This window comes from Paenibacillus andongensis (assembly GCF_025369935.1).
Classification (GTDB): Bacteria; Bacillota; Bacilli; order Paenibacillales; family NBRC-103111; genus Paenibacillus_E; species Paenibacillus_E andongensis.
The window spans coordinates 3,225,143-3,282,813 of the sequence record NZ_CP104467.1 but is presented as its reverse complement, the minus strand read 5'-3'; the positions used below and the strand labels follow the sequence as shown (position 1 = coordinate 3,282,813).

The window sequence follows — 57,671 nt, the reverse complement described above, 5'->3', positions numbered from 1 at the left end:
GAGGTTAAACCGAACTTGGAAATGGAAGGGAACAAATAAAACGCCCCATTCGGCTTTTCCAACTCGAAGCCCATCGCGACCAAACGATCATAGACGTAATCCCTACGAACTTCATAGGCATTGCGCATTGGCAGAGCATCATCCACACCAACTGTCAAAGCCTCTAATGCCGCGTACTGGCTTACTGAGCTTGCGCAGGTCACATTATACTGATGTACCTTGACAATATGCTCGGTAATGTATGCAGGCGCTAAAGTGAATCCAACCCGCCAGCCTGTCATAGCGTGGGATTTGGATAGGCCATTAATAACAATGGTTTTCTCGCGAAGCTTACCTATCGTTGCAATAGAATGATGTTGGACTCCGTACACAAGCTCACTGTAAATTTCATCGGATAAAATAAACAATTCCCGATCTTCTAATAATTGAGCCAAATCGGTCAATTCCTGCTCCGTGAGCACTTGGCCTGTTGGATTAGATGGATAGCACAAGATAACGCAGCGCGTGTTAGCTGTTAGATAAGGCTCAAGTAACTCCGCCGTTAATTTCAAGCCATTCGGTCTAGTATCAACATAAACAGGGACTCCCCCTGCTAGTCTGATTAATGGCTCGTATCCCGGGTAAATTGGCGCGGGAATAATAACTTCTGCACCAGGTGTAAGGATGGTACGTAACGTAATGTCTACCGCTTGACTCGCTCCAGCTGTCACGATAATTTCATCAGCTGCGCGATATTGTTGGCCGTACTTAATGAGAACGAAGCTGGATACCGCTTCTCGCAGTTCCAATAGTCCGGGATTTTGCGTATAAACCGTTTTATTTTTATCCAAAGCCCTCTGTCCCGCCTCAATTATATGCCGCGGCGTCGGGAAATCAGGCTGTCCGATCGTTAAAGTCAATGCACCTGGAATGGTGCTGACGAGATTAGATATTTTACGTATGCCTGAAATTTGAATATCTTTCACTTGTGGATTAATCAGATACTCCATGTGATTCACTCCTCTCCCACTCTGAAGAACCCTAGGATGTTCGAATTGTTTGCAAAAGGTTTTCCATATCAGCGGGTATCGGTGCTTCAAATTGCAGCCATTCCTCTGTACGCGGATGTTTAAAGCCTAGAATGGCAGCATGCAGCGCTTGCCCATCCATAAGCATCCCTTTGCTCTTGCCATACATCGGATCACCAACAAGCGGGTGACCAATGAATTTCATATGCACGCGAATTTGGTGGGTTCTTCCTGTTTCAAGTTTCAGCTCCACCAAGGTAAAATCGCCAAAACGTTCGATAACTACGAAATGAGTTACAGCTTGCTTGCTGTTTTTCTCCGTTACCGTATACATCTTGCGATCATTGGAATCGCGTCCGATCGGAGCGTCGATAGTACCTTGATCGTGTTGTAGATTCCCATGTACTAGGGCGATATATTTGCGATTAACCGTATGAGCCTTTAACTGCTCAGCTAAGCTAGCGTGTGCTTTATCGTTCTTTGCCGACATGATAAGACCGGATGTGTCCTTATCAATCCGATGTACGATGCCAGGACGCAGCTCTCCGTTGATGCCAGATAGATCCTTGCAATGGTACATCAATGCGTTTACTAATGTACCTGAGTAATGGCCAGGTGCTGGATGAACGACAAGTCCCCGCTGTTTATTGATCACGATGACATCGGCGTCTTCATATACAACATTCAGGGGAATGTTTTCCGCGGCTAGCTCAACACCCTGGGGCTCAGGAATTCGCAAAGAAATAATATCTTGTTCAGACAGCTTATAGTTTGGTTTTATTGTTTTCCCATTCACTCTAACATGTCCGTCTTTGACCCATTGCTGAACGAGTGTTCTTGACACATCTTCTTCTAATGCTTCTGTAATGAATTTATCAATACGTTCACTGGCATACTGCTCTTCAACCGTCCATTCGACGACATCATTTGTCGCGGCCTCAGATGAGGTCTGGTTTGTGTTCATTCGTTGCTCCTTTTTTCTCTTTTCTCCAAGTAAGTAACGATTCTAGGAAAATCAGGATGACCCCGATCACGATGGCCGAATCAGCTAGATTGAAAATCGGATAAATATAATAAATGGCTTTGCCGAACAAGCTAAAATCAAAGGTAAACTGCAGGAAATCCACAACTTCACCGAATAAAGCTCGATCAATAAAATTACCGATTGCTCCTCCTAGCAGAAGACAAAGTGCAAAAGATAATAAAACTTTTCTCTCACGTATCGTCCGACGCATGTACCAGAGAATACCAATCACTACAATAAGTGTAATCACAATGAAAAACCATCTTTGATTTTGCAAAATGCCAAATGCCGCACCCCGATTACGATGCGAAGTTATGATGAAGAAATCACCTAGCACTGGACGTTCCTCGCCAAGCGGAATCCGTTTCACAATAAACCATTTGGATACTTGATCCAAAATAAAAACGATGAGCGCATAGAAATAATATTTCATTATCTTTTCCTCCTAAGAGTTTTCGTAAGCATTACCTTCTCGCAAGCTTAAACATGTTCCTTATTTTCAAGGAATTACCTCACTAAAAAAAGCTGTCACTCGGCATTATAACGGTATGCATCAGCTGTTAGAAAGGAGTTGTACTTTCGACTATGAGCCATTTATCCGAGGAGCAATTAAGAGAATTATATCTGCAATTATTGGAGGAAAAGGTTTATCTCGAAAAACATTTTGCCATGAATGATAATTATGGCCTGTCCAATTCTTTTAAAGATAGTACTGGAGAGCTCTCCATGTATGATAATCATCCAGGAGACGTTGCCACAGAAATTTACGAACGAGAGAAAGATATTTCACTCAACGAACATGCTGAATTTCATTTAAATCAAGTTAATGAAGCCTTAGCTCGCATGGAGAGTGGAGAATACGGCATATGTGTATTCAGCAAACAACCGATTCCCTTTGAGCGCCTTCAAGCTATCCCTACTACCCTTTACAGCTTAGAACACGTTCCTGATCCTGACCGATCATTCCGAAGACCTGTTGAAGAACAAGTGCTCTACCCACCTTTTGGCCGAACCAGCTTTGACGAACGTGACGACGAGACTGAATTCGATGGTGAAGATGCTTGGCAAATTGTTGAAAGTTGGGGTACCTCAAATTCGCCCGCCTTCGCGGAAGATCCCAATGTTGATCACTATAATGAAATGTATGTGGAAGCCGATGAGCACGTTGGATATGTTGAGTCTTTTGAGAGCTTTGTTGCGACTGACCTGTATGGTGAACATGTTACCATTGTTCGAGGCAAGGCCTACCGTGATTATATGCATAAAGGTGAGGGCGAGCCTCTTCTCGAACCAGAAAACCATTATAACCCAGATGATGAGCAGCTCTAGAAAAAACAGGACAAACGAGCTTCGCATTAAGCGAAAGCTCGTTTGCTTCCATTACTCGTGATAATGAGTCGAAACAACGTCATTACATCTGGCACAAAGTGTCGGATGTTCTTTACTTTGCCCTACCTCTGAAGTCACTATCCAGCAGCGCTCGCACTTCTCGCCTTCAGCTACCGTGATAGCAATGGCAGCGTCCTTGGATTGATACACCCCAACAGGAGCTTCTGTTCCAGGTTTGTGTACATTCACAGCAGAGACGATGAATAACTGATCCAATTGCTCCAATTGCATTAGCAAATCGTAAGCAGCTTCATCATTCGGATATAGATGCACAGCAGCTCCTAACGAGTTACCGATGACCTTCTCTTTACGTGCCTCCTCGAGAGCTTTCAGAACTTCATCTCTAACATCCAGGAAGCTATTCCATTTATTTTCCAATTCTTCCTTATACAAACTTGAATCGACTTCTGGCAGTTCTGCTAACTGCACACTGCTGAGCTCAACTCCGGGGATGTACTTCCACACTTCATCAGCTGTGTGCGGAAGAATCGGTGAAATTAGCTTCGTGATCGCAGTTAAGGCAGCATATAATACGGTTTGCGAAGCTTTCCGAGCTGGATCATGAGGCGCGTTTGCATACAAACGATCCTTGATAATATCCAAATAGAAAGAGCTCATTTCAACTGCGCAGAAATGATGAATCGTTTGGTAAACGACATGGAATTCATACGCTTCGTATGCCTTCACTACCTTCTCAATCATGCGATTCAAGCGGATCAACGCATAACGATCAAGCTCAGACAAACTCTCCGCAGCTACACGATCGGTTTCTGGGTTGAAATGACTCATGTTCCCCAGCAAGAAGCGCATCGTGTTGCGAATTTTACGGTATACTTCCGTCGTTTGATTCAAAATATTATCCGAGATCCGGTGATCCGATTGATAATCGACTGAGGATACCCACAGACGCAGAATATCGGCGCCTAGCTTACCACACACAACATTCGGATCAATCGTGTTGCCGATCGACTTGGACATTTTCCGTCCTTCTCCATCCAGCGTAAAGCCATGGCTGAGAACGCCTTTATATGGCGATTTCTCTCTTGTGGCAACACCTGTAATGAGAGAAGAGTTGAACCAACCACGGTATTGGTCAGAACCTTCTAAGTACAGATCCGCAGGCCATTGCAGCTCAGGACGGGATTCTAGAACAGCCACATGGCTGGAACCAGAATCAAACCATACGTCCATGATGTCCGTTTCCTTACGGAACTCAACATGACCACATTTGGAACAGCTAGTTCCCTGAGGGAGGAGATCCTTTTCATCTTTGATAAACCAAGCATTCGAGCCTTCTTGCTCAAATAATTGAGCCACATGTTGGGTGGTTTGCTCATTGACAAGCGGTTCGTTACAGCTGCGGCAGTAGAAGATCGGAATAGGAACACCCCATGCACGCTGCCTCGAAATACACCAGTCTCCACGATCTGCGATCATGTTATGCAGGCGAACTTCACCCCACTCTGGCGTCCATTTCACTTGCTTAATTTCATCCAACATCTCTTGTCTGAACTTATCGATGGACGCGAACCATTGCTCTGTCGCTCGATAAATAACTGGCTTCTTCGTGCGCCAATCATGGGCGTATTGATGCTGAATTTCACCAGCTTTAAGCAATAGACCTAATTCTTGCAGCTTCTCGATAATCAGCTTGCCGCCTTTTTCATAGAACAAGCCTTCGAAGCCCGGTGCTTCCGCTGTGAAATGCCCTTGATCATCCACAGGACATAGCACTCCGATGTTATAACGTTGTCCAATCGCGAAGTCGTCTTCCCCATGTCCAGGAGCTGTGTGTACACAACCAGTACCTGCCTCAAGTGTCACATGTTCGCCGACCATTACAAGCGATTCACGGTCATAGAACGGATGCTGACACGTAACGAACTCAAGCTCACTGCCCTTTATCGTCGATAACACTTCGTAATCAGTCCAGCCAATTTCCTTAGCTGCAGCTGCAAGCAAGCCCTGTGCAAGTACATACTTCTTCCCACCAGCCCCAACAACAGCGTAGTCGAACTCAGGATGAAGTGAGATACCCAGGTTTGCAGGGAGTGTCCATGCCGTTGTCGTCCAAATCACAATAGCGGCATCCTGCGGCAGTTTGCCTTTGCCGTCTTTAACAGGGAACGCCACATAGATGGAAGAAGAAGTTTTTTCTTTGTATTCAATCTCAGCTTCTGCAAGTGCACTTTCGGATGAAGGGGACCAATAGACAGGCTTCAAACCTTTGTAGACAAAGCCTTTTTGAACCATTTTACCGAACACTCGAATTTGCTGAGCTTCATAATTTGGCTGCAGAGTGATATACGGATTCTTCCAGTCACCGCGAATACCAAGTCGCTGGAATTGGCTTTTCTGTTTCTCAACAGACTGCAGGGCATACTCTTTGCAATATTCACGGAACTCAGGGACAGTCATTTTTTTACGATCGACTTTCCCGCTGTTTGTAATCACCTGCTCAATCGGCAATCCGTGTGTATCCCAGCCTGGAACATAAGGCGCATCGAAACCTTGTAATGTTTTGAATCGCACGATAATATCTTTCAATACCTTGTTTAAGGCATGTCCGATATGAATATCGCCGTTCGCGTACGGAGGTCCATCATGCAAAATGAATTTTGTTCTGCCTTTGCGACTCTCCTGCACTTTGGCATATATGTCTTCAGCTTCCCAGTGTTCTTGGATTTTCGGTTCCGCCTGCGGCAAATTGCCTCTCATCGGAAACTCCGTTTGCAGTAAATTTAATGTTTTGCCATAATCCATGCTAACCTCTCCATTCCTGCCTCAATCTTTATGTTGTCAGAAAAACAAAAAAAGCCTCTCATCCCCCAAAAGGGACGAGAAACTCTAGCTCGCGGTACCACCCTCGTTAAAAAGCTTAATGAACTTACACTCTGAGGTGTAGCGAACATAAGCTTAATCACTCGATCATGTGTAACGGCATGACCCGTTTCTCTCTACTCGCTTCAAGAGACGCTCCTGGGGGATATTCGGTACGCTGCAGAGATTAGGCTCACACCAAAACCCTAATTCGCTGACACTGCTCACTCGACCTACTCGTTCCAGTCATAGCTTTACTGAGATACATTTAACAGGAGTATAACCAATTCGTTAGGCATAGTCAATATGACAGCCACTTAATCGTCGATCCCTACTCTTCTTTATTTTCAAACTGCATACTTTGCCAGCCTTCTGTGCCCAACAGCTCTAATTGCGCTTCAAGCAGCGTCCGGAAGCGTGTGCGATAGATGGAGGCTTGTTTCTTCAGCTCTTCAATCTCCAAAGCAACCTTGCGTGAACGCGTCAAGGATTCGTTAATAATCCGATCAGCATTCTTCTCAGCTTCCTTCAAGATCAGCTGCGCTTCCTTCTTCGCATTGCTTCTCACTTCATCCGCAGCTTCTTGAGCAACAATAATCGTTTTGCTAAGTGATTCCTCAATGTTGGTGAAATGGTCCAAACGTTCCTGCAGCGTTAATGTCTGATTATGCAAGTCTTTATTCTCGCGAATCAATGCCTCGTAATCCTTAATGACTTGATCCAGGAATTCATTCACTTGATCTTCATCATAACCGCGGAACGAGCGGGAAAATTCCTTATTATGTATGTCTAGCGGTGTTAATGGCATCAGTGCCCCTCCTTAGCGTTTTGCGCAGCAAAACTGACTTCGTAAGCAAAGCTGAGCTTTCTTCCAAGAAAGCTAGTTTGAACCCACATCTATACTGAATCAGTTCGACAGAAAATAAGCAATTCCTGCAAAGTTCGTGGATAAATTATCCACGCTCACGCAAATTTGCCGATCTTCACACGAATTCGCCCTTTTTTCGTTACGCCTTCCACTTCAAGCACCTTGAATCTACCAAATCCTTGCAAAGACACCATATCCCCCTCTTTAAGGGGCTTACTAGGATCTTCCTCCAGCTTCCAATTGACGCGGCAGCGGCCAGCTTGAATGGGAACCAATATTTTAGCCCGGCTTAGCCTGAATACATCACTCACAATCCCGTCCATACGCATCGACGCAACAGACAGGTTCAGCTCGTCCAATTGTACCTTAGCTAGTTCCAGCTTATCTAACGACAACAGTTCTGTCTGTACATGAACCCTATGTACCTGAGACAAATTCAGATGCAAGTAATCCGCAGCATCCTGGGTAACCAAACAATGGCAGCCACCCTCTATAACATGAATATCGCCAACCTTGTCTCGCTTCATGCCGAGTCCAAGAATGGCGCCCATATAATCTCCGTGTTCTAATGTTAGAAATTTGCCGTCACCGGAAGAAACGGATAAGACCGCCATCGCCATATCTTCCCCATCCAAAGATCGGTAATCTGGGGCAATCAGAGCCCTTCTTCGTTCGGCGGCCGAATATCCGCCATCTAGACGGCAGTGGACATCTGGGTGTCTATTCACAAGTGATGTCAGTATAAAAGCCTGTCTGGGATCTAAGAAATCCGTTAGCTTCACAGCATGCTGCTCGGCTGCCCGTTCCACCCAATCCCAGGCTTTATCGACAAAATGGTGTTCATCCGAATGAAAATGACCATAGAGTTCTTTTGGCAATGTTAGAACAACCCCACAATAAAATCGAGCACAGCTGCAATCCCCATAACCACAAATCGCAATGCAATTAAGGCTACAATTGGTGAAAGATCAATGAACCCAATGCTGGGAATAATCTTTCGGAAAGGACTTAAATACGGTTCAACCAATTTCGCAAGGAGACCTCCAATGAAGCTGTCACGTGCATTTGGAAACCAGGAGAGGATCAAATAGCCGATAATCATGAAATAATAAATTTCCATTAAAATACTAAGATAATAGTGAACGTAAATCACGTATGCATCCACCTCTGTGTTAGGATATGCGCCTATTCTTCACCCATCATCTCGGAGATGTGACCATGAATATCAACTGAGTCTGGTGTACAGAGGAAGATATTTGGTCCTAGTTTGGATATAGACCCACTCAAAGCATATACCGTCCCGCTTAAGAAATCTACGATACGTATGGCTTGATCACCACGAACTCGCTGCAAATTGACAATCACAGCTCTTCTGGAGCGAAGATGATCTGCAATATCCTGCGTCTCTTCATAGGTTCGAGGTTCACTCAGCACGACACGTGCATTTTTCTGTGAATGAATGCTGACGACATTCGCCTTATTTTTATTACGTAATTCATAAGGATTGGTTTCAGGTTCTTCTGTTGTCTCCACAATGCGCTCCCGCTCCACAATCTCTTCCTCTTCTTGCAGCCCAAGAAAATTCATAAATCGGTTATAAACACCCACTATAGTTCCCTCCTTATCATGTTCTTAAATCAGGTTAACTAAAGTTCTTTCCCTACCAAAACAGTACCCAAACGAACCCATGTTGCACCTTCTTCAATCGCTACTTCAAAGTCTCCAGACATCCCCATCGATAACTCGGTAATCTCGTATGGGAAAATTCTTTGGTCATTCAGACGGTCTCGCAATTCTCTTAATCCACGGAAGACAGGTCTTGTTGCATCGGCCTCCATCTCATAGGGAGCCATGGTCATCAAACCTGTGATATGTATATGTTTTAGACCGCTAACTTCTGTAGCAAATTGGAAGAAATGCTCAGGTGCAATACCATACTTTGACTCTTCGCCGGAAACGTTCACTTGCAATAAACAATTTACTACAATTCCCATAGCTGCAGCCTGCTTGTCCAGTTCTTTGGCTAGAGATATCCGATCCAAAGAGTGGATGTAGGCGAATTTGCCGATGACGTCCTTTACTTTATTCGTTTGCAAATGTCCAATGAAATGCCATGTTCCCCGTTCGTGTAGCGCTTCCCACTTCGGCTTTACATCCTGCCAGCGATTCTCACCGATGTGCAGCAGACCTGCATCCAATACACTTTTGGTTGTCTCTAAGGAAACGTATTTCGTTACAGCAATCGTCTTAACTTCGTTCTCGCTCCGTCCAGACCGCTTACATGCTGCGGCAACACGGGCTTCTACCTCTTCTTTACGGGCCAGTAAACTCACTTATGCATACACCTCAATTCAACGCATCGCTTGCATCTATCTTCTTAAAGAAGACCTATCCAAGCAATCATTCTACCTGTAGAACCGCCTTCTTTTCGATGTGAAAAGAATTGATCATTGCTACAACTCGTACATAACTGTGATACTTCGATATGGGACGACAAAATTCCTGCTTGCCGTAACAATTTTCGGTTCAATTCTTGCAAATTCAGCATATACTTGCCATTTCCTTTGTCGACCATAACTGTTTGACGCTCATCTGATGATGCTTTGATATCTGTAAGAACATCATTTACACGATTAGCTACAGTCGCATCAACCTCATAACAGCACGCCCTAATGGATGGACCAATTGCCACTCGAATGTCTGTGGCCTGACTACCAAAAGTATGTGTCATTAAGGATATCGTAGCCATGGAAATGTTTAACACCGTGCCTTTCCAACCGGCATGGGCAAGCCCAGCAACACGCTTAACAGGATCGTAGAAAAATAACGGCACACAATCTGCAAATTGCGCACAAAGAACAATCCCCTTCTCATTTGTGATGAAGCCATCCTTCGCTTGAATGGCTGTTTCCCTGGATGTTCTACCCATTCCTCTTTCCTGTAGGCTTACTACAGTGACTTCATTACCGTGCACCTGCTCTGCATACGTAAATGCTTCAAATGGCTGGCCTACGGCTTCAGCGAGCAGCTCACGATTCCTCACTACATGCTCTGACACATCGTTAACATGCAGCCCGCAATTGAGCGTCGAATACGGTGCTTGACTCACTCCGCCATGGCGTGATGTAAAACCAACTGTTAATTCGCTGTACTGCTCCATCCAGCTTTCTATCGTAAATAGGACTGGCCTATCCTCTTTTCCTTGTTTCACAAATGGTTCCACGGTTGCTCTCTCCCCACACTTGGATCTTTACTTCCTTTTACTTTAGCACAAAATAAAAAGACACACGATGTTTGCTTGGCATGCCCATGAAGCAGCAGCCTTCGCTCGTGTGCCTTTCGTCAATTTCGGAATTGCTGATTGAACTCATAAACACCTTCGTTATCATCCGTTTGACGATAAGGCCGGACGTCTTCTAATTTCACAAGAACGACATCTGCACCAATTTTCACAATATGTTTCCAAGGTATGATGACATCTGTCCCTGAACCAAACAACCCGAAAAACCGGCTTTGATTGGGTACAACAATCGATTCGATACGACCCTGACGCAGATCAAGCTCCAAATCACTGATTTGCCCGAGCTTTTTACCATCGACAATATTGATTACATCTTTCGTCTGGAAATCAGATATTTTCATGAGGCCATTCACCACGAATCTCATTAGGATTTTTAACTGATTTTGTACTAGTATATGTGCCGTGTGGGCAAAATGTCCTGAAAACCAAAAAAAGACCTTCACGGCTTGTCACAGCCGATCCAGTCTTTATGTTAATTACGATTTCACATGTTTCTGCATCTGACTGATGGCAGACTTCTCAAGCCTGGAAACCTGAGCTTGGGATATGCCGATCTCATCGGCAACTTCCATTTGCGTTTTCCCTTCAAAAAAGCGCATGGAGAGAATCATCTTCTCCCTAGCATTAAGTTTACGCATCGCTTCACGAAGAGCAATTCCTTCTATCCACGACATGTCCTTATTGCGCTCATCACTAATCTGGTCCATGACATAGATGGGATCTCCGCCATCATGATAAATCGGTTCGAATAACGATACGGGGTCTTGAATGGCATCAAGCGCGAATACCACATCCTCCTTAGGCACATTAAGGGCCTCGGAGATTTCATAGATCGTTGGTTCGCGTGAATTCTGATTCGTCAAGCTGTCTCTGACTTGCAAAGCTTTGTAAGCAATATCTCTTAAGGAACGAGAAACGCGAATCGGGTTATTGTCTCGTAAGTAGCGGCGAATCTCACCTATAATCATCGGTACAGCATAGGTTGAGAACTTGACGTTTTGACTTAAATCAAAGTTATCAATGGCTTTCATCAAACCAATACAGCCAACTTGGAAGAGATCGTCCACATACTCTCCGCGATTGTTGAACCGCTGGATCACACTTAGAACCAACCTTAGGTTCCCATTGACCAATTTCTCTCTCGCAGATCGCTCCTGTTTCGTCTGCAAATCAGCGAACAGTTCACGCATTTCAGCATTGGTCAGAACAGGCAGTTTGGCGGTATCAACACCACATATCTCAACTTTATTTCGGGTCACCGTGATTACCTCCCAAGGAGAAACATTACTGTTAATTATCCCCGTGAGCGGTTGATTTATTCCTGTCCTATCCCCTATGGAGCTACTTGACAAAAGGGTTTCGACTCGCTCCCTCCCGTGACTCCTGAACAATTTCGACATGACCCGTCAAAAAATATTTTTCAGACCATCTTATTAAATTCTTTACGAAGCCTTTTAATAATACGCTTTTCTAATCTGGAGATATACGATTGTGAAATGCCCAGTAAGTCAGCGACGTCCTTTTGCGTTTTTTCCTCCCCGTCTTGCAGGCCAAAACGAAGCTCCATAATGATGCGTTCTCGTTCTGTTAACTTATCCAGTGCTTTATGCAGCAGCTTTCGATCTACTTGTTCTTCAATATTTCTGTAAATGGTATCATTTTCGGTCCCTAATACATCAGATAACAGAAGTTCATTTCCATCCCAATCGATGTTTAGCGGTTCGTCGAACGATACTTCCGTACGTATTTTACTGTTTCGTCTTAAGTACATGAGAATTTCATTCTCAATACAGCGAGAAGCATATGTAGCAAGCTTGATCTTTTTCTCCGGGTCAAAGGTATTCACAGCTTTAATTAAGCCGATGGCACCGATAGAAACCAAATCCTCGATATTAATGCCAGTATTTTCGAACTTTCTAGCTATATAGACAACCAATCTCAGGTTGCGTTCAATCAGCATAGCTCGCACTGCAGCATCCCCGGACGGTAACTTTTCCAATAAGTACTCTTCTTCTTCTCTCGTAAGTGGAGGCGGTAACGCTTCACTACCACCAATGTAGTAGATTTCTTCGCCTTTGAGACCTAATAGCATTAAAATACGATAATACGCTAGTTGAAAGAGCATTTTCCATTTCAAGAACATGTTAGTTTCCTCCTAAGAGTTTTGCGTATGCAAAACTGACTTCGTAAGCATTCGCTGAGTTTTCCGTAGGAAAACTTTCATCGTAAGCATAGGCTGAGTTTTGCGTATGCAAAACTTTCATCGCAAACATATGTTGAGTTTTGCTGCTTAGCAAAACATATTTCCTAAATCAACGAAGTTTTTCATCGTATCTTTTTGCTCAACTTAACCCTAGTTTTTGTAAGCGCTATCCTGCTGAAATCAAGGCAGGATGGATAATCGCTTGATACGTACCGTCACTGCAAAGTTTGCCTCCGTCGAGTCCGATAAGCACCTTAGACGCTTCAATTTGCAAATGATTATGGGTGATCACCACCTTATCCGGTTTAATGGCCAGCATGAATTGGGTATTCCGATTAACGCCACGGTAAGGCACGAGACGCAAGCGATCCTGCCAAACAAACTCCTCTACACCCAAGCCACTTATGATCTGATCAACATCCGCCGATCGAATCCTTTGGAGCCATTCTACAGGCAATACATCCCCCCACTCAGACACTTCCATGACCATTACAGGGGTACGTGTCAACGGGTCGTACAATTGATTGCCCGTATCAATTAAACCTTTGCAAGAGGCTGTATAATCACCCACATGAATCGTTACTTCCGCCAAATAAGATGTCAACACCTCACGCTGTTTCGAACTCTGAAACACCGTTCGAAACCACCACAGCAATGGTAAGAGCAACATGAGCACAAACAGGATGCCTCCAACCTGCATCTGAAACATAGCCACACCCGTTTGCGTAAACACAATCCCCTCCATCACATCGGATGAGGATGCCAGTACATAATGAATGCCGAACATACCACCGGCTACAGCAAAATTCACTAAAAGAAACGTTCCGATGTTTCTCAATAAATTTTGTAAGGAGCCAAACCCAAAAGCAGTCATAATCATACCGATACAGAACATACATTTCACAGAAAATGTAAAAAGAAACAACGGTACTGGCAAGAACATAATGACCACATAGGAAGCTCCTAAAACCGACGAACCTACGATTCTCCACCACTTGAACGATATTTTCCGCGTTTTAGCCGTTACGATAAGCATGGCCGCATCCATCAGAAAGTTCAGCAGGAAAATGAGATCCGCATAGACGACCACAATTTCCTCACCTCCAAGACGGATGCTTTTATAGTAATTTTTCTGACGAAACTTTAAGGTTCTAAATCAGTATAGGGGAATCTAAATTCAAAGTCTGTCTAAACTTGCTAGTAGGATGATACTTTTTTTGTCAGTTGATGCGGCCTTTTCCAAGCTAGAAAAGCCCTAAGAACAACAAAAAACCGAAGCCTCTACATGATGTAGGGCTTCGGTCTCTTTACAATTATTGTGTAATTATTTGTCGGTATTCCGTCCGCGATTCCGAAGAAACGTCGGAATATCTAATTGGTCGTTAGATGTTTGTGAACCAAAAGGTTTCAAGTTGTTCAACCGATTGTCTGGAGCAGGAGTTTCTGGTTGACCCGTACCTGGACGTTTGATAGGTTGATGAACAGGTGCTGCCTTATGCTCAAAACCCGTTGCAATAACAGTAACTAGAATTTCATCCTTGAGTTTATCATCGATAACGGCTCCGAAAATCATGTTCACTTCGATATCCGATGCAGATGCAACGATATCAGCTGCTTCATTGACTTCGTACAAGCTGAGATTCACGCCGCCCGTAATGTTCATTAGAACCCCGCGAGCTCCTTCAATGGATGTTTCCAACAACGGACTGGAGATCGCTTTTTTGGCAGCCTCAGCTGCACGGTTCTCACCTGTTGCCACACCGATACCCATGAGGGCCGAGCCGCGTTCTGTCATAATCGTTTTGACATCTGCAAAATCCAGATTGATTAGTCCAGGTACAGCGATTAAATCTGAGATCCCTTGTACACCTTGACGAAGTACGTTATCCGCTTCACGGAAGGCTTCAAGCATAGGAGTCTTCTTATCTACGATTTCTAAAAGACGGTCATTCGGAATAATAATAAGGGTGTCTACCTTCTCTTTCAATGCTGCAATACCTTGCTCTGCTTGCAAAGAGCGTTTGCGTCCTTCGAACGTGAACGGACGAGTAACAACACCTACTGTTAAAGCGCCTACCTCTTTAGCAATTTCCGCAATAACCGGAGCAGCTCCAGTACCCGTACCGCCACCCATACCTGCAGTAACGAATACCATGTCTGCGCCGCGAAGCGTATTCAGAATGGTCTCCCTTGACTCTTCTGCCGCTTTCTTACCTACTTCAGGGTTCGCACCTGCACCAAGACCGCGTGTCAGTTTATCCCCGATTTGTAATTTATGAACAGACTTAGCTAAGTGTAAAGCTTGAGCATCTGTATTAACGGTGATAAACTCAACGCCTTTAACACCGTTCTCGATCATTCGGTTTACTGCATTGCTTCCGCCGCCACCAACACCGATGACTTTTATTTGAGCCAATTGGTCTAAATCCATATCAAATTCAAACATGTGAGTCATATCCCCCTAACTTTGCGTTCACTATATAAATTCACTGAAAAAACTTTTTACACGTTCTAGAAAACCTGGTTTATTACTGTCGGAGGATTTTTTTGCTGCTGTCTTCGTAACTACTTTTTTCGAGAAACCCGAATTCCGATTTTTCATGTATTTGGATACGAATTGAATGATACCAACTCCACTTGTGTAAGAAGGATCGCGTACTCCGATAAAGTCAGGAACAGCGATGCGTACAGATGTAGCGAGTTCAGCTTGTGCGACCGCAAGTATGCCTGGCATACAAACAGTACCGCCTGTAAGCACATAACCACCAGCTAAATCACCATATCCCAAACGATGAACTTCCGCGCGGATCATTTGGAAAATTTCTTCAACACGGGGTTCAATGATATTCGCGAGGTCTACTTGCGAAAACTCTTTTTCCACATTGCTTCCCATTCTCGTAACCTTAAACACTTGATCGGGCGCTGAATCTTCAACAGAAGCACAACCGTATTTCAGCTTTATTTTCTCTGCGATTTCAAGCTGAGTCCGGAGTCCAATTGCAATATCATTACTGATGTACTCGCCACCGATTTGAATGGTCGACGTAGCCACAAGATTGCCTTGTTCAAATACAGCAATCGTCGCTGCACCTGCTCCAACATCAACCAGAACCGTTCCAACAGCTTTCTCATCCTTGGATAAGGCTAACTGTCCAGATGCTAGTGACATCAAGATGAGGCCTGCAACCTTCAGTTCGGATTTTTCCACAACACGGATTAAATTATGTATCCCTGTCTTCGCTCCAGTGATAATTGTCGCTTCCACTTCTAGGCGAACACCAATCATGCCACGAGGATCATTAATGCCTTCTTGTCCATCTACTAGATACTGCTTAGGTACAACTCCAATAATTTCACGTTCGGGAGGTAATGCGATGACTCTAGCCGCCTGAATAACACGATCGATATCCTCTTCTCCGATTTCTCGGTCTTCATTAGAAACAGCGACAACACCATGACTAGATTGAAGAGCAATATGATTACCTGAAATTCCAACGTAAACCTCGGAAATTTGTACGCCGACCATTCGTTCTGCATGATCGACAGCGCTGCGAATTGAATTCACAGTTTGATCAATATCAACGATTGCGCCTTTACGAATACCCTCTGACTCGGCAGATCCCACACCTATTATATTAATGGTTCCGTTTACGACTTCCCCAATAATAGCTCGAACCTTGGATGTACCGATGTCTAAACTAACAATGATGTCATTGTTGCTCAAGCCCCTGGCACCTCCTGTAACTTGGGTAATAAAGTGAATTCCTCACAAATACTTCTATACGTATTCCACACAACCGCCATATTCCCTCTTTTTTCTACATTTTTTTTGCCAGTAAAAAAATCGTTTACATATCTAGTCTTATTGATAAGAAAATGATATAGATCCTGTCTAGTAACTACTTAAAACAATCTAACGAACTGATAGATACCTAATTAACCATAAATCTAATTTTAACATTTTTTTAACTGATTGAGTAGCCCATTAAACGTTTTTTTGTCAAGAAGGACGCGCTGTTTCCTTTGGTGGTGATTTGGGCGTCGCTTTTGGAGTCGGCTTCGCGCTTGTCTTACCCCCATCTTTGTTCGAATCGGGTGTAGGACTCGGGGAATTGCCTCCAGCCTTCTGACCGGATGAATTATTCACTTCATTTTTGGACTCTTCATTCGGTTCGAAAGGAGCGTGATACTCTACTTCTAGCATTTTGATAACACCGCTAGTAATATGATCTTCTTGTAAGCTTGCTATATAGGCAGGCAAATTGTCAATTTTCTCAGGTAAATAGGCAATCGTTGTATACACTTCGAATTGAGATCTAGTATACAGTTTGATCTTGTCAGGGTATGGTTCCGACGGGTCTGGTTTAATTTCGGATATGTCTGATAGCGCACTCTCCGGGATTTCACCAAGCACTTTACATAGTGCGGCCTTGTTCGGATCGCCGTCAGTCCACCCTGTCAAAATGGGCATGTCCAGTGGAATGCTTCCTGCAGAAAGCTGCACGACAGCGCCATCCGCAAGCACAGCCTGCTTCTTACCATCGGCTCCAATTTGGAACGCTACTTTAGGGAATTCTTCTACAGTAATATGGATAATGCCTGGAAAACGCTTCTTCACGACTGCCGATTTGATCATGGGCATCTTGGCAACACGCTGCTCTATAGCCTGTGAGCTAACGGCAAAGAAACGATCACCTACGGCAATTTGACTAGCTTGTCCAATAGTTTCTGATGCCATAAGTTCATTTCCTTCTACTTCAATCGCACTAATTCGGCTAAGAGAAGATTGAAAAAACAAAATGATAAGAACGGTGATGAAAAAGACGAATAAGAAAATGAGCAGCTTCCGATTCGTACGCGCACGCGGCTTAGGGACAGGCAGAGTGGGTACTTTGCGGTCTTCTGACAAGATGGGCACCACCTATTATTTGTGTATGACAGGCAAATGAAAACCGTGTATCCCCACCTGCAAGCAGGAAGGGATCCGCGGAAGTCATTCAAACATTCTACTCGCTTGGAACGGGTGATTGGCGATGCACGGAGGCTCCCAACATGGAGAGCATAAGTTCAATTCTATCATAGCCTCTATCAATATGATGAATTTGCTCAACGATCGTTGTGCCATGCGCAGCCAGACCGGCAATAACAAGTGCTGCACCGGCTCGCAAATCAGTCGCTTCAACCGTTGCTCCATATAACCTCGGAACTCCTCGGATAAAGGCTGAGCTCATATCTACTCGGATATCCGCTCCCATACGGGAAAGTTCATCGACGTGTTTAAATCTACCTTCGAATATTGTTTCTTTCATTACGCTCAGTCCATCTGCTAGAGATAACAGCACCATGACTTGCGATTGAAGATCCGTTGGAAAGGACGGATGCGGTGAAGTAACAATACGTTCGACCGCCTTCGGTCTTGTTGGACAGCTTACATGTATTATATCACCGTCGGTGATGATTTGAACACCTGCGCGCTTAAGGACATGAATAACCGAGGTTAAATGAGCAGGATTTACCCTCTCGAGTGTAATGCTTCCTTTGGTCGCAGCTGCAGCTACAAGGAATGTTCCTGCTACAATACGATCGGGTATGATGCGATATGCACAGGGAGATAATGACTCCACTCCGCGAATCGTAATGGTGTCCGTACCTGCGCCAATGATATCGGCGCCCATCGCGTTCAGGAAGTTTTGCAAATCCTGAATCTCAGGTTCACGGGCAGCATTGTAAATCGTTGTGATGCCTTCTGCTTTGACAGCAGCCATCATAATATTTTCCGTAGCCCCCACACTTGGGAAGTCGAGAACAATCTCGCTGCCTTGCAGTGAATCTGCGGTGCAAACAATCTTGTTGGCGAATTCTTCAATGCTGGCTCCGAGAGCCTGCAAACCTTTAAGGTGCAAATCGATTTTACGTTCGCCGATCGCGCAGCCACCTGGTTGATATACCGTAACACTGCCGAATCTAGCGAGTAGCGGACCCATTAGAAAGATGGAAGAACGCATCTGCCCCATCAATTCTTCTGGGATATGTGAGGAATTAGCTGTGGATGTTGTGATAGATACCGTATCCCCTTGTTGCTCAGCACGACAGCCCAGCGCGCGAAGAATGCGCAGCATGGTGTCGATGTCGAGCAAATTAGGAACATTATGCAGAGTATGTGTGCCGCTAGCCAGGATGCAGGCTGCTAAGATTGGTAATGCGGCGTTTTTCGCGCCGTGTATCTGGATGGCTCCCGTAAGAGGTCTTCCACCTTCGATAACGAGCTTCTCCAAAGTTCCACCTCCGATTTACCTCTCACCAATCACCAAAACTTCCGGTACGAGCGCTATGCCGTACTGTTTCTGTACGATTAGCTGTACCTCGCCTATGAGTGTGAGAACGTCCTCAGCTGTAGCATCTCCGGTATTAACAATGAAATTGGCGTGAAGCGTTGAGACTTCCGCTCCACCGACACGTTTGCCTTTTAGGCCGGCATCTTCGATAAGCTTAGCTGCGAATCCCCCTTCAGGGTTGCGGAATACACTTCCAGCGCAAGCTAATTGGCCGGGTTGCGTACGCCGACGCCGATCGCGGTAAGCCGCCATAGCACCAGCAATTTCTTTGCGCTCTCCAACCTGTAATTCAAAGACAGCTTCCGTTACAATGCCGGGCAATGTTTGCAGAATGGAATGTCGATAGGCATACTGCAAATCCTCCGCCTGCATAGTGACCAATTCCCCTGTGTCCAGGATGACTTCAGCCTGCTTGAGTATGCGTGACACATCGGACCCATGAGCCCCTGCATTCATGTAGACGGCGCCTCCCACAGAACCGGGAATGCCAGAAGCAAACTCCAGTCCGGTTAAACCCTCTTTGGCCGCTAGTACGGACAATTTAATGAACGAATAGGAACCACCTGCGTAGACCATCGCACCATCAAAACGAAGCGTTTCTAACGCATTGCCAAGTTTAATAACGACCCCTCTAATGCCTTTATCACTTACAAGCAGATTAGATCCTCTACCAATGATCGTCCATGGAACACCGCGTTCATGTAGAAATCGGATGACTGCAGCTACCTGCTCTTTCGTTTGGGGGATAACGAGGCAATCAGCCGGACCGCCGATTTTCCATGTCGTATAAGGGGCTAGTCGTTCATTCGTCCGAATCTCGCCAATATTTGCTGCCTGTAGGTCGGATATTAACTGTTGCATGGGAAAACCTCCTTCACAGAACGTAGGGCGAAATTATCTTGAATAGCAGCATCAAGCTTCATAATTTCATAATACGGACCGAGTCGAAGATGGCCGGTCTTCGTTGTTGGCGCCATATTAAGCCTTAGGTGTCTGTCACGGTTATAGTGTAGTTTATGTAAAATCGGATAGAGTGTGACAATCGCCTATTCGGTTTAGCAAAATCAAGTCGATAAGCTAAAGGTTTCAATCAGTTTTACGATCGATGCAACCGCATCGCTTTCTTTGCGTGATTGCATCGCTGCCTTGTGAGTCTCTCGATTCGCATGAAGAGCTTCTACATGCTCTACAAGTGTATCGGCGGTTAAAGCCTCTTCTTGTAGAACGTCCGCGTAGCCAGCCTTCTGAAATGACTCCGCATTTAGAAGTTGGTCTCCTCGACTTGCCTGCAGCGATAAAGGAATAAGCAGCATCGGCTTTTCCATGACTAAAAATTCATAAATAGATGTGGCTCCAGCACGGGAAATAACAAGGTCTGTCATTGCCAAAACATCAGGGAGCTCCTCATTCAAATATTCAAATTGTTTATATCCCCGGGTATTAGCAAACTCTGATGCAATATTGCCTTTCCCGCACAGATGTACGATCTGAAACTGAGCTAGTAATCGCTCCAGGTTACCTCTGACGGCTTGGTTAATCACTTGTGAGCCTAGGCTGCCGCCCATCACCAAAATGACCGGTTTCTGTGAATGAAAATCACAAAGCTGGTAGGCGCGTGACGCTTTACCACTGAGAATATGTTCGCGAATCGGTAAGCCTGTCAGCTCAGCCTTGTCTCTTTGAACATGCTGTAAGGACTCTGGGAAGGTCACACAAACCTTGGTTGCGAAAGGTATTGAAATTTTGTTTGCAAGCCCCGGCGTTATATCTGACTCATGAATAATGACCGGAATCTTGTTCATCCGACTGCCAAGAACGACCGGGACGGAAACGAACCCGCCCTTCGAAAAGACGATGGCGGGCTTCAAACGACGGAGCAATCTATAAGATTCATAGACGCCTTTCATCACTTTGAAAGGGTCTTTGAAATTTTTCAGATCAAAGTAACGACGTAATTTCCCAGATGAAATGGCGTAAAAAGGTACACCTTCGCGTTCAATGATGTCTTTCTCGATGCCCGTAGCTGAACCTATGTATTTAATTTCCCAACCTAACTGCGCAAGCTTATGCATCAGCGCTATATTAGGTGTAACATGTCCTGCGGAGCCTCCTCCGGTAAAGACAATTGTTTTCATTCCCTTGTCACCTCGAATAGCGGGATATATTGAGCAGGATGCCGACCGATGTCAGCATAAGCGTCAATGAAGACCCTCCTGCACTTATGAATGGCAAAGTAATGCCGGTAACCGGGAACATCCCGATAACAACACCAATATTAATAATGACTTGAACGGCAATCATGCCGATAATGCCTACAGCGATCAAACTGGCAAACGTATCCGGCGCTGTAATAGCTGCCCGCATTCCGCGCCACACAAGAATTGTAAAGAGCAGCAGCACAAGCGTACCACCGATAAATCCAAGTTCCTCAGCAATAATGGAGAAAATGAAGTCCGTTTGCGGCTCTGGTAAATAGCTGTACTTCTGGCGGCTCATGCCTAGACCAAGCCCAACTAGACCTCCTGGTCCAATCGCATAGAGTGATTGAATCGATTGATAACCTGCACCTAAGGGATCCTGCCACGGATCCAAGAATGCTGTAATTCGCTTCAAACGATACGGGGCGGCAATGACGAGTCCGATAAAACCCGCAACCCCTATCATACCCAGATACGAGAGATGAAGCAATCTCGCCCCCGATGTGTAGATGATGAGCAGAGAAGCTCCGACGAGAACGGCACCAGTTCCAAGGTCAGGCTGCAGCATAATGAGACCGAAGGCTAAGCCCATGATGCCCAGCGGTGGCAATAATCCTTTTCTGAATAAGGTTATTTTCGCTTGGTGTTCGGATAACATGTTGGATAGAAAGAGTATCATCCCAATTTTCATAAATTCGGACGGCTGAATACCGAAGGCACCAATTCCTAACCAGCTTCTAGCCCCACCACGAACAACCCCGATACCGGGAATCAGCACGATAATCAACATGGCAAAGCAAACAAAAAGCGCTATTCGAGCAAACCTCTTCCAAACTAAATAATCAACATTCATCGTAAAAAACATGGCGATAACACCCAAAACAGCAAATATAAATTGACGTTTCAAGTAATAAAGGGAGTCGCCAAATTCGCGAAACGCAAGAACACTGCTAGCGCTGTAAACCATAATAACGCCAATTGTCAAAAGCAACAAGGTTGGAATAATAATCCAAATGTCAGGAGCGGACCGTGCTTTACCCATAACAGACACCTCTTCGTGTGTTGTGGGCGTCATCCATGCTGCCTATCAGCAAGCAGGCGACAATATCGCCTAACGAGATAGGAAATGTGGATAAGCCCTATTTAAAGGTTATGCACGGACTCCTTAAACATGCGTCCCCTGTCTTCATAGGAGGGGAACATATCCCAGCTTGCACAAGCAGGTGAAAGTAGAACAATGTCTCCGGGCTCACTCATTTGCCAGGCTAGCTTAACGGCTTGCGACACCGCGTCCGCTGCATCCTTAGCAGTATCGACGGTTTCAATGCGGCTAATCCCTGCCAGTTCGGCAATATGCGTAATTTTCTCTTTCGTTTGACCTAAGGTAACGACACCTTTAATCCGCTCACGGAAAGTAGGAAGAAGTTCCATATAATCGGACCCACGGTCCAAACCACCCGCGATTAGAACAACCCGCTGGTTGAACGCCTCAATCGACTTAATCGAAGCCGCTGCATTCGTCGCTTTGGAATTGTTATAGAAGGTCACACCCTTCAGCTCTCTTACGAGCTCCAGACGGTGTTCTACGCCTTGAAAGCTTCTGAGCACATCTGCTATGCCATCCAGCTGAACACCCGCTGTAATGGCTGCTGCCGCCGCTGCTAATGCGTTTTCGACGTTAAAGCTGCCTGGGATCCCCATTTCACTTGCCGGCATAATCGGCTGCACTTGACCATATCCATTTGCGTAAACAATGACTTCCGTTTCTACATCAAAGTAAACGCCAAAAGCGAGTTTTTCTTTCATAGAAAAAGGGAACAGTTTAGCCTTCAGACTAGGAATTAAAGACTGACACACCTCATCATCCCAATTCAGGATTGCCGTATCTTCTTCGGTTTGATTCGTAAATAATTTAGCTTTGGAAGCAATATAGTCATCCATGGAACCATGATAATCCAGATGAGTTTCATACACATTTAACAAAAGGGCAATCGTGGGTCGGAACGAAGTCGTACCTTTCAATTGAAAGCTGCTGAGCTCAACCACCATCCAGTTATCAGCTGTAACTTCAGGCGCAGCCTCGGTTAATGCGCGTCCAATATTACCCGCTACTACAGGAGATAAACCGGCTGCGTCCAGCATTAAACCAATCAATGTTGTCGTTGTGGTCTTGCCGTTAGAGCCTGTAATGCCAATAATTGGAGCTTCACAGAATTGATAAGCAACCTCAACCTCAGTTACGACCTCAATCCCAAGCTCTTCTGCCTTGCGAATCGGCTCTACCGTATACGGAATTCCCGGGTTCTTCACAACGAGAGAAACACCCTCATGCACCAAGGACTCCGGATGAAAGCCGCATACAACAGAAATACCCAGAGCCTCTAATTCATCGGCTTCAGGGCATGCGCTTCGCTCTTTTTTGTCATTGACCGTGACCAAGGCTCCTTTTTGATGAAAAAGCTTAGCCGCAGCGACACCGCTGCGAGCCAAGCCCAGAATAATCACTTCAAGTCCACGATAATCCCGCGGATGTTTCATGCTCTACAACACCTCATTCATATATAATCCGAGTACAGCAAGCACGAGACCTACGACCCAGAATGTGATAACGACACGCCATTCCGACCAACCAACCAATTCGAAGTGATGGTGGATCGGGCTCATTTTGAAAACACGCTTGCCTCTTGTCTTGAAAGAAACAACTTGGATCACAACAGAAAGAATTTCAACCAAGAACACACCGCCAACAATCGCAAGCAGCAGCTCAGCTTTGGTCAAAATGGCAACAGCCACAAGGCCGCCGCCAATCCCGAGCGATCCCGTGTCACCCATAAATACTTTGGCTGGATGCGCATTAAAAACGAGAAAACCGAGTACGGCCCCCACCATGGCTGCCGAGAAAATAGCCGCTTCCGGCTGTGTATTATTCATCGCAATAACCGTGTAAGCACCAAATGCAATGGCACTTGTCCCTGCAAGCAGTCCGTCGAGACCATCGGTAAAATTCACCGCATTCGATGCGCCCAACATCAGAATAGCCATTAACGGGAAGTACAACCAGCCTGGATTGAAGTGGAATGCCACAAATGGAATATATAAGTCCGTGCTGTGTCCTTGCATGACAAGCAGGTAACAGACAATGGCGGAGATCAAGAGCTGACCGAACAGCTTTTGCTTCGCTGTAAGTCCGAGTGAGCGCTTGAAAATAATTTTGATGTAATCGTCTAGAAAGCCAACTAATCCATAGCCTAAAGAAGCTATTAACAGGATTAGAAGATCCGTATTTTTATCGGCAAAACGAAGCGTAGCAAGGGCCAGTGCGAGTAAAATAATAACTCCGCCCATGGTCGGTGTCCCTTGTTTTTTCAGATGTCCTTGCGGGCCATCCTCACGAATTTGTTGTCCGAATTTCATACGCCGTAAAATAGGTATAAAAAGCGGTCCCATAATAAGCGCAAGTACGAAAGCTACGCCCATCGTTAATAAAATTGCGTTTTCCACGTTGGTTCCCCCTGCTCGTTTTCGTCTTTCGAAAACGATCTACTGTTTCATCCTATCATTCATTTACAAACGCCGTCTAGGCGAGTAAGGCATTAACAACATGTTCGAGGCGCATGCCTCGCGAGCCTTTTACGAGCACTAGGTCGTCGGCTCGAACCTCCGCGGCAAGCTCTCCCGCGAGCTGCTCTTTGTCATCGAAGGCGCGCACGCACGCCTTCGGAAACCGCTGAGCCGCTTCATCCGCGATGCAGCGGCCGAGACGGCCGAACGTGAAGACGTAGTCTACACGTTCCGGAGACAGCATCGCACCAATGCTGCGATGGAATTGCTCTTCGTGCTCGCCAAGCTCCAGCATGTCGCCGAGCACGAGGAACTTGCGACCGAAGCCGCGCAGCTGCTCGGTCAAATCGATCGCAGCCCGCATGGATGCCGGGCTGGCGTTATACGCATCGTTAAGCACAGTCAGCCCTGAGGCTGCTGTCAGCTTCTCGATGCGCATGCTTGTCATCTGCAGCGAGCGAAGCCCCGCTGCAATTCCCTCAGGCGAGACGCCGAAGGCTTCGCCGATGGCAATGGCTGCTAACGCATTGATCACATTATGCGTGCCGAGCAAGGGAATGAACAATTCCGGGTAACCCGGTGAATTGATCTGGAAGTACGCCCCGTCCGCATCCATTCGGATGTCGGTCGGGAACAGATCATTGCCCGCGCCGCTGCCAAAGCGGATGCGGCGCAGTCCATCTGGCAGGCCACGCTCTGCGAGAGCCTGTTCAATCAATGGTTCGTCGCCGTTATAGACGAACAGCCCATCGCTGGGCATTCCGCTAACGATCTCGGCCTTGGCCCGAGCGATTTCTTCCCGCGAGCCCAGCTGGAGCATGTGCGATTCGCCGATCATCGTAATGATCGACGCTTCCGGCTCGGCCAGATTGGATAGCAGCTCAATCTCGCCACGTCCACTCATCCCCATCTCGACCACGGCGAATTGCGTGGTCTCTTCAAGCTCGAGCAGCGTAAGCGGTAAACCAATATGATTATTCAGGTTTCCTTTTGTTTTATGCACTTGAAACGTACTACCCAATACGGCCGCAACTAAATCTTTGGTCGTCGTTTTGCCGTTACTCCCAGTAATGCCTATAATACGAACCGGCAGCTGCTTGCGATAAGACTTTGCCAACTGCTGCAAGGCTGTTAGTGTATCCTTGACACGAATGATCGGCATACCTTCTGGGGGGTGAGGGTGGTCATCTTGCCATAAGGCCGCCGCAGCACCTTTGCTGTAAGCCTCTGAAGCATATGCGTGACCATCGAAATGATCCCCGATCAGCGGCACAAACAGACTTCCAGGTCGTATTGTTCGTGTGTCGGTAGATATCCCTTTTATTGAAATGTCCCTTGCAGCTGACTTCGAGGACACCTTCACACTTTCATCGCCTAGCATGTCTGTCATTTGTTTCAACGTGCGCTCTATCATCGTCCTCTCCCCCTTATCGCAGCCTTAGCCACCAATCGATCATCGAAATCATGCTTGACCCCCATGACATCCTGATACGTTTCGTGGCCTTTTCCCGCTATCAATATTACATCCTTAGGGCCTGCCCCTTCAATAGCCTTTTGTATCGCTTTTTTGCGATCCACGATTAATTCATACTGTTCTTTTGGGTAATTGACCTCTTTTAGACCAGGAACGATATCATCAAGAATGGCATCTGGATTTTCCGTACGCGGATTATCGGAAGTCACATACAAATAATCACTATACTTGGCCGTAACCTTGCCCATAAGGGGACGCTTCGTTCGATCACGGTCACCTCCGCAGCCAAACACAGTGATTACCTTACCTTCTGCAAAGTCTCGTACAGTTGACAGAGCATTCTCTAGTCCATCCGGGGTATGAGCATAGTCAACCAAAACTAAGTAATCCTGTCCCTCATTCACAACCTCCATACGCCCATCTACTACCGTAATATTTTCTAAACTATTCCGGATCGCTTCAAGTGGAATTCCTTCCGCCAGTGCCGCAGCGATGGACCCAAGAGCATTGTACACGTTGAATTTACCAACCAACTTCATTCTGAAAAAAGCCTCTCCCGCAAAGGAAATAAGCTGAAATTCCGTGCCTTGGGCTGTAATACGAATATTTGTCGCCCTCACATCACACTCGTTCTCTATACCATATGTAATAACTTGTGCGGCGGTCAGCTTACTGAAAGTATGCGAAGCAGCATCATCCGCATTTAGAATTGCATACTGACGCTCCTTAAGATCGGCTGAGAAACCATTCCCCAATCTTGAGAAGAGCAGGCCTTTTGCAGCTGCGTAAGCATCCATCGTTTTGTGATAATCTAAATGATCTTGTGTTAAATTCGTGAAAATACCCGATCGGAAATGAACGCCCTTCACTCGACCTAATTCCAATGCATGGCTGGACACTTCCATAATACAATAATCCGTCTTTTGCTCACACATCTGGCGGAAGCTTCGCTGTAAATCGACGGCTTCCTGGGTTGTTCGCTCCATTTCCGTATAGGTATCACCTATTTTCATTTGAATCGTTCCCATAAGTCCCGTCGTAAAGCCTTGATCTCGCAATATTTTCTCGATCAAATAGGTCGATGTCGTTTTACCATTCGTACCCGTTATGCCAATTAGTTTCAGTTCTTTGCTCGGATAGCCATAGAAATGGGCTGATAAAGCTGCCATTGCATATCTCGCATCTTTCACAACAAGCTGAGGAATTGGCAAGTCAAGTACTCTTTCCGTTACAAGCGCAGAAGCCCCAAGCGCAATCGCTTTTGGGGCATAGTCGTGACCGTCTGCTGTCAGTCCAGGGATACATAGAAACAAATCCCCTGTTTTTATTTTGCGAGAGTCTGCTTCAATCCCTGTAATCTCTGTTTCAGCATCTCCATGTATGTGGGTAATGAGCAGTGCGGAAGCAAGCTCCTGAAGTTTCATGAGCAACCCTCTCCTTAACGTTATTACTACCTATTATTGACAATTTTATGACAGTGGAAAAGCAAAACATGTCTTACTCGCAAATCTTTTTTCCAGCGAAGCAAACCACATTACTGCGGTGGCGCATTATTCGAGAGAAAAATGCGAATTGTAGAGCCTTGATCTACTCGTGTGCCCGGTTTCGGCGCTTGACTGATCACATATTTGCCGCTGCCAGACTTAGCCAGCCTAAAATTCATGTTCAGATCTTCTAATATATCATCAACTGAGGCTCCAACCAAGTCCGGAACCTCAACAACCGGTATTTCTCCATAGCGATAATCTTTATCAAGCTGATTTTTATCCGGTTCGACTTTCATATATCGCAAAGCATCAGCCATCATATTCTTCACAAGCGGAGCTGCAATCAGACCTCCAAATTGAATTCCTTGAGGATCATCTACAGCTGCATAGATGACAATCTTTGGATTATCGGCCGGCGCGAAGCCAATGAAAGAGACAATATGCTCATCCGGTGAATAACGTCCGTTAATAACCTTCTGCGCTGTTCCCGTCTTCCCACCTACGCGATAGCCGTCGATAAATGCATTTCGTCCGGTTCCTTTGGCTACTACGCTTTCAAGCGCTTCGCGCACTTGCTTCGATGTCTCTTCCGAGATGACATTGCGTACAAGCTCAGGCTTTACAACATCAACAACCTCACCCGTATCTGGATTCGTAAATGACTTTGCCACATACGGTTTAAAAAGTTTTCCTCCGTTAATAGCCGCAGAGACAGCCGTAATTTGTTGTATCGGAGTGACCGATACCCCTTGACCGAATGCCGTCGTTGCAAGCTCAACAGGACCCACTTGTGACGGTTTGAACATAATGCCGTTTTCTTCGCCGCCGAGGTCAATTCCTGTTTTCTTCCCAAAGCCAAACTTTGAAATGTAATCAAATAATTTTTCCTTGCCTAAACGCTGTCCCATAACGACGAATCCGGGGTTGCAGGAGTTTTGGACGACTTGCAGCATCGTTTCACTGCCATGACCGCCGCGTTTCCAACAGCGGAGTCTAGCCCCTCCGACCTCAATAAATCCAGGATCGTAAAATTGTTCATTTTTTAAATCAACCTTTTTTTCTTCAAGTGCTGCAGCTAGCGTAATAATTTTGAAGGTAGAACCCGGCTCATACGTTTTCCAAATCGGCAAGTTCCTGTTATAGGTTTCAGCCGGGAAATCCTTATAATTGCCTGGTTCATACGTAGGCCTGCTCCCCATGGCCAGGATTTCTCCATTGTTCGGATCCATCATGATGGCAATTACATTTTGCGCCTTATATTGAACCATGGTCTGATCCAATTCTCTTTCCAGTACCGATTGCAAATGACTGTCAATGGTCAACTTCATATTAAGGCCGTCTTTTGGCTTTGTATAGGTATCTGTCGTTCCTGGTATGGTCCTTCCGCCGGCATCCGTCATATAGGAAATCCCGCCAGCAATCCCTGTTAATTCTTTGTTGTACTTAGCTTCAATACCTGTCAGACCTTTGTCCAAACCGGCAAAACCTAGGATATGGGCGGCAAGCGTACCGAATGGGTAGTATCTTTTGTTATCTTCAGCGACCCTAATACCCGGTAGTTGAAGGCTGAGCACTTCCTGCGCTTTTTCCACCGTTATTTTGCGACCCGCTGGCTTAATATAAACTTGAGACGCTATTTTTGTAATGAGCTTGTAAATGTCTTCTTCATTACCTTGCAGCACCTCTGCCAGCTTAGCAGCCGTTGCGCGCTTATCCTTGATTTGCACAGGAATAGCCACAATGGTAGGCGTACTCATACTGTAAGTCAGCGAGATGCCGTTACGATCTTGAATTTCGCCTCTTTTTGGAGCGAAACCAATATCTCTCCGCCAGTTATCCTCTGCTTTATTCGCCAAGTCTTGTCCGATCCATAGCTGGACATAAGCTAGACGGAGAATAAGTGCTGCAAAGATGATAGTGCCAATGATAAGCGCAGTAAACAATCTGCGACGAACGGTAACGTTAGAAACACGCATGAACGTTCAGTCTCCCTTCCCAATAAGTCAAGATCATTCCTAACATGACTATTCGGGACAAACAGGGGTTAGAACAAGCTCTCCGTTAAGGTGTCTTTTTGGCCGTAGATCGCTGCGTTTCAGCTTTCGTATTTGACGCTGGTGTTGGCGCTGGTGTCGGCGTTGATGTAGGTGTTGCTGAACTTTCAGCTGATGATTTATCGCTTAATGGCTTGAGCTGCAAAGTCACTTTTCTTCCCTCACCTTCCCCCGAAATGGCCTGATCCGAGACATATCCTTCACCGGAGGTTTGACAGTCCACTTTAAAGAAAGAACAAGCTTCAACTGCATCTCGAAGTGATCTACCGACCAAGTTAGGCAGCGGCATTTCATCAACAGTTTGCATAGCAACATATATTCGTTGTGTAGATAAGATTTCAGTACCTGCTTTCGGAAATTGATCCACAACCTTGGCTCCCTTACCGAAAACCTCAAGTGTCAAACCGCTCTCCTTTGCAGTAGCCCTGGCGCTTTCTGCTGCTCCATCTACAAAATTAGGCACAGTAAGCTTATTCGCTTCCTTCGCGACCATTTTGGTTTGCTTATTCGAAGCAACGCCCATATACTGCAGCGATTCACCTACAATTTCTTTAAATGCAGGAGCTAATACCTGCCCTCCTAAGTGATAGTTACCGCCTAGATCAGGTTGATCGGCGATCAATGTAACTAAAATACGAGGATTTTCAGCAGGAGCATACCCAATAAAGGAAATAACCCATGAATCCGTGGAATAGGTCTTTTCACCGGGAAGGACTAAGTTAGCTGTTCCAGTCTTTCCTGCGACACGGTAGTCCTCCATAAAGGCAAGTTTACCTGTACCAATCTCTTGGTCGGATACAACTTGTTCTAAATACCCGGTCACCTGTTTAGCTGTCTTTTCACTTACGACTTGCCTAACGACTTGCGGCGCAAAAGATTGAATGGTTTTCCCAGTCTTCGGATCGACAATATCCTTCACAATGTGAGGCCACATTAATTTGCCACCGTTGGCCATCGCAGCATAAGCGGCTGTTTGTTGAATGGCTGTAACAACGACCTTTCCTTGACCATATGTTGCCGTTGCAAACTCAGATGGATATTTCATGTCGATTAAACCGGAAACTTCATTCGGCATATCAATATTTGTTTTTTGATCGAATCCAAATTTATTAATGTATTCTTTCAACTTTGGAGAAGTTAATTTCTCGTAACCCAATTTAACGAAGGCCACGTTACTGGAGCGTTTAAGGCCATCTAAGAAAGATATTTTACCCCACCCAACACGGTTATGGTCATGAAGCTCTCTATCTTCAACCTTAATACTACCGGACTGGTACATCTCATTCGGATTAAATAGACCCTCTTCTACTGCAGCAGCTAACGTCACTATTTTAAACGTAGAGCCTGGCTCATAACGAGAAGCTACCGCATTATTTTTGAAATCACTTTGATCTTTAATCGTCCAATACGTATTGGGGTTAAAGGTAGGCGTATTCGCCATGCCCAGAATTTCCATCGTTTGCGGATCAACTGCAATCGCCGTCAAGCTCTTCGGGTGCCATTTGTCATTTACTTTTGCGAGTGCGCTCTCTAGATAGAATTGTATATTTTTGTCAATGGTGAGTCTCACATTGTTCCCGTCTTGCGCTGGCTTGAAATTGATCTTGGAATCCGGAAGTTCAACACCCTTCCCGTCCTTCTCATAACTTAGCATCCCAGGAACACCTTTAAGGGTTTCGTCTAGTTTAAGTTCTAGTCCTATCGCAGCTTCGCCTTCTTTATTCGTATATCCTAGTATGTGAGAGGCTAGTGTTTCACCAGGATAATAGCGTTTCTTATCTTCTAAAATAGTAATTCCTACGTTAGCTTTACCGTTTAACTTGAGTTTTGTTTGAAGAGCTGAAATTAACGCACGAACTTGATCAGCCTTCTCTTTCTCAATCTTCCAACCTTCATTTCTAATCTCCGTATATACCGAAAAATCCGTTCCATCCGGCTTCATTTTCGTAGCGCGATCTCGGATTTTATTGACAAGCGTCGGCTTCGTTACATCCGATTCTTTCAAAATTTCCGCTAATCCTTGCGTAACATCCTCAGCGATTTTATAACTATCAATCATTTTGGGATTTAGCGCGATGGTATACGACGTCGCTTCTACAGCTAGCACTTTGTTGTTTCGGTCCAGGATGGATCCCCTTACCGGATTAATCGTCTTATCTGTTTCCCATCTTTTTTCGGCTTTCTCTAGCAACCATGAAGCTTCTACCACTTGAATCCAATAGACTTTAGTTATGAGGACAACAAAAAGAAGGGTGAAGAACCCTCCAATTAGCAAAGATCGCAACTTAATTTTTTTTGTCATATGAAATACCTGCCCATTACGGTTTAGATGCTACTTTAGTATTTTTGCTGCTGCTTGTATTTGATTTTGTTTTCTCTGGAGTGACTAGACTTACTTTCTTTTCATCTCCTAAATTAAACCCAAGCCGTACAGCCTCACCCTTCATACGTTCAGGACTTTGCAGCTTTTCTACTTCTTGCTTCAAAGCACTGTTCTGAGCTTGCATCTCACGAATATCACTTTGCATTTTCAAAATATTGGCATTCATCTGATAAATAGCCGCGTAGCGCCAGATAATTACGCCAGCCACAATGACACAAAGGATTACCGTGAATAAATAGAGCATCTTCTCTTGTGTCGGTAATGTTTTATTGCGATATACAACCTTCGTTTTTTCTTTGATCTTCACTTTAGGTGCTGGTGCCGAACGTTTTGGATCAAGAGCCAAATTGCCTTGGATATAAGATGGCATATTTTAGTTCCTCCCTTGTGTTTATTTGGGGTCCCCGCAAAGTAATAGGAATAAGCTTCCGAGCTTGTCTTAACTCTGTGGTGTAATTTAAAGCTTTTCAGCGATTCGCAACTTTGCAGATCTTGCTCTTTGATTGACTTCAAGCTCATATTCGCTTGGTAAAATTGGTTTTCGTGTTACTAATTTGACTACGCCGGTCTTCTCGCAAACGCAAAATGGAAGATCCGAAGGACAGGTACATTTTTCAACGTTTTTCACAAAAAATTGTTTGCATATGCGATCTTCCAGTGAGTGGAAGGTAATTACAGCAACTCTGCCTTGTGGGGCTAGGCAACGGAGTGATTGCTCCAATGCTTCTTCAAAAGCTCCCAGCTCATCGTTCACCGCGATACGCAGCGCTTGGAAACTTCGCTTCGCTGGGTGACCGCCGGTTCTTCTTGCTGCTGCAGGAATACCTTCCTTGATCAGCTCCACCAGCTCGCCAGTCGTTTCAATCGGTTGTTTGGTCCGAGCTTCCACAATGACGCTCGCGATCCGCCTGGAAAACTTTTCTTCGCCATATTCAAACAAAATTCGCGCAATTTTGTCCGCAGGCCACTCATTGACGATCGTTTTGGCGGTTAATTCCGTCGAGCGATCCATCCTCATGTCGAGCTCTGCATCATGGTTGTAGCTGAAGCCGCGATCCCCATCATCAAGTTGAGGAGACGAAACGCCAAGATCGAAGAGTATCCCATCAACCTGTGGCTTGCCATCACGAAGTGCTCTAGGCTCATTTTGGAGCACCTGCTCCAGCTCTCTAAAATTGCTTTTTACGATTTTCACGCGATCCAGGTAAGGCGCTAACACGGTTTGAGCATTCGCTAATGCGACATCATCCTGATCTAGAGCAATCAACAAGCCATTTGGACCTAATTTAGATGCAATCAGGGAACTATGTCCTGCCCCTCCCATCGTACAATCCACGTAAACGCCATCTGGCTTTATATGTAAACCTTCAACAGATTCTTCCTTTAGTACCGTCACATGATGAAACACTTGGTGTCCTCCTAAGAGCTTTGCTTTAGCAAAGCTTTCTACGTAAGCATTAGCTAAGTTTTGCCTTAGCAAAACTATCTTCGTAAGCCTCTATAAATCAAAATTAAAATCGACGAGTTTCTCAGCTATTTCATTGAATGACTGTTCGGATTCATTGGCATAGCTTTCCCAAATTTGCTTGCTCCAAATCTCAACTCGGTTGGAAACACCGATAACCACACAATCCTTTTCAAGCTTGGCATGGTCAACTAGGTTACCTGGAATGTTCGCTCTACCTTGTTTATCGAGGTCACACTCCGTTGCACCGGAGAAGAAGAACCGGGTGAAGGCACGCGCATCTGATTTCATTAACGGCAGTGCTTTGAGCTTCTGCTCGAGTATCGCCCACTCCGATTGCGGATAAACGAATAAGCACTGATCCAGACCGCGGGTGATGACAAATGAGTCGCCGAGGGCTTCGCGAAACTTGGCCGGGATGATCATTCGGCCCTTCTCGTCGATGCTATGTTGATATTCACCCATGAACATAGCATGGCGCCCCCTTTCCCTCCACTTTGTACCACTTTCCACCACATTTGAATCAATATTCGCTAAAAATAAAAGAAATCCTGCTACGAGAGCAGGATTTTCAAAATTATTTTCAATTTTAGGTCTATTCTGCGTCTTTTGTTCCTTGTTTCTCATCTTCAAGTGCGTTTAAAGAAGCATTTTGTTCTTTGAGTTGAAATCGCATCTCTTGCAGTTGTCTATTTCTTTTGCGTCTGAATACCCAGATCGGTATACCGATCAGCAGGCCAATGACGAGAATCGGAAATGCAGCTGCAAGGAAAACGAGAATACCTTGCATGACGGCAACTAGTACATTTAGGCTAGAATTCCATGCTTTTTGAATACGTTCCATTAGTGTTAACTGATTAGGATCAGATAGCAGCGGCTTATTACCCGTTTGCTGGTACATACGAAGCTCAATCGTCGAGAATGAGACATTTTGATCCAAATACCTAATCCGGCCCTTTATCTGTTCAATCGCTTCCTGTACCTTGGACAACTCGTTTGAGAAAGCGAGCAGCTCATCTGTTTTTGAAGCCTTCTCCATAAAGCCCAATAGTCGGGTTTCAACCATTTGTTTGGCTTTGAGGCGTGAATTAAGATCCACATACTCCTCTGTGACATCCTGCCCTTGTACATTCCTTTGGAGCGATGGACTCATCTTCTCTAAGCCATCTAGCAAGGACACAAACCCATTTGCTGCGACTTTGATTGTATATGTCCCCCCACGCTCCCCCGTATTCGCATTTTCCGAAAACTGCAGAATGTATGCCCCACTAAGCGCTACTAGATCCCGGAGGGCTGTCTGAGCTTTGCTGTAGTCCTCTACTGGCATAACCAAGTTAGCTCGGTAGATTAACTTGCGATTAAATCCAGCTGCTTCATCGTTTCCCGTTGCTGGCATGACCGTGATCGGTGCATTTTTCACTTCCGTAGGCGCTTGCTCTGCCGCTTTTCCTCCAGCTGCAGCAGCAGGTGCTGCGGACTTAGAGTCATGTGCAGATTCTGGCTTTACGGCGTCACTCGTCGCTGCCATATTCATGTCTTTTGATGAAGCCGCTGACGAGTCATTTTTTGATGAACTACAGCCTGAAAGTAGACTAATTACTAATAAACATGTTGCTAACAGGAGTGAAAGCATACGACCAAATCTTTTCGTTTTGTTAGCATCAACACTGCTGTGCATGAACCTATCGTTTTCTTTGACTTTTAAGACCCCCATCTTGCCAACCCCTCGCTACCAAATATAGGTTATACACCCTATAAACGGGGGTCGTGTTCGAAAGGTTGCAAATCAGAGAGTAACTTAAACAAATAATCGCTGATAAAATAAGCCTTAACCTAGCCAAAGCATTGTTCCGCAATCATTGCGAAACAATTAAGAGCGTAAATCGCGCTTTCAGTGGAAGCTTTGCAAGCCAAGGCTCTTCGGCAGAGTCTGAGAAGCCGAAAATCGACTTCTCAGCAAGACCATCCTTCGCGTCCATTCTGAATAAGCGCGGATCGTACGAAGAGGAACTATTATTCAAGGCCACAATTACTGCAAAAGTGCAGATATTTTTGCTGAAATCGTTTAAAAGAGGAAAAGCCTGCTAAAACGCAGGAATTTTTTGATTTTCCATCCTGATATTATAAAAAGACCGAAAAAGCCTGCGCAATTGCAGGAATTTATGAACAGGGGCTGTTCAAAAGAAAAAAGCATGTACAATTGCAGGTTTACCACAACCACAGTCACTCCTTCTCGTTTAAAGCTCCCGCCAACCCAAAAAATATATTTTTTTATATTTTTACGAACAACCTCTGGAAAGGATTCTGCATGCATTTGCCAAAACCCATGAAAGTGATCTTTCAAGATTTTCTTGACCATGCCTTTTTTTTACGACTTTGGCTCACCCATCTTCTTCCTCTCTCCCATTTCCATTCTAAACACTTATCCACAGATCCGTATCATGCATAATTTCCTATACAAAACAAAGAACCTTCCAACCCACCCAAATAGTGGTCTGAAAGGTTCTAAAAGTTCTGAATTCTCTCCAAGCTCTTCAAAACTATGTTCTCAAAGCTCTTGCATGCTCAACAAGAAACCTTAAAGTTCCCCTACCTCTTAATGCTCCGCCCAGCTGTCCAGATACATCTTCTGCTCTTCTGTCAATGAGTCGATGCTAGTTCCCAGGGATTCCAATTTGAACCTGGCAACTTGCTCATCCAGCACATAAGGTACATTGACAACGGTTTTGCCTAATTTCTTGTACTCATCATTTACATATTTCAGGGACATAGCTTGCAGCGCAAATGTCATATCCATAATTTCAGCCGGATGACCATCGCCAGCAGCTAGGTTAACCAAACGTCCCTCAGCAAGTATGTATACTTTGCGACCGTCTGTTAGTTGGTACTCTTCAATATTGCGTCTTACTGTACGCTTTGAAGAAGACATTGCTTCAAGTTCCGGTTTGTTTACTTCAACATCAAAGTGGCCAGCATTCGAAAGAATCGCACCATCTTTCATTACTTTGTAGTGCTCTCCACGAATCACGTCACGATTACCCGTAACTGTCACGAAGAAATCACCCAGTTTGGCTGCTTCCAGCATTGGCATTACAGTGAAGCCATCCATGTAGGCTTCAACACCTTTAATGGCATCAATTTCTGTTACAATGACATTCGCGCCCAAACCTTTAGCACGCATAGCCACACCTTTACCACACCAGCCATAACCGACAACAACAACCGTTTTACCTGCTACAACCAAGTTGGTTGTACGGTTGATGCCATCCCAAACAGATTGACCCGTTCCATAACGATTGTCGAACAAGTATTTACAGAAAGCATCATTAACTGCAACCATCGGGAATTCAAGCTTGCCTTCTTTCTCCATCGCTTTCAAACGAAGAATACCTGTTGTTGTTTCTTCAGCTCCGCCGCGAACTTGTACAGCCAAATCTTTACGTTCGGAATGCAGGATAGAAACCAAATCGCCGCCATCATCAATGATCAGGTCAGGCTTCGTTTCGAGTGCTTTAATTAATAGCTCTTTGTATTCTTCCGGACTCGGATTGTATTTCGCAAAAACGGTAATCCCATCTTCAACAAGCGCCGCACAAACGTCATCTTGCGTAGATAGCGGATTGCTGCCCGTAATCGTTACTTCAGCTCCACCGGCTTTTACTACTTTGGCTAAATAGGCTGTTTTCGCTTCTAAATGCAAGGAAATCGCCACTTTCAATCCTTTAAAAGGCTGCTCTTTTTCAAATTGCTCACGAATACGATTCAAAACAGGCATATGCGCCTGGACCCAATCAATTTTCAAATGACCTTCAGGTGCTAGTGTTATATCAGCCACAATACTCTTTTCTACAGTTGTCATGTTCATTTCCTCCTATAAATAATAAATACGATGCAAACCATCCACAGGAATGGGCGTCTCAACTAAATCTCGAAGCCATTCATTCCCATACCGATTCATATAAGCACACCCATTATACACTCTTTCTTGAGGCTTGGCGAACGGTAATATCGTTAGTCTTATGCGTTCTAATTGTCGCAACGCCGCATCGAATTGTGTCTTATAGGCTTCTCCTGCTTTATTACGTAAAAAATCGATTTGCTCCAGAATTTTCGCTAAATTCGTTTCTCCAAGCTTTTTAACCCCGGGGTTGATCGCGGCAAGAGATTCCACAAGCGGAGCGTAGTTCACACTGAAATCGGATTTTACGGCTTCGAAGCGCTCATTCAATTGCAAGGTATCTTGCGCATCCAGCCATTCTTGCTTCTTGTGCTCAAAGCGCTCAAGAACATCCTCAAATGTAAAACCGTATTTGTTCATTTGCTTCAGAACTGTCCCCTCGATCAAAGTAAATTCCATGCGCGGAGCTATGATCGGCATTTTCATGCCAAACAGTTCAAAAGCATGCTTCGTCAGCGACCAATAAGCAATCTCCCCTGGTCCTAACACAGTAGCGAGCACAGGAAATAGAAATTCTTGCATAAGAGGCCGTGACATCACGTTATTACTTAAATTTTCGGGTGTTGTTAATGCTAGATCTTGAAGCTGCTGTCTCGTATAACTATTTTCCTTCTTCTTATCTGTAAATCGTTCTCCTTCACGATGCAGCAGCAGCCGCTGTCCATCTGCAAATACAAATAAATTAGCTCCATCTTTGCTTATTTCAGCTTGACTCTCATATCCTGCTTGCTGAGCAGCATCCTGACTCTTCTGCAACGATCCTGAGAATGCTTCATTCTGTAGGATCAGCTTCTCAAACATAGGCGCTTCCAAAGCTCGCAGGGAAGGTTCATCGGAGTCTATAAGGACAAGACCGTATTCTCCAAAGAGGATAGCCATCCAGCGAGCAAAAGCATCCGATAATGTCGCCCCATCCTCTATTGTACCCTCCAGCTTAGCGATTAGCGAAGCTTTAAACTCTGTATCCATCAGAGATTGATCCAACGCGGTCAAGGCCTCTTTCCATGCATCAGGTTCAATAGGCAGTCTGCTAACGGATGTGCGCCGCCCTGTCGGATGATCAACCTTGATTTTCTCAATTTGCTGGGCATTTGATAGCGTAAACGTATGGTTCACTTCATCGAAATCATGATCCTCACCAGCGATCCAAAAGATCGGCACAACGGGCCGTTGTAATTTACCACTCCATTCACGAGCCAATTGAACAATGGTAATGGCTTTGTACAATACTAGCAGTGAACCGCCGAATAATCCGGCTTGTTGGCCACCAACAATAGCAAGTGTATTCTTATCAGCCAATTTCGAGATTTGGTCAAATGCAGCCTGTGCATTCCCAATTTTCTCATTATATTTCTGTAAAACTTGCACCAAGCGTCCTCGATCAACTTGAGGAGAAGTCTTTGGTTCATCCAACCATTGCGCTCTGGATTGCCAGTCTTCCAAGTTTCCGAAATGGTAAGGATATAAAGCCTTAGCATTATCCGTTTGAGCTATGTAATCTTCCGCTAACTTCTGATTTTTCTTCCAATGAAAAGTTTCCATTTGCATACGCGACTAGTGTCTCCTCTTCATACCAAATAAAACGACTATTCTTTGATTGTACACGTAAGGTCAGCAATCGTCAAAACTGTATTTTTAATAATTACAATTGGACATGAAAAAGCCGTCCCTGAAGGGACGGCTGGATAATCTTAATACAAATGACAAGCTACGAAGTGATTGGGTTCCACTTCTTTGGATGTCGGCATCGATTCCGCACACTGCGGCATTGCTTGCGGACAACGCGTACGGAACGGACATCCACTAGGCGGATTAAGCGGACTTGGTACATCACCTTGTAGAATGATGCGCTCACGTGTACGCTCAATTTCCGGATCTGGGATCGGAATCGCCGATAGCAGTGATTGTGTGTAAGGATGAAGCGGCTTCGCGTAGAGTGCGTCAGACGTCGTTACCTCCACAAGGTTACCAAGGTACATAACGCCGATACGATCAGAAATATGCTTAACCATCGCCAAGTCATGCGCAATAAATAGGTAAGTTAAGCCCATTTCCTTCTGTAATCTTTTGAACAGGTTTACAACCTGAGCCTGTACGGAAACGTCCAATGCAGAGATCGGCTCATCCGCAATAATGAATTTCGGCTCAATCGCAAGCGCACGGGCAATCCCGATACGTTGACGCTGACCGCCGGAAAACTCATGCGGGAAACGGTTGGCATGCTCATCGTTCAAACCAACGGCGCGAAGCAATTCCATTACGCGCTCTTTGCGTTTAGCGCCTTTGTACAAACCATGAATATCAATACCTTCAGCAATGATATTTCCAACTGTCATACGAGGGTTCAAAGAAGCGTAAGGATCTTGGAATACCATTTGCATATTCCGATTAAAGTCTTTCAACTTCTTACCCTTCAATTTATGAACATCTTCACCGTCGAAAATAACTTCGCCTTCCGTTGCATCATAAAGCTTGATAATCGTTCTACCCGCAGTCGACTTCCCACATCCGGATTCCCCTACGAGACCAAATGTTTCACCGCGTTTAATTTCTATAGAGAAATTGTCAACAGCTTTCAAAATTTTACCGTTGCCAAGGTTAAAATGCTTCTTCATATTACGAATTTGTAAGATAGGTTGATTAGACTTAGACATGTTGATGACCTCCCACTCCTACAGGACGTTCAACCTTCGGTGCATCAGGGTGCAGCAACCAGCAAGCAGCACTGTGCGTCTCAGAAAGCGACGTATGCTCTGGATCTTCTTCCAAACAATGATTCATCGCATATGGACATCTTGCTGCAAAAGCACACCCTTTTGGAGGTGCGAATAGATCTGGTGGCGTTCCCGGAATTGGTACTAACTCCTCATTACTATTCGTATCCAAACGCGGCACTGAACGAAGCAAGCCCCATGTATACGGATGCTGCGGCTCATAGAAAATTTCATCTACTGTACCTTGCTCAATAATTTTCCCAGCGTACATAACGACAACACGTTGAGCCATATCTGCAACGACACCGAGATCGTGAGTAATTAAGATAATGGATGAGTCCGTTTTTTCAGATATCGTCTTCATCAAATCAATAATCTGAGCTTGAATCGTTACGTCTAGAGCTGTTGTTGGCTCATCTGCGATAAGCAGTTTTGGTGAACACGCAAGTGCGATAGCAATCATAACACGTTGACGCATACCACCGGAGAGCTCATGTGGATACTGATGAATACGGCCCTCTGGGGAGTTAATGCCTACAAGCTTGAGAATTTCAATCGCTTTCTCAGTTGCAGCTTTTTTACTCAAACCTTCATGCTTGATCAAACCTTCAGTAATTTGATCGCCGACTTTCATCGTCGGATTCAAAGAAGTCATCGGATCCTGGAAAATCATCCCCATTTCGGATCCGCGAATTTTCTCCATTTGCTTGTTCGAAAGCTTGGTAATATCCAATTTCCCGTCAAACATGATAGAACCGCTTTTTATATAGCTAGGCGGAGTAGGAATTAAACGCATGAGCGTTTGTGCCGTAACGGACTTACCGCAGCCGGATTCACCTACAATCGCCAACACTTCACCTTTTTTCAAAGAAAAAGATACGCCGCGAACAGCTTGAACTTCCCCTGCATATGTCCGGAAAGAAACTTTCAAATCTTTTACTTCAAGTAAATTGTTATTGGTGCTCATCATTATTCACCCCTTCTTACTTGCGCATTTTTGGATCAAGCGCATCACGAAGCCCGTCGCCGAGTAAATTGAAGCTTAATAGAATCAAGCTGAAAATAATAGTCGGGAAAATAAGGCGATGCGGATATAACCGAATATAGTTGGCGCCGTCAGAAAGCAAGTTACCCAGCGATGCGAGCGGCGGTTTAACACCTAGACCAATGAAGCTAAGGAACGCTTCAGTAAAGATAGCGGCTGGAACAACAAAGGTAATTTGCACGATGATGATACCTAAGGCATTAGGAATCAAGCTGCGCATAATAATTCTCATTGGCGATGCACCAAGTGTACGGGATGCAAGCACGAACTCTTGCTCTTTCAGCGTTAGCATTTGACCGCGCACCAAGCGTGCCATAGGAACCCAGCCCGTTATTGCCATGGCCAAAATAATAGAAGAAATACCGGAACCGATAACCATAATGAGCAGAATCGCGATCAGCAAGAAAGGAATCGCATAAACGATTTCAATCGCACGCTGCATGACTTCATCGACTTTCCCGCCGTAGTAAGCGGAAATACCACCATAGATAACACCGATAACCAAGTCAATCAGCGCGGCAACAATCCCGATAAACAATGAGATACGGGTTCCCCACCATACACGGGTCCAAAGATCGCGACCGAAGTCGTCTGTACCGAACCAGTGCTGGGCGTTAGGGGACACGTTCTTTATTTTAAGATCCTGCGTCTGATAATCGTAGCTTGAAACAAAAGGCACGATAATCGCGAGTACGATTAAAGCAACCAATATAATTAAGCCAGCCATAGCCAGTCTATTTTTCTTAAGTCGTCTCCAAGCGTCCTGCCAATAATTGAGCGAAGGTCTTACAATCCTTTCGCCAGTCAATGTTTCTTTTGCAACGGGAGCAAACTTGTAGCTATTCTCTGTTGCGTTTTTCGGAGTTTGCATGTATTATTTCCCGCCTTTCCCAAGACGAATTCTAGGGTCTACAAAACCATACACGATGTCTGTGATAAAGATAACCAAAATGAGAATGGCAGAATAGAAAATCGTTAATCCAGAAATCATAGTGTAATCGTTGGAATAAACCGATGAAACGAAGTGTTTACCTAAGCCTGGCACTGAGAAAATTTGTTCAACAACAAGAGTACCTGTAATAACGTTTACAAATATTGGGCCGATAATCGTGATAACTGGTAAAATCGCATTTCGAATCGTATGTTTCACAACAACCGTAAAGTTGGACAAACCTTTGGATTTAGCCGTTTTAATGTAATCTTGATTTAGAACGTCCAGCATCGAAGTACGCATCAAGCGAGCCAAAATGGCTATGGTTCCAAATGAAAGAGAAATCGCTGGCAATATGCGATAGCTTGGCCCTTTCCACAAACCTGCCGGAAGAATCCCCCATTTAACGCCAATATAGTACGAAAGCAATGGACCTAGAACAAATGATGGGATGGAAACACCCAAAATCGCGATAAACATAGCGGTGTAATCGCCTGCTTTATTATGCTTGAGCGCCGCAATAATTCCTAGTGTAAGACCAGCAATAATAGCAATAGCGATAGAGATCAACCCGAGTTCTAGTGAAGAAGGAAATGCTTGTTTGATAATATCAGTAACTTTGTGAGCAGGGAATTGAAAGGAAGCTCCTAGATCGCCATGGATGATGTTGTTCATGAATGTCAAATATTGTTCCCATAGTGGCTTATCTAAACCGTATTGCTTCATCAGCATCTCTTTCGTAGCCTTAGGAATCTTTTCGGCGCCTTCTCCCAGTGGATTACCTGGTAAGTTTTTCATCAATACGAATGTGAATGATGCAATAAGCCATAACGTAATAAGCGCATATAAGAAACGGCGAAGAATGAACTTAACCATAATGCTCCTCCTTTATTAAAATGAACAGCTGAGAAATTTAGAAGGGGCCGCTCCCACGAGGTGCGAACGGCCCCTTCTTGTAACACTTTAAGAAACTTTGGATTACTTAATCGAAGTCCATTTCAGTTCCCATTCTTGACCAAATGATGGAAGAATCAAACCGTTAACTGATGGCTTTTTCAAGTAAGCACGAGTACGGAAGTACAGCGGCGCTACACCTTGATCATCCATCAGGATTTTCTCAGCTTCAATCATTGCTTTCGCACGTTTGGAAGGATCAATTTCCGTTTGAGCTTGCTTAACAAGCGTATCATATTGCGGGTTGCTGTAGTCACCTTCATCAAACTCTCCACCAGTTACCCACATATCCAAGAATGTCATTGGATCGTTGTAATCCGCGCCCCATAGGGATAGAACGATTTCGAAGTCATGTTTGGAGGACAACTCGATACGCAATGCATGCGGAACTGGGTTCGCTTCTGCTTCGTATCCAAGGTTTTGTTTCCATTGTGCAAGAATGAACTCAAGTGATTTTTTCGCAGTTTCTGTATCGTCCGCGTTCACTTTCATTTTTGGAAGAGCTGTTAAACCAGCTTCTTTCAAACCTTCAGCAAGCAATTGTTTTGCTTTAGCAGCATCGAATTTAGGTTGTGTTTCGCCAGCGGATTTACGGAAATCCCCGCCTGCACCATCCGAAGTACCACCAGGTACTAAACCTGTAGAAGCCACAGATCCGTTAGCAAGAACAGTATCTACATACGCTTGGCGATCGATTGCCATACCTAGAGCTTGACGGATTTTCTTGTTAGCCAGGGCAGGAACTTTTTTCGTTTGGAACATCAGGTAAGAGTTAGTCAACTCAGGTTTAGGCAAGTTGTCTGGTTTACCTGCATATAGTTTAAGTTGATCGCGATTGATTTCAGCCAAATCAGCTGCATCTGTTTCGTACAAGTTAAGTCCTGTATTTGTATCTTTTACGATATTGATAGTTGCTTTCGTAAGCTTAACGTTAGCTGCATCCCAATATTTTTCGTTTTTAACAAGTTCAAGTGTTTGGCCATGATCCCATTTGCTTAAAATAAATGGACCTGCACCAATAACTTTATCAGCTTCTGCTCCATATTTATCGCCAGCTTTTGTAACGAAATCTTCTCTTTGTGGCAAGAAAGTTCCGAACGCAAGCATTTGTGTAAAGAAGGTAACTGGTTTCTCAAGTTTAATTTCAAGTTGTTTGTCGCTAATTGCTTTTACGCCAAGTGCATCTTGAGCTTTTTTAACATCTTCAGGTGTTTTTGCTTTCGTTACAGCTTCTCCACCTTTAATCCAAGCTACTACGAAGCTATATTGCCCTTTTGTTGCTGGATCCAATGTACGTTTGAAAGAATAAACAAAGTCTTGAGCTTTTACTGGTTGACCATCTGACCAGTTCGCATTGTCGCGAATGTCGATCGTGTAAGTTAGACCATCAGCTGAAATTTTAGGGAAATCTTTTGCAAGACCAGGAGTCGCTTTGCCGTCTTTGTCAGTACGATAAAGACCTTCATTAAATGCGCTAATGAATGTGAAAGCAGCATTAGCTGTTGCTTTGGAGCTATCCATAACAGGCGGCTCTGCAGTAAAGTTAATTTTAATTTCTTGCGGTTTGTTAGATGCCGCAGGAGCTGCCGTACCTTTAGTATCGCCAGTCGGTGATGCAGATGGTTCCTCTTTTTTGGCACAACCAATTGCCACACTACCCATAAGCGTTAATGCTACTGCTGTAGAAACCCATTTCGTCGCTTTCATATTAACTCCTCCTTTAAAATATGTATCTAAACATCTATGGTTAGGTGTTTTGATAGTTTTACTAACATAAACCTTACACCTTCAACCCAAGAACAAATGAAACCGCTTCACACATGTCAGCATATCTGACTTGAACCTCTGGTAAAAAAATTTACTAGAGTCTACGCAAGGAATTATAACATATAACTATGCTTTGTCCAGAGCTAATTTTAATTTCCATTCACTTCGATAATATTTTAATTCACCTTTGTTAAAATAATATGAAGAAGAATGTCCTTTACGGTTTCTAATTATACAACCATCGGTCAATAAAATCTAGACGGATTTCATTGTTATTTTCTACAATTCTTAAATAAATATTACAAACACATGCTAAAAATTGATTTATTCACAATATTTCCACAAACTTGTCTTGATTAGGTCGAAAATATATAATTTCTCCCTATATGCAGGAAAAATAGCAAGATATAAAGTGCTGATAGACCCAGAAAACTAAGTCTCCATACTACTCTGCTAACCTTTAATAATTCTGTTTTCCCTTTCAAATGCGTCTGATAACCACCAATGATTCCAAAAGCGATGAGCAGCACGAGCGCAATTAGCCAGAAACCAAAATTCGTATGAAAAAGTTGATTCCACATCAAAGAAACAGAGCCTAGCAGAAATAACGTCGTCACATCCATGGTAAGTCTTGTTGTCATTTTCTTATCTCTAAGAAAAACAAAAACTAGAAACCACAAAAGGATAAACGTAATAAACGGCGCCACTGCTAAGGCTGCATATATCGTGGATATCCAACTGGCTAGTACATTCATCATTAAGAATCACCTACTTATTCAAGGGCTTTCACTAATTGGTAAACGGTTTGGTGAGTCGGAATCTCAAGATTTAATTCTATTGCCATTTTCACTAGACTTCCGTTAATATGATCGATCTCCGTACGTCGGGACTGTTCAATATCCTGAAGCATAGATGAATGATTTTGGCTTGTGGCTTCGCAGACGCTAAGCAGCGTGTCCCATAGCTCATCAGGTAGTAAAACCCCCTTGGCCGTAGCCACCAAACGAGCTTCTTGATAAAGGTTATTCATGAGTTTGCGCGTCCAAGGTGAGAGCAGCAGATCTCCGTTTTTCACACGTAAAATTGCCGTAAGCGGATTAATTACTGCATTTATCGTCAACTTGCTCCAAATCCTTACATTGATGTTCTTCGACATCATTGTATGAAATCCTGCCTTCTCAAGCATCTCAACTAACAAAATATGTGTTGAATTTACAGTATGGTCTGAATCTTCTGTTTTTCCTATATAACTGACGCCATGTCCTGTGTGCGTAACGGCCGTTAAGCTCTCTCGTCTAGCCCCTTCCGTCGTTACAGCAAGCAGCAAGCTTTCCCGCCCAAGCTCTTCACCTAACCTCATTTCGTGCCCTATTCCGTTCTGGAAACTTATTACATAGGTGTCTTCAGACATTTGAGACTTCAGATTGTTTATTAGTTCTTGTGAAATAGCAGGCTGTTTGACCATGAGAAATATGTAATCAAAATGATGTAAAGTTGAATTAGCCGTTTCCGCTTCTTCTATATAGTAGCGAAAATCTATGACTCCACTACGAGTAGTCCTAATTGACTCTGCAGTTCCAACCAACTCAATCCCCTTCTGAGCTAGCGCATCTGCTTGTTCTCTTGATCTTGCAAGAACTGTCATATGTTCACAAACAGCAGACAACTTCGCAGCGAATAGAAGCCCTAAAGAGCCTGCACCAACAATCAGAATGTGCATCTCATTTCCCCCCTTTTCTTGTAATCCCCATTATACAACAAAAAAGCCCCAGTCCAAGGGCTCTCCTTGTTCTGAAGCTTCTATATGTAAGGATGGAGGGCAACTCAATCTACTCTTTCCAGGTTACCGTTTGCATCCATTTTGAACCGCGGCTTCTCTTCTTCCTCTTCTTCAACAAGGAAGGCCATTTTCCTAGCACGATCCATAATTTGAATCAATGCTTTATAATCATCATTCACAACACGATAATCCGTCTCTACTTCATTAACCTGCTTATTCAACTTGTTGTTTTCTCTGCCAAGTCTATCTAGTTCGTCCTCTTTGTCTTGCAGTTCTTTTTCTAAATTTTTAATATGACGATTCATATCTTGGTATGTATTTCTCCATTGTCTCAAAAAACGGATTACAGCATCGATCGATAATGTTTCTTCCGTGAATGTCTCTACTTTGCCCGATGATAACTCAGGTCCATCAAGAAGTCCAATGGAAGAAGAACCGGAAATCGAGACGGCTGCATGCTTTTTGAGCTGCGTTCTTTTTTGACGCTGCGCTTTGGCTATCTGTATAGCCGCTTCATATTTTTTCCTTACAAAACTGTTCCAACGGAATCCACATGCTGCTGCAGTACGCCCAATGCGTTCTCCAACTTCTTCGAATGCAGATAATTGTGTACTTCCCTCTCGTATGTGACGCAGTGTCACTTCCGCTAAGATTAAGTCGTCTTCATCGCTCCAAGCATCTTGTCTAATTGCTGACATATGGTCGAACCTCCTAACATAATATAGGGATCTTTGGTGTAGGCAAAGTCTCTCCTTTGTGGGATCTTTGGTGTAGGCAAAGTCTCTCCTTTGTGGGATCTTTGGTGTAGGCAAAGTCTCTCCTCTGTGGGATCTTTGGCGTAGTTCAAAGTCTCACCTATTGGGGATGCATCATAATAAAGAATCAATTCGTAGAGAGCAGGGATAAATTGATTCGTGCCATTATTATTATTTCTATGCCCGTACTAGAGTTCATAGAATCTATTTGATACTAAATGGTATTGCCAAATTTTTTATCACTCATACATGGGATCTTGATAAAAAGACATACTACACCTATCTGATGAAATGTTTTCAATTTCGTCACCGTTTGACGGTTTACACCGTTCATTTCAAACGGTATAATGTGTTGTAGTTAAAGTGCAACGTGGTATGAGAGGGGGATGTTACGAGAATGGATCGCATGTTTCGGGTTCTAGGTTTTTGGACACTTGTTATCGCACTGATGAGCTTAGCTGGCGATATGATACCTATGTCTCTGATTTTCTTTTTTCAAACTGCCGTATTCGTCATTCTAGGCTATATGCGCTTGTCAGAACGAACTTACATATTGTTGTTCTGGGGATATATGATTATTTCCTTCAGCGGATTTACGTATTGGTCATTTTTCAAAATGTCTGTCTAAACCCCACAACAATAACAACAAGCAAAAAGGTGAACCGACTGTTACTCAGCGGCTCACCTTTTTTTCATTGAGAAGAGTATGCTTGCTTGCGATAAATACTTTAAATAGCTCACTCATTTGATCACTTAGCAGCAATTGCCGAATTGAGCGGTTCCGCTTAGACACTTCACTGAATGGGTTCGGATCATAGTGGTTTTGAAGCCTTTGTAAAATCCCTTGCTCAACCAGAAACTCCCGTTGCGTCTGGAGCTTGCAGTGTGTGAAGCCATTCTGACTTGCAGCTAATTGGCATGAACTAAAATTAACATGCGATGTCATATCCTGTTCACCCTGGTGGAAGAACGGGGCATCCTGAGCTTGGTGATTGCGATAGCACATGAATGTTCCACTATAACGGTGAGGAGCGAATAGTTCTTCTTCTATATCGCCATAATCAATGATGATGCAGCTCCCGCTTCGGATCCGTCCAGCTACACGTGAGACCCAACTCTCAGCATCAAGATTGATCTCCCCTATTTGACCATCCAGCCATTGAACTTTGGAACGTTCTAGGAAGTCTAATATATGTTGGGAACTGATAGGAAGCCAAATTTCTTGAAAAATTTGTTCTTCCTCTTGCCATTTCACATAGGACTCTTGAAAAAGCACATCTTTATAACGAATTCGGTGGACTGGGAAAGCATCCAACAGCTCATTCGCAAGAACATAAAGCTGATCTTGCGGCGCCTGAGCCAACCATTCTGTTTCACTTGCAAATTGAATAACTTGGGCGTGTTCTTCAAGCAGTATTCGCTGCTGCTCACGATGATAACCGCTAGATTCAATGATTGTGTAGGTTAACCGAGCATATATGGCGGGTTCAGTTCGCTTTATTTCACCCATGATATGAAGGGCCATTCGCCCGTTGCCCCCTCCCCATTCAACGATATGAACGGGTTCTGTATCCGTAGTTTCATTATGCAGCTGCGTACAAATAAAAGAGGCCACCATTTCCCCCATTACTGAACCAATAGAGGAACTTGTGTAGAAATCACCTTTTTTACCGATTTTTGTTCTCTCATTTCGATAATATCCATAGGGCTCACTATATAGACAAATTTCCATATAGTCTCTGAACGTGATGGCTTGAAATTCTGCTGACTGAATTGCCTCTTTCAAGGCAGTCACAACACCTGGGTGTCCGAGCTGATGATTCAATGAAGAACCCTCCAATTCTTTACTTAAAGACAAAACATAGAGAAACCATTATAATGAAGAAGGATTTATGGAAGGAGAGACAGCAAAGCATGTCAAAGAAGTGGATTACCTTAACAGCGGTAACGGCGTTCAGCCTTATATCGTTGACAGCTTGTACAGACAACACGAAGGTCAAAGAAGCACTCGAACAATCACTAAACAAACAAAAGGAAATGAAATCTTACATCTTCGACGGGAGCACAACATTAGCTATAAGCGATGGATTGATGAAATCGTCAAACCCTTTGTCGAACGGGCTGTTATCTTTGGTCAGAGAAAGCACAATCGATTGGAAGGGCATTAGCAATGTGGATCCACTCCAGTTTCAGACGGACTTGAAAATTACACCTAAGGGCTCAACATCCCCTTTTGAGATTCCAATTCTCATTAAAGATAGCAAATTGTATTTTAATATGCCAGCATTAAATAAAACAGCTGACGAGTACTATGCAATCGATCTACAAAAAATGAGTCAGAACAGTTCAAGCCCCTTAACGGTAGATACTTTGAAAAATACTTCTCAATTGTCAACGACACTTGGTAATCTAATATTTAGCGGGATTGACCCAAAATGGTATAAAGAAGCCAAAGAACCGGTTAAGTTGAAAGACGGATCTTCTGCCAAATCCATCAGCGTTGAACTTACTAGTAAAAATGAAAAAGAATTGAATACGCTGCTGCAAACAAAGCTTCCAGAGTTTATTGGGCAGTTACAAAACAATGGATTCCTTACTGCTGATAAAGCCGAACAATTCAAAAAAAATCAAGCAAATCTCATTCAGCTCAAAGCTCCGGGTAAAATGGTTGTCGCCATTGATGACACTGGTTTTATCCGCGACCAAACGATTGATGTAAGTTTCACCATCACATTGGACGGCAAAGTGCAGGATAACCATATCCTCATTCACCAAACCTACGACGCTATCAATCAAGCTTCTCCATTAACGAAAGAAATACCGAAAAACGTTAAAAGCTTTGATGAAATCCTTAAATTAATTACACCGTCAAAAAAATAGATGTAAGGCCAAATACTTACCTCTTCCCCAGAGGTAAGTATTTTTTTGTGCTTCATTTAATAGAAATATGATAATCTGTTCTTAGGGGGAGAATTCGTTCAATGACATATAAATTCGTAGCTATGATGTTGTCCATACTATTGCTAACTCAAATAACACTGCCACTTCAACCAATCTCAGCAGAAGAAAAGACCCCAACACAAGACGAATCCAAAGATCTCGTCCAAAAAGGGCTGACCATTTTCGAAATTGACAAAGAAGTAGGCCGATTAAATGAACAAGATGCCAACATCGTTGCCCAAATCAAACAAAATGAACAAGATATCATTAAGCAGAACAGCAACGTTGATAACACCCGAAAACATGCCGGAAAAGTGCTGAGAGCTTATTATACAGGGGATCGAGATTCGATCTGGATGCTGCTGTTTACCGTTAGTTCCTTTACGGATGCATTGCGAATGTTCGAGTATCTGCAAATGATTATTACGAATGATCATCGCGCCTTATCAGCTTTCACCGAATCATTTAAGAAATTGACAAGCCTGCGAACCGAACTTGATTCTTCTCGCGTCGAGCTGCAGAAAACAAAAGAGAAATTCCTCACACAGCGTGAGAGACTCGTAAAGCTTCAAGAAGAGCTAGACAAACAACTAGCTGTCAGTACACAAGCACAAGTCATAGAAGCCCAAATTAAAAGCTTAAATGACCAATGGAGACAAGAAGGCATTCCTTTATTCCGTGAGTACTTGAATAGTTTATCATCGGCTTTCCGAGAGCTGCCACAGTATGTAACAAAAGAAAGTAAATTTATGGACTTATCTTCTATCAAAAATCCGGTTATAACGATTAGCGATAAGGATTTCAATGCTTATCTCCATTCAAAAAATGAACTTTTGCAAAATTTGAATTTTGAATTTGCTGATGGGTCGATCATTGCAAAAGGTAAAAAAGATCATGTACAAATTGCATTGCAAGGAATGTTTATCTTGAAGGAACTTCCCGACATGAATGAAGTCCGCTTTGTTGTGGATAAACTTGAATTCAACGGCTTCCAACTGCCTGACACCACAATTGAAGACTTTATGAAAGAATTCCAGCTTGGTTTCATCCCCAAAAAAATAGTTAATTATCTCGATGTCGTAAGTGTAGAGACGAAGAATGGCATCGCAGTTGTAAAACTTAAATTATCCCTGTAAAGTAGCAGAGGATAACGAAGTAAAGTGAGGGCTATGAATGGAACTGAAAATTGGTCTGATGATGGATCTGCCAGAAGGAAAAATACCTGGATTTTACGCACAAATCGTTAAAGCTCTCGCAGGTAAAGTTGAATTATTTGATCGCGACAAAGAAATGCTTATTGTTAGCAATGAAGAACAACAGCTTGCCGCACTTGATGTTATGGCTCATTTCAATATTGAAACGAATCTGATGCAGCTGCGGCTGCTGCCTGATGATGCTGAATTGACAGATCTATTCAGCGATTACGGCTTCACAAGCCGCGCAGAGCATAATTATTTATACGATAAGCTTGTCGTACACTTCCGCTTTACGGCAGATAGCCCGCAAGCTGAAATCGACCAAGCTGCCTTACAGATCGAAGAGCACCTCCTCGCTCAATACCAGGCGCAGGATCACACTGTCTACATCGTGGATCGGCAGCTTGAAGAACTTATGCATGGTATTGCCAAAGCTTATCGATGCCGAATCGAATTGCTGCCCTAGAACACACAAAGAAGCCCACATCCCTATCTCGGGGGTGTGGGCTTCTTCGAATTTTTAAAGCAGATCGGCTGCTAATTGCGCCAGATGCGAGCGTTCACCACGTTCCAGAGTGATATGCCCGCTAATCCCTTCTTGCTTGAAACGTTCAACCACATAAGTTAATCCATTACTCGAGGCATCGAGATATGGATGGTCGATTTGGTCGGGATCACCTAGAAGAACAATTTTACTGCCCTCTCCCACACGGGATACAATCGTCTTTACTTCATGCTTGGATAAGTTCTGCGCCTCATCAATAATGATGAATTGCCCAGGAATTGAGCGTCCGCGAATGTACGTCAGAGCTTCAACTTGAATACTACCTAGACCTGCTAGTATTTTTTCAATGTCTCCCGGTTTTTTGGTATCAAATAAATATTCCAAATTATCATAGATCGGCTGCATCCATGGACGCAGCTTTTCATCTTTTTCACCAGGCAGATAACCAATATCCTTGCCCATAGGAACAACAGGTCGAGCAATTAGCAATTTCTTATATTTACGATCATCCTCAATTTTCATAAGGCCAGCAGCTAACGTGAGCAGCGTCTTACCTGTTCCCGCTTTCCCAGTCAGGGTGACGAGCGGGATTTCGTCATTGAGCAGGAGCTCAAGAGCCATTCGTTGCTGCGCGTTACGCGCGGCAATCCCCCAAATGGGATCGTTACTCATGAAGAGCGGCTCCAGCTTTTTGGCATCGGGCGTCACTTTCAATAAAGCTGATTTAGAAGAACCTAGCTCATCCCGCAAAATGACAAATTCGTGAGGGTGCAGCATATATCCCAAATTAAGCGATGTCACAGTCAAGAATCGATAAGAATAAAATTCATCAATGATAGAAGGATGTACGTATAACGTAATATATCCTGTGTACATATCCGTTTGAGCAACAATGCGATCGGTTAAATAATCCTGTGCAGGTATACCGAGAACATCTGCTTTAATACGAACTAATGTATCTTTACTCACGATAACGACTGGTCTTGGATATTCATTATCCTGCTCTTCCAAATGATAGTTGAGCGCGACCGCAAGTATTCGGTTATCATTCGTTAATTCAGCAAATGTATCCTGCAGCTTCGCAAAGCTGCGATGGTTGAGTTCCACTTTAATGCTGCCGCCATGATCAAGTGTGATGCCATCGGACAAGTTGCCTTTGGTTCTTAGTCCATCCAACAATCTCGAAACATGTCTCGCATTACGGCCTATCTCGTCCGCATTTCGTTTCTTAGAATCGATTTCCTCCAACACCACGGCGGGTATGACTACTTCATTATCTTCGAACGCGAATAAAGCATTAGGGTCCTGAAGCAGTACATTGGTATCCAACACGTAAATTTTTTTCATTGGTGTGTCCCCTCCCAGATTTGGCGTTAGATCATTGGTTATATTAGATTACATACAACCTAGCTGTGCTGGACAAACTAAACGCGAGATTCAGGAAAGAAAGGAACGATTCAAGTGAGACTATTGTGCGTATTTATAGTAATTCTGACCCTCGCGGTTGGCTGTAGTCAAGCGCCGAAAAGTGGTGCCCCCTCTCAAGATCCGAATCAAAACCAAGTAAAAGTTCAACAAATCGCCCCACAAAAGCTCGAGATAAAAGATTCGAAGGCTGTTGCAGAACGTTTGGAAAACCTAGCCACCAGCATCCCTCAGGTTGAAAGCGCGCACTGTGTCGTCTTCGGCAATACCGCCGTTGTCGGCATCAACATTAATAAAGAGTTGGATCGAGCGAAAGTCGGCACCGTCAAGTATTCGGTAGCTGAAGCGCTTAAGAAAGATCCATACGGAGTTAATGCCATAGTTACCGCAGATTTGGACTTAGATCAACGTTTGCGCAACATTCGGGATAACGTTCAAGCAGGAAGACCAATTACTGGATTCGCAGAGCAAATGGCAGACATCATAGGCCGTGTTATGCCTCAGCTGCCGCGTGATATTCGCAATACGCCAAACAATGCAGGACCTAATGGTACGAATACGGCGGAGATGCCGAACCCGTAATCTACCGAAGATAACAAAAAGCCTGACTGCATACGCAGATCTAGGCTTTTTTTATCGCATCAAAAACTCGGCCGGCTGGATTCACAGTTACTCGGCTCACACAAGTTTTCTCATATTCAGGCTCGGTCATCATTTGGGCGCGATCTATCCATTGCTTCGGTAAAACTGTGTTGTGTTCAGCCATATCGTTTGCGCCTCCTACTAGGTGGTTGAAAACGCTCCTTACACTTACAGTATAGCATAGCGGGTGGCAAGCGTTCCACCCTTATGTATCTATTTTCAATTCATGCGAACACTCCTTTTTCAGCCAGATATACTTTAGTGTACGTCGGTTTAAAAAAGTTATGTCGTCCAACATGAACGTCTATTGATTATTGTAAATCGGATTCGAATTAATATCATCAAGCAGCTTTTCTGCCGATTCGCGATCAAAACTTTGATTACTCTTGATACCTTCTTGTTCATAGGCGATGTGAATTTTCATCCGATCCGATTCGTCCACACTCACTTGACTGACCCCATGATCTTCACGCAAAATAAGCGCAAAAAAATCAAGCGTCTCTTTGGCCGCTTCGTCATCCGGCCTTGCTTGACTTACAATATGCATTTGCAGCCAATTAAAAAAGGCGTCTTGCAGTTTCATTTTAACGCCCGTCCTCTCTAAGTAAAATAACATCGCAGCCTAACTCCAGCCAACGAAGCCATTCGTTTTTCCAAATAATTTGCTGTGCATCTAAAGCGCTGTCATCCAACGATAACACAAGGTCCCTTGCTTCCTCTCGCTTGAGGAGACGATCTAGAAAGGCTTCTGCGCAATGCGACAAATGAAAAGGGTCACCTTCAAACACAACGGTCTCAGAAAGCGATAAATCAAGTTCTACGAGCTCTGAGCCACAGATCTCTTCATCGTCGCTTAACAGAAGACTAGCTTTAAACATAGATAGCAATCTGGGGTGTCTTCCATTCGCCAATTCACGGAAAGCTTCCAATTTGGTGAGCGGAGAGCAGTCTAAGCGATCAGCCCCCAACACCAGAGGAGAATAGCCTGCAATCGGAGTTAACCAGTATCGAGTCATTCGACCCTCCTAAGCTTTTGCTTTAAGTTGGTTTATTACCGCTTCTTTTCTCGATGAAATACCGAATACGGACAAGAAACATTAACGATATAGCAACAGTCAGGCAAAGCACGATAGGAAGTCCTACAATTTGAAAAACAAGCAGCATAACCGATCCGATGGCCAGCAGCACATATATGATAGCAGTCTTGAGAACCGGTAATTTACGTGTCCGGAAAACTTTGTTATACACATAAGACATAAATATAAAGATTAATAGATAAGTGATGTACAGGTGATTTCCAAACCACTCGTTCAAGGCAGTCAAAACATACACTCCATTTCGTTCGAAAGTAAAGTCATTTACCATTATCCCTCAAAATTACAAATAAATGAGAAAACCTCTATCGGAGTCATTCAAGGATGAGCGACCGCGTTTAGAGGTAGGTTTTATCGCCAAGTAGAAAGCATGTTTCGGCATTACCGAAACGAACACTTTCTACTGTGGAAAAGGGAAATGCGGCATTGTAGCCCACATTTCCCATATTTAGAACACTTTGTGAATTAAACGTTAGCTTCAGCTGTTTTGCGGTGTTTTTCCGCACGCTCGCGTTCGCTTTTGTTCAAAATCTTTTTGCGAATACGAACGGATTTTGGTGTGATTTCACAATATTCATCATCATTCAAATACTCAAGTGCTTGCTCCAACGAGAACAAACGAGGAGTTTTCATTTTGACAGTTTCCTCTTTGTTCGCGGAACGGATGTTGTTTACCGCTTTTTCCTTACAGATGTTAACGATAATATCATTGTCGCGCGTATGCTCACCAACGACCATACCTTCGTAAACTTCTGTTTGCGGATGAACGAACAAGATACCGCGATCTTCAACGGAGAGGATTCCGTATAATGTAGATACGCCTGATTCGCTGGAAACAAGTACGCCTTCATGACGTCCGCCAACACCAGCTCCTTGGTATGGACCATAGCTGTCAAAAGCATGGTTCATGATCCCGTAGCCGCGTGTTAACGTTAAGAAGTTCGTTCTGTAACCGATCAAACCACGTGCAGGGATTAAGAACTCAAGACGAACGTTACCGCTGCCGTTGTTGATCATGTTGACCATCTCCGCTTTACGGGAACCTAAGCTCTCCATAACGGAACCCATGCTATCCTCAGGAACGTCGATGATTAAACGCTCAATCGGCTCCATTTTTTGACCGTCAATTTGACGAATGATAACTTCTGGTTTGGAAACTTGCAATTCAAAGCCTTCACGGCGCATATTTTCAATCAAAATACCTAAGTGAAGCTCACCGCGGCCAGATACGATGAAAGCGTCTGGGCTATCAGTATCTTCTACGCGCAAACTTACGTCTGTTTCAAGTTCTTTGTAAAGACGCTCGCGAATTTTACGGGAAGTTACCCATTTCCCTTCGCGTCCTGCGAATGGTGAATTATTTACGATAAATGTCATTTGCAGCGTTGGCTCATCAATTTTCAAGACTGGCAATGCTTCCGGATTCGCAGGATCTGCTACCGTTTCACCAATATTGATATCTTTGATCCCTGCAATGGCAATGATGTCCCCTGCAGCTGCTTCTTCGATCTCAATACGTTTCAAGCCTGTGAAACCGAAAAGTTTCTCGATTCTAGCTTGCTTCTGACCGCCTTCACGTGTCATAACAGCAACAGTTTGGCCTTGACGAATTTTACCACGGTTCACACGGCCTACGCCGATACGACCCAAGTACTCATTGTAATCCATCAATGTTACAAGGAATTGCAGCGGTTGATCAACATCTTCCGTTGGAGCCGGAATGTGATTGACGACTGTTTCATAGATAGCTTCCATGTTGGCATCTTGCTTCTCAGGATCAAGACTTGAAGTACCTTGCAATGCGGAAGCATATACAACGTGGAAATCAAGCTGCTCATCCGTAGCACCTAGTTCGATGAAAAGATCAAGAACTTCGTCGACAACTTCTTGAGGACGCGCATTCGGACGGTCAATTTTGTTAACAACAACAACCGGAGAAAGGTTGCTTTCCAGTGCCTTACGTAGAACGAATTTCGTTTGCGGCATTGTGCCTTCGAAAGCATCAACAACCAGCAAAACGCCGTCTACCATTTTCATGATACGCTCTACTTCACCACCGAAATCGGCATGTCCAGGTGTATCCACAATGTTGATCAGGTAGTCTTTATAATTAATTGCTGTATTTTTTGCAAGAATGGTAATACCGCGTTCTCTCTCGAGATCGTTGGAGTCCATCGCTCTCTCTTGAACAGCCTCGTTCTCGCGGAATGTACCTGATTGTTGAAGTAATTTATCTACGAGTGTTGTTTTACCGTGGTCAACGTGTGCGATAATTGCAATGTTGCGAATCTTGTCTCTTGCGTGCATGAATGTCAAACCCTCTCTACCCTATAATTTTCGTCTCTGTTCATAAAACAAGCGTCGGACGAAAGCGCCGACGCTTGACATTTATACTT

The 57,671-nt window shown here is 44.2% G+C and carries 56 protein-coding genes and 1 other annotated feature (1 of these 57 cut by a window edge); of the genes, 6 read left to right on the top strand and 50 right to left on the bottom strand.

What is annotated here, in order from left to right; translation table 11 throughout:
- The 3 genes in view from NYR53_RS14365 to lspA are tightly spaced (at most 31 nt apart) and all read right to left on the bottom strand, a layout consistent with a single transcriptional unit that may run on beyond the window.
- On the bottom strand, window positions 1-989 hold the 5' portion of the coding sequence (locus NYR53_RS14365; protein ID WP_261305791.1) for an aminotransferase A. It extends 169 nt beyond the left edge of the window; only the first 989 of its 1,158 coding nucleotides appear in the window; it begins with the start codon at window positions 987-989; its stop codon lies off the left edge, out of view.
- 31 nt (window positions 990-1,020) lie between these two features.
- Window positions 1,021-1,971, bottom strand: coding sequence for an RluA family pseudouridine synthase (locus NYR53_RS14360; protein ID WP_261305790.1), 951 nt, complete (start codon window positions 1,969-1,971; stop codon window positions 1,021-1,023).
- The gene (gene lspA, locus NYR53_RS14355) at window positions 1,946-2,464 is read right to left on the bottom strand and encodes a signal peptidase II (protein WP_261305789.1); all 519 of its coding nucleotides are present in this window, start codon (window positions 2,462-2,464) and stop codon (window positions 1,946-1,948) included. The genes NYR53_RS14360 and lspA overlap by 26 nt, the downstream gene beginning before the upstream one ends.
- A gap of 152 nt (window positions 2,465-2,616) precedes the next feature.
- On the opposite strand from lspA, the gene NYR53_RS14350 reads away from it, so the two are divergent.
- Entirely contained in the window at window positions 2,617-3,360 is a 744-nt protein-coding gene (locus NYR53_RS14350; RefSeq protein ID WP_261305788.1) for a TraR/DksA C4-type zinc finger protein, read from the top strand.
- Between the two features lie 51 nt (window positions 3,361-3,411).
- Here the strand turns inward: NYR53_RS14350 and ileS are convergent, their stop codons facing one another.
- From ileS to NYR53_RS14150, 40 genes are all read right to left on the bottom strand, one after another.
- Complete coding sequence (gene ileS, locus NYR53_RS14345) at window positions 3,412-6,183, bottom strand: isoleucine--tRNA ligase (protein ID WP_261305787.1); 2,772 nt, start codon at window positions 6,181-6,183, stop codon at window positions 3,412-3,414.
- Window positions 6,184-6,250: 67 nt separating this feature from the next.
- Window positions 6,251-6,499: a binding site (T-box leader), on the bottom strand.
- Window positions 6,500-6,571: 72 nt separating this feature from the next.
- Complete coding sequence (locus NYR53_RS14340) at window positions 6,572-7,048, bottom strand: DivIVA domain-containing protein (protein WP_261305786.1); 477 nt, start codon at window positions 7,046-7,048, stop codon at window positions 6,572-6,574.
- A gap of 155 nt (window positions 7,049-7,203) precedes the next feature.
- Complete coding sequence (locus tag NYR53_RS14335) at window positions 7,204-7,986, bottom strand: YlmH family RNA-binding protein (RefSeq protein WP_261305785.1); 783 nt, start codon at window positions 7,984-7,986, stop codon at window positions 7,204-7,206.
- 2 nt (window positions 7,987-7,988) lie between these two features.
- Window positions 7,989-8,258, bottom strand: a complete 270-nt coding sequence (locus NYR53_RS14330) for a YggT family protein (RefSeq protein ID WP_496198189.1) — start codon at window positions 8,256-8,258, stop codon at window positions 7,989-7,991.
- Window positions 8,259-8,293: 35 nt separating this feature from the next.
- Window positions 8,294-8,716 carry a cell division protein SepF gene (locus tag NYR53_RS14325; RefSeq protein ID WP_261305783.1) on the bottom strand — a complete coding sequence of 141 codons (423 nt, stop codon included), beginning with the start codon at window positions 8,714-8,716 and terminating at the stop codon, window positions 8,294-8,296.
- Window positions 8,717-8,754: 38 nt separating this feature from the next.
- Window positions 8,755-9,441, bottom strand: a complete 687-nt coding sequence (locus NYR53_RS14320; protein WP_261305782.1) for a YggS family pyridoxal phosphate-dependent enzyme — start codon at window positions 9,439-9,441, stop codon at window positions 8,755-8,757.
- Between the two features lie 44 nt (window positions 9,442-9,485).
- Complete coding sequence (gene pgeF, locus NYR53_RS14315; RefSeq protein ID WP_261305781.1) at window positions 9,486-10,331, bottom strand: peptidoglycan editing factor PgeF; 846 nt, start codon at window positions 10,329-10,331, stop codon at window positions 9,486-9,488.
- A 119-nt stretch (window positions 10,332-10,450) separates the two neighbouring features.
- The gene (locus NYR53_RS14310) at window positions 10,451-10,750 is read right to left on the bottom strand and encodes a YlmC/YmxH family sporulation protein (protein ID WP_047672367.1); all 300 of its coding nucleotides are present in this window, start codon (window positions 10,748-10,750) and stop codon (window positions 10,451-10,453) included.
- Window positions 10,751-10,885: 135 nt separating this feature from the next.
- The gene (gene sigG, locus NYR53_RS14305) at window positions 10,886-11,668 is read right to left on the bottom strand and encodes an RNA polymerase sporulation sigma factor SigG (protein WP_261305780.1); all 783 of its coding nucleotides are present in this window, start codon (window positions 11,666-11,668) and stop codon (window positions 10,886-10,888) included.
- A gap of 161 nt (window positions 11,669-11,829) precedes the next feature.
- A complete protein-coding gene (gene sigE, locus NYR53_RS14300) occupies window positions 11,830-12,552 on the bottom strand; it encodes an RNA polymerase sporulation sigma factor SigE (RefSeq protein WP_047672364.1) in 723 nt (240 codons plus the stop codon).
- A gap of 226 nt (window positions 12,553-12,778) precedes the next feature.
- Window positions 12,779-13,702: a sigma-E processing peptidase SpoIIGA gene (gene spoIIGA, locus NYR53_RS14295; protein WP_261305779.1), complete on the bottom strand. Its 924-nt coding sequence runs from the start codon at window positions 13,700-13,702 to the stop codon at window positions 12,779-12,781.
- A gap of 234 nt (window positions 13,703-13,936) precedes the next feature.
- Entirely contained in the window at window positions 13,937-15,058 is a 1,122-nt protein-coding gene (ftsZ, locus tag NYR53_RS14290) for a cell division protein FtsZ (protein ID WP_261305778.1), read from the bottom strand.
- Between the two features lie 30 nt (window positions 15,059-15,088).
- The gene (gene ftsA, locus NYR53_RS14285) at window positions 15,089-16,336 is read right to left on the bottom strand and encodes a cell division protein FtsA (RefSeq protein ID WP_047672358.1); all 1,248 of its coding nucleotides are present in this window, start codon (window positions 16,334-16,336) and stop codon (window positions 15,089-15,091) included.
- Window positions 16,337-16,612: 276 nt separating this feature from the next.
- Window positions 16,613-17,521 carry a cell division protein FtsQ/DivIB gene (locus NYR53_RS14280; protein ID WP_261305777.1) on the bottom strand — a complete coding sequence of 303 codons (909 nt, stop codon included), beginning with the start codon at window positions 17,519-17,521 and terminating at the stop codon, window positions 16,613-16,615.
- 97 nt (window positions 17,522-17,618) lie between these two features.
- A complete protein-coding gene (murA, locus tag NYR53_RS14275) occupies window positions 17,619-18,887 on the bottom strand; it encodes a UDP-N-acetylglucosamine 1-carboxyvinyltransferase (protein ID WP_261305776.1) in 1,269 nt (422 codons plus the stop codon).
- A 15-nt stretch (window positions 18,888-18,902) separates the two neighbouring features.
- Entirely contained in the window at window positions 18,903-19,808 is a 906-nt protein-coding gene (gene murB / locus NYR53_RS14270; protein WP_261305775.1) for a UDP-N-acetylmuramate dehydrogenase, read from the bottom strand.
- A gap of 203 nt (window positions 19,809-20,011) precedes the next feature.
- On the bottom strand, window positions 20,012-21,082 hold the full coding sequence (gene murG / locus NYR53_RS14265) for an undecaprenyldiphospho-muramoylpentapeptide beta-N-acetylglucosaminyltransferase (protein ID WP_261305774.1): 1,071 nt from the start codon (window positions 21,080-21,082) through the stop codon (window positions 20,012-20,014).
- A 7-nt stretch (window positions 21,083-21,089) separates the two neighbouring features.
- On the bottom strand, window positions 21,090-22,187 hold the full coding sequence (gene spoVE / locus NYR53_RS14260; RefSeq protein WP_261305773.1) for a stage V sporulation protein E: 1,098 nt from the start codon (window positions 22,185-22,187) through the stop codon (window positions 21,090-21,092).
- A 101-nt stretch (window positions 22,188-22,288) separates the two neighbouring features.
- Window positions 22,289-23,683 carry a UDP-N-acetylmuramoyl-L-alanine--D-glutamate ligase gene (gene murD, locus NYR53_RS14255; protein WP_261305772.1) on the bottom strand — a complete coding sequence of 465 codons (1,395 nt, stop codon included), beginning with the start codon at window positions 23,681-23,683 and terminating at the stop codon, window positions 22,289-22,291.
- A 3-nt stretch (window positions 23,684-23,686) separates the two neighbouring features.
- A complete protein-coding gene (gene mraY, locus NYR53_RS14250; protein ID WP_056833508.1) occupies window positions 23,687-24,622 on the bottom strand; it encodes a phospho-N-acetylmuramoyl-pentapeptide-transferase in 936 nt (311 codons plus the stop codon).
- A 100-nt stretch (window positions 24,623-24,722) separates the two neighbouring features.
- The gene (locus NYR53_RS14245) at window positions 24,723-26,120 is read right to left on the bottom strand and encodes a UDP-N-acetylmuramoyl-tripeptide--D-alanyl-D-alanine ligase (RefSeq protein WP_261305771.1); all 1,398 of its coding nucleotides are present in this window, start codon (window positions 26,118-26,120) and stop codon (window positions 24,723-24,725) included.
- Window positions 26,117-27,604 (bottom strand): UDP-N-acetylmuramoyl-L-alanyl-D-glutamate--2,6-diaminopimelate ligase, encoded by a 1,488-nt coding sequence (locus tag NYR53_RS14240; protein WP_261305770.1) that lies wholly within the window; start codon window positions 27,602-27,604, stop codon window positions 26,117-26,119. The genes NYR53_RS14245 and NYR53_RS14240 overlap by 4 nt, the downstream gene beginning before the upstream one ends.
- Before the next feature lie 110 nt (window positions 27,605-27,714).
- Complete coding sequence (locus NYR53_RS14235; protein ID WP_261305769.1) at window positions 27,715-29,643, bottom strand: stage V sporulation protein D; 1,929 nt, start codon at window positions 29,641-29,643, stop codon at window positions 27,715-27,717.
- A gap of 85 nt (window positions 29,644-29,728) precedes the next feature.
- Window positions 29,729-32,023: a penicillin-binding transpeptidase domain-containing protein gene (locus NYR53_RS14230; protein WP_261305768.1), complete on the bottom strand. Its 2,295-nt coding sequence runs from the start codon at window positions 32,021-32,023 to the stop codon at window positions 29,729-29,731.
- 16 nt (window positions 32,024-32,039) lie between these two features.
- A complete protein-coding gene (locus tag NYR53_RS14225) occupies window positions 32,040-32,474 on the bottom strand; it encodes a septum formation initiator family protein (protein ID WP_261305767.1) in 435 nt (144 codons plus the stop codon).
- Between the two features lie 87 nt (window positions 32,475-32,561).
- Window positions 32,562-33,512: a 16S rRNA (cytosine(1402)-N(4))-methyltransferase RsmH gene (gene rsmH / locus NYR53_RS14220; RefSeq protein ID WP_261305766.1), complete on the bottom strand. Its 951-nt coding sequence runs from the start codon at window positions 33,510-33,512 to the stop codon at window positions 32,562-32,564.
- Window positions 33,513-33,602: 90 nt separating this feature from the next.
- Complete coding sequence (gene mraZ, locus NYR53_RS14215; protein WP_029196525.1) at window positions 33,603-34,040, bottom strand: division/cell wall cluster transcriptional repressor MraZ; 438 nt, start codon at window positions 34,038-34,040, stop codon at window positions 33,603-33,605.
- Window positions 34,041-34,164: 124 nt separating this feature from the next.
- Window positions 34,165-35,283: a DUF4349 domain-containing protein gene (locus tag NYR53_RS14210; protein WP_261305765.1), complete on the bottom strand. Its 1,119-nt coding sequence runs from the start codon at window positions 35,281-35,283 to the stop codon at window positions 34,165-34,167.
- A gap of 142 nt (window positions 35,284-35,425) precedes the next feature.
- Window positions 35,426-35,590: a hypothetical protein gene (locus NYR53_RS14205; RefSeq protein ID WP_261305764.1), complete on the bottom strand. Its 165-nt coding sequence runs from the start codon at window positions 35,588-35,590 to the stop codon at window positions 35,426-35,428.
- 44 nt (window positions 35,591-35,634) lie between these two features.
- Entirely contained in the window at window positions 35,635-35,928 is a 294-nt protein-coding gene (locus NYR53_RS14200; protein WP_261305763.1) for a hypothetical protein, read from the bottom strand.
- Window positions 35,929-36,165: 237 nt separating this feature from the next.
- Window positions 36,166-37,428 (bottom strand): adenosylhomocysteinase, encoded by a 1,263-nt coding sequence (locus NYR53_RS14195; RefSeq protein ID WP_261305762.1) that lies wholly within the window; start codon window positions 37,426-37,428, stop codon window positions 36,166-36,168.
- A gap of 12 nt (window positions 37,429-37,440) precedes the next feature.
- The gene (bshC, locus tag NYR53_RS14190) at window positions 37,441-39,075 is read right to left on the bottom strand and encodes a bacillithiol biosynthesis cysteine-adding enzyme BshC (protein WP_261305761.1); all 1,635 of its coding nucleotides are present in this window, start codon (window positions 39,073-39,075) and stop codon (window positions 37,441-37,443) included.
- A 143-nt stretch (window positions 39,076-39,218) separates the two neighbouring features.
- Window positions 39,219-40,181 carry an ABC transporter ATP-binding protein gene (locus NYR53_RS14185; protein WP_261305760.1) on the bottom strand — a complete coding sequence of 321 codons (963 nt, stop codon included), beginning with the start codon at window positions 40,179-40,181 and terminating at the stop codon, window positions 39,219-39,221.
- Complete coding sequence (locus NYR53_RS14180) at window positions 40,174-41,211, bottom strand: ABC transporter ATP-binding protein (RefSeq protein ID WP_290428996.1); 1,038 nt, start codon at window positions 41,209-41,211, stop codon at window positions 40,174-40,176. Before NYR53_RS14180 ends, NYR53_RS14185 begins: the two co-directional genes overlap by 8 nt.
- 13 nt (window positions 41,212-41,224) lie before the next feature.
- Complete coding sequence (locus tag NYR53_RS14175) at window positions 41,225-42,157, bottom strand: ABC transporter permease (RefSeq protein WP_261305759.1); 933 nt, start codon at window positions 42,155-42,157, stop codon at window positions 41,225-41,227.
- Between the two features lie 3 nt (window positions 42,158-42,160).
- Window positions 42,161-43,093, bottom strand: coding sequence for an ABC transporter permease (locus NYR53_RS14170; protein WP_261305758.1), 933 nt, complete (start codon window positions 43,091-43,093; stop codon window positions 42,161-42,163).
- Between the two features lie 102 nt (window positions 43,094-43,195).
- Window positions 43,196-44,878 carry a peptide ABC transporter substrate-binding protein gene (locus tag NYR53_RS14165; RefSeq protein ID WP_261305757.1) on the bottom strand — a complete coding sequence of 561 codons (1,683 nt, stop codon included), beginning with the start codon at window positions 44,876-44,878 and terminating at the stop codon, window positions 43,196-43,198.
- 416 nt (window positions 44,879-45,294) lie between these two features.
- Entirely contained in the window at window positions 45,295-45,696 is a 402-nt protein-coding gene (locus NYR53_RS14160) for a DUF3397 domain-containing protein (protein ID WP_261305756.1), read from the bottom strand.
- Window positions 45,697-45,710: 14 nt separating this feature from the next.
- A complete protein-coding gene (locus tag NYR53_RS14155) occupies window positions 45,711-46,658 on the bottom strand; it encodes a ketopantoate reductase family protein (protein WP_261305755.1) in 948 nt (315 codons plus the stop codon).
- Between the two features lie 104 nt (window positions 46,659-46,762).
- The gene (locus tag NYR53_RS14150; protein WP_261305754.1) at window positions 46,763-47,416 is read right to left on the bottom strand and encodes an RsfA family transcriptional regulator; all 654 of its coding nucleotides are present in this window, start codon (window positions 47,414-47,416) and stop codon (window positions 46,763-46,765) included.
- Window positions 47,417-47,870: 454 nt separating this feature from the next.
- On the opposite strand from NYR53_RS14150, the gene NYR53_RS14145 reads away from it, so the two are divergent.
- Window positions 47,871-48,101 carry a DUF2626 domain-containing protein gene (locus NYR53_RS14145; protein ID WP_029196536.1) on the top strand — a complete coding sequence of 77 codons (231 nt, stop codon included), beginning with the start codon at window positions 47,871-47,873 and terminating at the stop codon, window positions 48,099-48,101.
- Window positions 48,102-48,146: 45 nt separating this feature from the next.
- Here the strand turns inward: NYR53_RS14145 and NYR53_RS14140 are convergent, their stop codons facing one another.
- Window positions 48,147-49,298, bottom strand: coding sequence for a class I SAM-dependent methyltransferase (locus NYR53_RS14140; RefSeq protein ID WP_261305753.1), 1,152 nt, complete (start codon window positions 49,296-49,298; stop codon window positions 48,147-48,149).
- A gap of 89 nt (window positions 49,299-49,387) precedes the next feature.
- On the opposite strand from NYR53_RS14140, the gene NYR53_RS14135 reads away from it, so the two are divergent.
- From NYR53_RS14135 to NYR53_RS14125, 3 genes are all read left to right on the top strand, one after another.
- The gene (locus tag NYR53_RS14135) at window positions 49,388-50,353 is read left to right on the top strand and encodes a hypothetical protein (protein WP_261305752.1); all 966 of its coding nucleotides are present in this window, start codon (window positions 49,388-49,390) and stop codon (window positions 50,351-50,353) included.
- Window positions 50,354-50,454: 101 nt separating this feature from the next.
- Entirely contained in the window at window positions 50,455-51,549 is a 1,095-nt protein-coding gene (locus NYR53_RS14130; RefSeq protein WP_261305751.1) for a coiled-coil domain-containing protein, read from the top strand.
- A gap of 37 nt (window positions 51,550-51,586) precedes the next feature.
- Entirely contained in the window at window positions 51,587-52,075 is a 489-nt protein-coding gene (locus tag NYR53_RS14125; RefSeq protein WP_261305750.1) for a hypothetical protein, read from the top strand.
- Window positions 52,076-52,129: 54 nt separating this feature from the next.
- Here NYR53_RS14125 and NYR53_RS14120 read toward each other — a convergent pair whose 3' ends face one another.
- Window positions 52,130-53,461 (bottom strand): PhoH family protein, encoded by a 1,332-nt coding sequence (locus tag NYR53_RS14120; protein ID WP_261305749.1) that lies wholly within the window; start codon window positions 53,459-53,461, stop codon window positions 52,130-52,132.
- Between the two features lie 114 nt (window positions 53,462-53,575).
- On the opposite strand from NYR53_RS14120, the gene NYR53_RS14115 reads away from it, so the two are divergent.
- Window positions 53,576-54,121: a YhcN/YlaJ family sporulation lipoprotein gene (locus NYR53_RS14115; protein WP_261305748.1), complete on the top strand. Its 546-nt coding sequence runs from the start codon at window positions 53,576-53,578 to the stop codon at window positions 54,119-54,121.
- 40 nt (window positions 54,122-54,161) lie between these two features.
- Here the strand turns inward: NYR53_RS14115 and NYR53_RS14110 are convergent, their stop codons facing one another.
- From NYR53_RS14110 to typA, 5 genes are all read right to left on the bottom strand, one after another.
- Window positions 54,162-54,305, bottom strand: coding sequence for a hypothetical protein (locus NYR53_RS14110; RefSeq protein WP_261305747.1), 144 nt, complete (start codon window positions 54,303-54,305; stop codon window positions 54,162-54,164).
- A 180-nt stretch (window positions 54,306-54,485) separates the two neighbouring features.
- A complete protein-coding gene (locus NYR53_RS14105) occupies window positions 54,486-54,764 on the bottom strand; it encodes a hypothetical protein (RefSeq protein ID WP_261305746.1) in 279 nt (92 codons plus the stop codon).
- 1 nt (window position 54,765) lies between these two features.
- Window positions 54,766-55,197: a hypothetical protein gene (locus NYR53_RS14100; RefSeq protein WP_261305745.1), complete on the bottom strand. Its 432-nt coding sequence runs from the start codon at window positions 55,195-55,197 to the stop codon at window positions 54,766-54,768.
- Window positions 55,198-55,219: 22 nt separating this feature from the next.
- Window positions 55,220-55,495, bottom strand: a complete 276-nt coding sequence (locus NYR53_RS14095) for a YlaH-like family protein (protein WP_261306369.1) — start codon at window positions 55,493-55,495, stop codon at window positions 55,220-55,222.
- 245 nt (window positions 55,496-55,740) lie between these two features.
- Window positions 55,741-57,582, bottom strand: a complete 1,842-nt coding sequence (typA, locus tag NYR53_RS14090) for a translational GTPase TypA (protein ID WP_261305744.1) — start codon at window positions 57,580-57,582, stop codon at window positions 55,741-55,743.
- Window positions 57,583-57,671 lie beyond the last annotated feature (89 nt).

Bases quoted from the DNA above. Each gene is read 5' to 3' on its own strand.
- spoVE (WP_261305773.1), bottom strand. From the start codon at position 22,187: ATGGGTAAAGCACGGTCCGCTCCTGACATTTGGATTATTATTCCAACC.
- NYR53_RS14360 (WP_261305790.1), bottom strand. From the start codon at position 1,971: ATGAACACAAACCAGACCTCATCTGAGGCCGCGACAAATGATGTCGTC.
- mraZ (WP_029196525.1), bottom strand. From the start codon at position 34,040: ATGTTCATGGGTGAATATCAACATAGCATCGACGAGAAGGGCCGAATG.
- mraY (WP_056833508.1), bottom strand. From the start codon at position 24,622: ATGGGCGTAGCTTTCGTACTTGCGCTTATTATGGGACCGCTTTTTATA.
- NYR53_RS14130 (WP_261305751.1), top strand. From the start codon at position 50,455: ATGACATATAAATTCGTAGCTATGATGTTGTCCATACTATTGCTAACT.
- NYR53_RS14240 (WP_261305770.1), bottom strand. From the start codon at position 27,604: ATGAAACTTCAGGAGCTTGCTTCCGCACTGCTCATTACCCACATACAT.
- NYR53_RS14235 (WP_261305769.1), bottom strand. From the start codon at position 29,643: ATGCGTGTTTCTAACGTTACCGTTCGTCGCAGATTGTTTACTGCGCTT.
- NYR53_RS14135 (WP_261305752.1), top strand. From the start codon at position 49,388: ATGTCAAAGAAGTGGATTACCTTAACAGCGGTAACGGCGTTCAGCCTT.
- ileS (WP_261305787.1), bottom strand. From the start codon at position 6,183: ATGGATTATGGCAAAACATTAAATTTACTGCAAACGGAGTTTCCGATG.
- NYR53_RS14310 (WP_047672367.1), bottom strand. From the start codon at position 10,750: ATGAAAATATCTGATTTCCAGACGAAAGATGTAATCAATATTGTCGAT.
- typA (WP_261305744.1), bottom strand. From the start codon at position 57,582: ATGCACGCAAGAGACAAGATTCGCAACATTGCAATTATCGCACACGTT.
- NYR53_RS14145 (WP_029196536.1), top strand. From the start codon at position 47,871: ATGGATCGCATGTTTCGGGTTCTAGGTTTTTGGACACTTGTTATCGCA.
- NYR53_RS14195 (WP_261305762.1), bottom strand. From the start codon at position 37,428: ATGACAACTGTAGAAAAGAGTATTGTGGCTGATATAACACTAGCACCT.
- bshC (WP_261305761.1), bottom strand. From the start codon at position 39,075: ATGCAAATGGAAACTTTTCATTGGAAGAAAAATCAGAAGTTAGCGGAA.
- NYR53_RS14200 (WP_261305763.1), bottom strand. From the start codon at position 35,928: ATGGTCAAGAAAATCTTGAAAGATCACTTTCATGGGTTTTGGCAAATG.
- NYR53_RS14170 (WP_261305758.1), bottom strand. From the start codon at position 43,093: ATGGTTAAGTTCATTCTTCGCCGTTTCTTATATGCGCTTATTACGTTA.
- NYR53_RS14180 (WP_290428996.1), bottom strand. From the start codon at position 41,211: ATGATGAGCACCAATAACAATTTACTTGAAGTAAAAGATTTGAAAGTT.
- NYR53_RS14155 (WP_261305755.1), bottom strand. From the start codon at position 46,658: ATGCACATTCTGATTGTTGGTGCAGGCTCTTTAGGGCTTCTATTCGCT.
- NYR53_RS14120 (WP_261305749.1), bottom strand. From the start codon at position 53,461: ATGAAAAAAATTTACGTGTTGGATACCAATGTACTGCTTCAGGACCCT.
- NYR53_RS14340 (WP_261305786.1), bottom strand. From the start codon at position 7,048: ATGCCATTAACACCGCTAGACATACATAATAAGGAATTTTCCCGCTCG.
- lspA (WP_261305789.1), bottom strand. From the start codon at position 2,464: ATGAAATATTATTTCTATGCGCTCATCGTTTTTATTTTGGATCAAGTA.
- NYR53_RS14165 (WP_261305757.1), bottom strand. From the start codon at position 44,878: ATGAAAGCGACGAAATGGGTTTCTACAGCAGTAGCATTAACGCTTATG.
- murB (WP_261305775.1), bottom strand. From the start codon at position 19,808: ATGCAACAGTTAATATCCGACCTACAGGCAGCAAATATTGGCGAGATT.
- NYR53_RS14350 (WP_261305788.1), top strand. From the start codon at position 2,617: ATGAGCCATTTATCCGAGGAGCAATTAAGAGAATTATATCTGCAATTA.
- NYR53_RS14185 (WP_261305760.1), bottom strand. From the start codon at position 40,181: ATGTCTAAGTCTAATCAACCTATCTTACAAATTCGTAATATGAAGAAG.
- NYR53_RS14245 (WP_261305771.1), bottom strand. From the start codon at position 26,120: ATGATAGAGCGCACGTTGAAACAAATGACAGACATGCTAGGCGATGAA.
- NYR53_RS14125 (WP_261305750.1), top strand. From the start codon at position 51,587: ATGGAACTGAAAATTGGTCTGATGATGGATCTGCCAGAAGGAAAAATA.
- NYR53_RS14175 (WP_261305759.1), bottom strand. From the start codon at position 42,157: ATGCAAACTCCGAAAAACGCAACAGAGAATAGCTACAAGTTTGCTCCC.
- NYR53_RS14160 (WP_261305756.1), bottom strand. From the start codon at position 45,696: ATGATGAATGTACTAGCCAGTTGGATATCCACGATATATGCAGCCTTA.
- NYR53_RS14225 (WP_261305767.1), bottom strand. From the start codon at position 32,474: ATGCCATCTTATATCCAAGGCAATTTGGCTCTTGATCCAAAACGTTCG.
- sigE (WP_047672364.1), bottom strand. From the start codon at position 12,552: ATGTTCTTGAAATGGAAAATGCTCTTTCAACTAGCGTATTATCGTATT.
- ftsZ (WP_261305778.1), bottom strand. From the start codon at position 15,058: ATGTTTGAATTTGATATGGATTTAGACCAATTGGCTCAAATAAAAGTC.
- NYR53_RS14230 (WP_261305768.1), bottom strand. From the start codon at position 32,023: ATGACAAAAAAAATTAAGTTGCGATCTTTGCTAATTGGAGGGTTCTTC.
- NYR53_RS14100 (WP_261305745.1), bottom strand. From the start codon at position 55,197: ATGACTCGATACTGGTTAACTCCGATTGCAGGCTATTCTCCTCTGGTG.
- NYR53_RS14110 (WP_261305747.1), bottom strand. From the start codon at position 54,305: ATGGCTGAACACAACACAGTTTTACCGAAGCAATGGATAGATCGCGCC.
- murD (WP_261305772.1), bottom strand. From the start codon at position 23,683: ATGAAACATCCGCGGGATTATCGTGGACTTGAAGTGATTATTCTGGGC.
- NYR53_RS14210 (WP_261305765.1), bottom strand. From the start codon at position 35,283: ATGGGGGTCTTAAAAGTCAAAGAAAACGATAGGTTCATGCACAGCAGT.
- murG (WP_261305774.1), bottom strand. From the start codon at position 21,082: ATGAAAACAATTGTCTTTACCGGAGGAGGCTCCGCAGGACATGTTACA.
- NYR53_RS14105 (WP_261305746.1), bottom strand. From the start codon at position 54,764: ATGAAACTGCAAGACGCCTTTTTTAATTGGCTGCAAATGCATATTGTA.
- NYR53_RS14150 (WP_261305754.1), bottom strand. From the start codon at position 47,416: ATGTCAGCAATTAGACAAGATGCTTGGAGCGATGAAGACGACTTAATC.